55 protein-coding genes and 2 pseudogenes are annotated in these 55,225 nt (G+C 68.3%); 27 read left to right on the top strand and 30 right to left on the bottom strand.

What is annotated here, in order from left to right; genetic code table 11:
- Window positions 1-12 precede the first annotated feature (12 nt).
- The gene (locus NBRGI_RS31400; RefSeq protein ID WP_029900807.1) at window positions 13-714 is read left to right on the top strand and encodes an SDR family oxidoreductase; all 702 of its coding nucleotides are present in this window, start codon (window positions 13-15) and stop codon (window positions 712-714) included.
- 126 nt (window positions 715-840) lie between these two features.
- Here the strand turns inward: NBRGI_RS31400 and NBRGI_RS31395 are convergent, their stop codons facing one another.
- The 3 genes from NBRGI_RS31395 to leuS form a co-directional block, all read right to left on the bottom strand.
- The gene (locus tag NBRGI_RS31395) at window positions 841-1,059 is read right to left on the bottom strand and encodes a hypothetical protein (RefSeq protein WP_029900806.1); all 219 of its coding nucleotides are present in this window, start codon (window positions 1,057-1,059) and stop codon (window positions 841-843) included.
- Window positions 1,060-1,087: 28 nt separating this feature from the next.
- Entirely contained in the window at window positions 1,088-1,375 is a 288-nt protein-coding gene (locus NBRGI_RS31390) for a hypothetical protein (RefSeq protein WP_029900805.1), read from the bottom strand.
- A gap of 152 nt (window positions 1,376-1,527) precedes the next feature.
- Window positions 1,528-4,374 (bottom strand): leucine--tRNA ligase, encoded by a 2,847-nt coding sequence (leuS, locus tag NBRGI_RS31385; RefSeq protein WP_029900804.1) that lies wholly within the window; start codon window positions 4,372-4,374, stop codon window positions 1,528-1,530.
- A gap of 352 nt (window positions 4,375-4,726) precedes the next feature.
- Between leuS and NBRGI_RS31380 the strand changes: the two genes are divergently transcribed.
- The 5 genes from NBRGI_RS31380 (at window position 4,727) to NBRGI_RS31360 (ending at window position 8,538) form a co-directional block, all read left to right on the top strand.
- Window positions 4,727-5,134 carry an SdpI family protein gene (locus NBRGI_RS31380; RefSeq protein WP_029900803.1) on the top strand — a complete coding sequence of 136 codons (408 nt, stop codon included), beginning with the start codon at window positions 4,727-4,729 and terminating at the stop codon, window positions 5,132-5,134.
- Between the two features lie 149 nt (window positions 5,135-5,283).
- Window positions 5,284-6,195 (top strand): TIGR04222 domain-containing membrane protein, encoded by a 912-nt coding sequence (locus NBRGI_RS31375; protein WP_051728175.1) that lies wholly within the window; start codon window positions 5,284-5,286, stop codon window positions 6,193-6,195.
- A gap of 15 nt (window positions 6,196-6,210) precedes the next feature.
- The gene (locus tag NBRGI_RS31370; RefSeq protein ID WP_029900801.1) at window positions 6,211-7,089 is read left to right on the top strand and encodes a DUF692 domain-containing protein; all 879 of its coding nucleotides are present in this window, start codon (window positions 6,211-6,213) and stop codon (window positions 7,087-7,089) included.
- Window positions 7,086-7,400 (top strand): hypothetical protein, encoded by a 315-nt coding sequence (locus NBRGI_RS31365; protein ID WP_029900800.1) that lies wholly within the window; start codon window positions 7,086-7,088, stop codon window positions 7,398-7,400. Before NBRGI_RS31370 ends, NBRGI_RS31365 begins: the two co-directional genes overlap by 4 nt.
- A gap of 133 nt (window positions 7,401-7,533) precedes the next feature.
- Entirely contained in the window at window positions 7,534-8,538 is a 1,005-nt protein-coding gene (locus tag NBRGI_RS31360; RefSeq protein WP_029900799.1) for a bile acid:sodium symporter family protein, read from the top strand.
- Here the strand turns inward: NBRGI_RS31360 and NBRGI_RS31355 are convergent.
- The 5 genes from NBRGI_RS31355 to NBRGI_RS31335 form a co-directional block, all read right to left on the bottom strand.
- A complete protein-coding gene (locus tag NBRGI_RS31355) occupies window positions 8,535-9,569 on the bottom strand; it encodes an aminotransferase class I/II-fold pyridoxal phosphate-dependent enzyme (protein WP_036561657.1) in 1,035 nt (344 codons plus the stop codon). The genes NBRGI_RS31360 and NBRGI_RS31355 overlap by 4 nt on opposite strands.
- Window positions 9,566-10,588, bottom strand: coding sequence for a 3-oxoacyl-ACP synthase III family protein (locus tag NBRGI_RS31350; protein WP_029900797.1), 1,023 nt, complete (start codon window positions 10,586-10,588; stop codon window positions 9,566-9,568). Before NBRGI_RS31350 ends, NBRGI_RS31355 begins: the two co-directional genes overlap by 4 nt.
- Window positions 10,589-10,595: 7 nt before the next feature.
- Window positions 10,596-11,288, bottom strand: a complete 693-nt coding sequence (locus NBRGI_RS31345) for a hypothetical protein (protein ID WP_051728174.1) — start codon at window positions 11,286-11,288, stop codon at window positions 10,596-10,598.
- On the bottom strand, window positions 11,272-12,960 hold the full coding sequence (locus NBRGI_RS31340; RefSeq protein WP_051728173.1) for a thiamine pyrophosphate-binding protein: 1,689 nt from the start codon (window positions 12,958-12,960) through the stop codon (window positions 11,272-11,274). The genes NBRGI_RS31345 and NBRGI_RS31340 overlap by 17 nt, the downstream gene beginning before the upstream one ends.
- Window positions 12,961-13,079: 119 nt before the next feature.
- On the bottom strand, window positions 13,080-13,850 hold the full coding sequence (locus NBRGI_RS31335) for an MspA family porin (protein ID WP_148311009.1): 771 nt from the start codon (window positions 13,848-13,850) through the stop codon (window positions 13,080-13,082).
- Between the two features lie 203 nt (window positions 13,851-14,053).
- On the opposite strand from NBRGI_RS31335, the gene NBRGI_RS31330 reads away from it, so the two are divergent.
- The 3 genes from NBRGI_RS31330 to NBRGI_RS31320 all read left to right on the top strand — a co-directional run bounded on the left by NBRGI_RS31330 (window position 14,054) and on the right by NBRGI_RS31320 (window position 16,443).
- A complete protein-coding gene (locus NBRGI_RS31330) occupies window positions 14,054-14,569 on the top strand; it encodes an EXLDI protein (RefSeq protein WP_029900793.1) in 516 nt (171 codons plus the stop codon).
- 129 nt (window positions 14,570-14,698) lie between these two features.
- Entirely contained in the window at window positions 14,699-15,676 is a 978-nt protein-coding gene (locus NBRGI_RS31325; protein WP_029900792.1) for a daunorubicin resistance protein DrrA family ABC transporter ATP-binding protein, read from the top strand.
- Entirely contained in the window at window positions 15,673-16,443 is a 771-nt protein-coding gene (locus NBRGI_RS31320) for an ABC transporter permease (RefSeq protein WP_029900791.1), read from the top strand. Before NBRGI_RS31325 ends, NBRGI_RS31320 begins: the two co-directional genes overlap by 4 nt.
- 90 nt (window positions 16,444-16,533) lie before the next feature.
- Here NBRGI_RS31320 and NBRGI_RS31315 read toward each other — a convergent pair whose 3' ends face one another.
- The 3 genes and pseudogenes from NBRGI_RS31315 to NBRGI_RS31305 all read right to left on the bottom strand — a co-directional run bounded on the left by NBRGI_RS31315 (window position 16,534) and on the right by NBRGI_RS31305 (window position 18,473).
- A complete protein-coding gene (locus NBRGI_RS31315) occupies window positions 16,534-17,259 on the bottom strand; it encodes an anti-sigma factor family protein (protein ID WP_029900864.1) in 726 nt (241 codons plus the stop codon).
- 12 nt (window positions 17,260-17,271) lie between these two features.
- Window positions 17,272-17,766: pseudogene (locus NBRGI_RS31310) on the bottom strand (sigma-70 family RNA polymerase sigma factor); the annotation flags it as partial.
- 62 nt (window positions 17,767-17,828) lie between these two features.
- On the bottom strand, window positions 17,829-18,473 hold the full coding sequence (locus NBRGI_RS31305) for a YqgE/AlgH family protein (RefSeq protein WP_014988992.1): 645 nt from the start codon (window positions 18,471-18,473) through the stop codon (window positions 17,829-17,831).
- A 116-nt stretch (window positions 18,474-18,589) separates the two neighbouring features.
- On the opposite strand from NBRGI_RS31305, the gene NBRGI_RS31300 reads away from it, so the two are divergent.
- Window positions 18,590-19,351, top strand: coding sequence for a lysophospholipid acyltransferase family protein (locus NBRGI_RS31300; protein WP_029900789.1), 762 nt, complete (start codon window positions 18,590-18,592; stop codon window positions 19,349-19,351).
- Here the strand turns inward: NBRGI_RS31300 and NBRGI_RS31295 are convergent.
- Window positions 19,345-19,656, bottom strand: a complete 312-nt coding sequence (locus NBRGI_RS31295) for a GNAT family N-acetyltransferase (RefSeq protein ID WP_029900788.1) — start codon at window positions 19,654-19,656, stop codon at window positions 19,345-19,347. The two genes, NBRGI_RS31300 and NBRGI_RS31295, sit on opposite strands and share 7 nt — an antisense overlap.
- Window positions 19,657-19,851: 195 nt before the next feature.
- Here NBRGI_RS31295 and NBRGI_RS31290 point away from each other — a divergent pair, with 195 nt between their 5' ends.
- The 5 genes from NBRGI_RS31290 (at window position 19,852) to NBRGI_RS31270 (ending at window position 25,164) form a co-directional block, all read left to right on the top strand.
- Window positions 19,852-21,441 (top strand): alpha/beta hydrolase, encoded by a 1,590-nt coding sequence (locus NBRGI_RS31290; protein WP_029900787.1) that lies wholly within the window; start codon window positions 19,852-19,854, stop codon window positions 21,439-21,441.
- Between the two features lie 149 nt (window positions 21,442-21,590).
- Window positions 21,591-21,962, top strand: a complete 372-nt coding sequence (locus NBRGI_RS31285; protein ID WP_029900786.1) for a hypothetical protein — start codon at window positions 21,591-21,593, stop codon at window positions 21,960-21,962.
- 143 nt (window positions 21,963-22,105) lie between these two features.
- The gene (locus tag NBRGI_RS31280) at window positions 22,106-22,795 is read left to right on the top strand and encodes a nitroreductase family protein (protein WP_029900785.1); all 690 of its coding nucleotides are present in this window, start codon (window positions 22,106-22,108) and stop codon (window positions 22,793-22,795) included.
- Window positions 22,796-22,945: 150 nt separating this feature from the next.
- Entirely contained in the window at window positions 22,946-24,265 is a 1,320-nt protein-coding gene (secY, locus tag NBRGI_RS31275; protein ID WP_029900784.1) for a preprotein translocase subunit SecY, read from the top strand.
- A 29-nt stretch (window positions 24,266-24,294) separates the two neighbouring features.
- A complete protein-coding gene (locus NBRGI_RS31270) occupies window positions 24,295-25,164 on the top strand; it encodes a LuxR C-terminal-related transcriptional regulator (RefSeq protein WP_235211159.1) in 870 nt (289 codons plus the stop codon).
- 34 nt (window positions 25,165-25,198) lie between these two features.
- Here the strand turns inward: NBRGI_RS31270 and NBRGI_RS31265 are convergent, their stop codons facing one another.
- The 5 genes from NBRGI_RS31265 to NBRGI_RS31245 all read right to left on the bottom strand — a co-directional run bounded on the left by NBRGI_RS31265 (window position 25,199) and on the right by NBRGI_RS31245 (window position 28,945).
- The gene (locus tag NBRGI_RS31265) at window positions 25,199-26,233 is read right to left on the bottom strand and encodes a medium chain dehydrogenase/reductase family protein (protein ID WP_029900782.1); all 1,035 of its coding nucleotides are present in this window, start codon (window positions 26,231-26,233) and stop codon (window positions 25,199-25,201) included.
- A 74-nt stretch (window positions 26,234-26,307) separates the two neighbouring features.
- Window positions 26,308-26,877, bottom strand: a complete 570-nt coding sequence (locus NBRGI_RS31260; RefSeq protein ID WP_029900781.1) for a TetR/AcrR family transcriptional regulator — start codon at window positions 26,875-26,877, stop codon at window positions 26,308-26,310.
- Window positions 26,878-26,947: 70 nt separating this feature from the next.
- Window positions 26,948-27,580, bottom strand: a complete 633-nt coding sequence (locus tag NBRGI_RS31255) for a TetR/AcrR family transcriptional regulator (protein ID WP_081878317.1) — start codon at window positions 27,578-27,580, stop codon at window positions 26,948-26,950.
- Between the two features lie 44 nt (window positions 27,581-27,624).
- Window positions 27,625-27,993, bottom strand: coding sequence for an MmcQ/YjbR family DNA-binding protein (locus NBRGI_RS31250; RefSeq protein ID WP_036561641.1), 369 nt, complete (start codon window positions 27,991-27,993; stop codon window positions 27,625-27,627).
- A gap of 148 nt (window positions 27,994-28,141) precedes the next feature.
- Entirely contained in the window at window positions 28,142-28,945 is an 804-nt protein-coding gene (locus NBRGI_RS31245) for an ArsR/SmtB family transcription factor (RefSeq protein ID WP_029900778.1), read from the bottom strand.
- A gap of 161 nt (window positions 28,946-29,106) precedes the next feature.
- On the opposite strand from NBRGI_RS31245, the gene NBRGI_RS31240 reads away from it, so the two are divergent.
- The 3 genes from NBRGI_RS31240 to NBRGI_RS31230 are packed head-to-tail and all read left to right on the top strand — an operon-like array spanning window position 29,107 to window position 31,110.
- Window positions 29,107-30,036: an ABC transporter ATP-binding protein gene (locus NBRGI_RS31240; RefSeq protein WP_029900777.1), complete on the top strand. Its 930-nt coding sequence runs from the start codon at window positions 29,107-29,109 to the stop codon at window positions 30,034-30,036.
- Window positions 30,033-30,884: an ABC transporter permease gene (locus tag NBRGI_RS31235; protein WP_029900776.1), complete on the top strand. Its 852-nt coding sequence runs from the start codon at window positions 30,033-30,035 to the stop codon at window positions 30,882-30,884. Before NBRGI_RS31240 ends, NBRGI_RS31235 begins: the two co-directional genes overlap by 4 nt.
- A complete protein-coding gene (locus NBRGI_RS31230) occupies window positions 30,874-31,110 on the top strand; it encodes a helix-turn-helix transcriptional regulator (protein WP_029900775.1) in 237 nt (78 codons plus the stop codon). Before NBRGI_RS31235 ends, NBRGI_RS31230 begins: the two co-directional genes overlap by 11 nt.
- A 73-nt stretch (window positions 31,111-31,183) precedes the next feature.
- On the opposite strand, the gene NBRGI_RS31225 is transcribed toward NBRGI_RS31230, so the two are convergent.
- Complete coding sequence (locus NBRGI_RS31225; protein ID WP_029900774.1) at window positions 31,184-32,065, bottom strand: NAD(P)-dependent oxidoreductase; 882 nt, start codon at window positions 32,063-32,065, stop codon at window positions 31,184-31,186.
- Between the two features lie 143 nt (window positions 32,066-32,208).
- On the opposite strand from NBRGI_RS31225, the gene NBRGI_RS31220 reads away from it, so the two are divergent.
- Window positions 32,209-32,559 carry a winged helix-turn-helix transcriptional regulator gene (locus NBRGI_RS31220; protein ID WP_029900773.1) on the top strand — a complete coding sequence of 117 codons (351 nt, stop codon included), beginning with the start codon at window positions 32,209-32,211 and terminating at the stop codon, window positions 32,557-32,559.
- Window positions 32,560-32,634: 75 nt separating this feature from the next.
- Here the strand turns inward: NBRGI_RS31220 and NBRGI_RS31215 are convergent, their stop codons facing one another.
- Window positions 32,635-33,756 carry a glycerate kinase gene (locus tag NBRGI_RS31215; RefSeq protein WP_029900772.1) on the bottom strand — a complete coding sequence of 374 codons (1,122 nt, stop codon included), beginning with the start codon at window positions 33,754-33,756 and terminating at the stop codon, window positions 32,635-32,637.
- Between the two features lie 182 nt (window positions 33,757-33,938).
- On the opposite strand from NBRGI_RS31215, the gene NBRGI_RS31210 reads away from it, so the two are divergent.
- The gene (locus NBRGI_RS31210; protein ID WP_029900771.1) at window positions 33,939-34,385 is read left to right on the top strand and encodes a nitroreductase/quinone reductase family protein; all 447 of its coding nucleotides are present in this window, start codon (window positions 33,939-33,941) and stop codon (window positions 34,383-34,385) included.
- A gap of 37 nt (window positions 34,386-34,422) precedes the next feature.
- Here the strand turns inward: NBRGI_RS31210 and aroQ are convergent, their stop codons facing one another.
- Window positions 34,423-34,863, bottom strand: a complete 441-nt coding sequence (aroQ, locus tag NBRGI_RS31205) for a type II 3-dehydroquinate dehydratase (RefSeq protein ID WP_014988972.1) — start codon at window positions 34,861-34,863, stop codon at window positions 34,423-34,425.
- 17 nt (window positions 34,864-34,880) lie between these two features.
- Window positions 34,881-35,492, bottom strand: a complete 612-nt coding sequence (locus NBRGI_RS31200) for a hypothetical protein (protein WP_029900770.1) — start codon at window positions 35,490-35,492, stop codon at window positions 34,881-34,883.
- 408 nt (window positions 35,493-35,900) lie between these two features.
- Between NBRGI_RS31200 and NBRGI_RS31195 the strand changes: the two genes are divergently transcribed.
- Window positions 35,901-37,577: an NTF2-like N-terminal transpeptidase domain-containing protein gene (locus tag NBRGI_RS31195; RefSeq protein ID WP_235211158.1), complete on the top strand. Its 1,677-nt coding sequence runs from the start codon at window positions 35,901-35,903 to the stop codon at window positions 37,575-37,577.
- A gap of 9 nt (window positions 37,578-37,586) precedes the next feature.
- Here the strand turns inward: NBRGI_RS31195 and NBRGI_RS31190 are convergent, their stop codons facing one another.
- The 3 genes from NBRGI_RS31190 to NBRGI_RS31180 form a co-directional block, all read right to left on the bottom strand.
- Entirely contained in the window at window positions 37,587-37,967 is a 381-nt protein-coding gene (locus NBRGI_RS31190) for a DUF3054 domain-containing protein (RefSeq protein ID WP_029900768.1), read from the bottom strand.
- A 65-nt stretch (window positions 37,968-38,032) separates the two neighbouring features.
- Entirely contained in the window at window positions 38,033-39,121 is a 1,089-nt protein-coding gene (locus tag NBRGI_RS31185) for a lysylphosphatidylglycerol synthase transmembrane domain-containing protein (RefSeq protein ID WP_029900767.1), read from the bottom strand.
- 54 nt (window positions 39,122-39,175) lie between these two features.
- On the bottom strand, window positions 39,176-40,711 hold the full coding sequence (locus NBRGI_RS31180) for an adenylate/guanylate cyclase domain-containing protein (protein ID WP_051728179.1): 1,536 nt from the start codon (window positions 40,709-40,711) through the stop codon (window positions 39,176-39,178).
- Window positions 40,712-40,920: 209 nt separating this feature from the next.
- Here NBRGI_RS31180 and NBRGI_RS31175 point away from each other — a divergent pair, with 209 nt between their 5' ends.
- The 4 genes from NBRGI_RS31175 to NBRGI_RS31160 all read left to right on the top strand — a co-directional run bounded on the left by NBRGI_RS31175 (window position 40,921) and on the right by NBRGI_RS31160 (window position 44,742).
- A complete protein-coding gene (locus NBRGI_RS31175; protein ID WP_370627874.1) occupies window positions 40,921-42,132 on the top strand; it encodes an AI-2E family transporter in 1,212 nt (403 codons plus the stop codon).
- Window positions 42,113-43,294, top strand: a complete 1,182-nt coding sequence (macS, locus tag NBRGI_RS31170; RefSeq protein ID WP_029900764.1) for a MacS family sensor histidine kinase — start codon at window positions 42,113-42,115, stop codon at window positions 43,292-43,294. The genes NBRGI_RS31175 and macS overlap by 20 nt, the downstream gene beginning before the upstream one ends.
- Window positions 43,291-43,959, top strand: coding sequence for a response regulator (locus NBRGI_RS31165; protein WP_029900763.1), 669 nt, complete (start codon window positions 43,291-43,293; stop codon window positions 43,957-43,959). The genes macS and NBRGI_RS31165 overlap by 4 nt, the downstream gene beginning before the upstream one ends.
- 81 nt (window positions 43,960-44,040) lie before the next feature.
- Window positions 44,041-44,742 carry a DUF1707 SHOCT-like domain-containing protein gene (locus NBRGI_RS31160; RefSeq protein ID WP_014988963.1) on the top strand — a complete coding sequence of 234 codons (702 nt, stop codon included), beginning with the start codon at window positions 44,041-44,043 and terminating at the stop codon, window positions 44,740-44,742.
- Window positions 44,743-44,762: 20 nt separating this feature from the next.
- On the opposite strand, the gene NBRGI_RS31155 is transcribed toward NBRGI_RS31160, so the two are convergent.
- Window positions 44,763-45,953, bottom strand: coding sequence for a helix-turn-helix domain-containing protein (locus tag NBRGI_RS31155; RefSeq protein WP_029900761.1), 1,191 nt, complete (start codon window positions 45,951-45,953; stop codon window positions 44,763-44,765).
- A gap of 147 nt (window positions 45,954-46,100) precedes the next feature.
- On the opposite strand from NBRGI_RS31155, the gene NBRGI_RS31150 reads away from it, so the two are divergent.
- Complete coding sequence (locus NBRGI_RS31150) at window positions 46,101-46,565, top strand: hypothetical protein (protein ID WP_029900760.1); 465 nt, start codon at window positions 46,101-46,103, stop codon at window positions 46,563-46,565.
- 68 nt (window positions 46,566-46,633) lie between these two features.
- Here the strand turns inward: NBRGI_RS31150 and NBRGI_RS31145 are convergent, their stop codons facing one another.
- Entirely contained in the window at window positions 46,634-47,668 is a 1,035-nt protein-coding gene (locus tag NBRGI_RS31145) for an isopenicillin N synthase family dioxygenase (protein WP_051728171.1), read from the bottom strand.
- Between the two features lie 878 nt (window positions 47,669-48,546).
- Between NBRGI_RS31145 and NBRGI_RS31140 the strand changes: the two genes are divergently transcribed.
- Entirely contained in the window at window positions 48,547-50,274 is a 1,728-nt protein-coding gene (locus NBRGI_RS31140) for a DUF2339 domain-containing protein (RefSeq protein ID WP_029900758.1), read from the top strand.
- Between the two features lie 62 nt (window positions 50,275-50,336).
- On the opposite strand, the gene NBRGI_RS31135 is transcribed toward NBRGI_RS31140, so the two are convergent.
- The 4 genes and pseudogenes from NBRGI_RS31135 to NBRGI_RS44450 form a co-directional block, all read right to left on the bottom strand.
- Window positions 50,337-53,384, bottom strand: coding sequence for an MMPL family transporter (locus NBRGI_RS31135; protein WP_029900757.1), 3,048 nt, complete (start codon window positions 53,382-53,384; stop codon window positions 50,337-50,339).
- Complete coding sequence (locus NBRGI_RS31130) at window positions 53,385-54,113, bottom strand: NYN domain-containing protein (RefSeq protein WP_029900756.1); 729 nt, start codon at window positions 54,111-54,113, stop codon at window positions 53,385-53,387.
- Window positions 54,113-54,964: a tRNA (guanosine(46)-N7)-methyltransferase TrmB gene (gene trmB, locus NBRGI_RS31125; RefSeq protein ID WP_029900755.1), complete on the bottom strand. Its 852-nt coding sequence runs from the start codon at window positions 54,962-54,964 to the stop codon at window positions 54,113-54,115. Before trmB ends, NBRGI_RS31130 begins: the two co-directional genes overlap by 1 nt.
- Window positions 54,965-55,023: 59 nt before the next feature.
- Window positions 55,024-55,225, bottom strand: a pseudogene (locus NBRGI_RS44450) (lipase family protein); the annotation flags it as partial.

Here is a 55,225-nt window from a genome sequence, read left to right as displayed (position 1 = left end):
ACGGTGGGGCGCATGACCAATGCCGTGACCAGCTCCCCGAAGCCGACCGCGCTGATCACCGGTGCGAGCCGTGGGCTCGGCGCCGCCATCGCCCGAGAGCTCGCGCCGACCCACGACCTGCTGCTCGGCGCCCGATCGGCCGACGCGCTGCGCCCGGTGCTCGACGAACTGCCCGGCGCGACCGCGTGGCCGGTCGAACTGACCGACTACCCGGCGGTGGCCGCGGCGACCGCGCAGATACCGCGCCTGGATGTGTTGGTGCACAACGCCGGTGTCGCGGATCTGAACAGCATCGCCGAGTCCACCGTAGAGCAGTGGCGACATACGTTGGAAGCCAACGTGATCGCCGTCGCCGAGCTGACCCGTCTGCTGCTGCCCGCGCTGCGGGCCGCGAACGGCCATGTGGTGCTGATCAATTCGGGCGCGGGCCTGCGCGCCAACGCGGGCTGGGCCTCTTACGCCGCGAGTAAGTTCGCGTTGCGCGCCTTCGGCGATGCCCTGCGGCTGGAGGAGCCGGCCTTGCGCGTCACGGCCATCCACCCCGGCCGGATCGACACCGATATGCAGCGCGAGATCATCGCCCACGAGGGCCGCGACTATCAGCCGGAACAGTTCCTGCGCGCGCAAACCGTGGCCGGCGCGGTCCGCACCGCCGTCGAAACCCCGCGCGACGCCCACCCCACCGAAATCGTGCTTCGCCCGATGCCCAGCTAGCACCGGAGAAAACTGCGGCCCCTTCCTGTTCCGTCTGCCGGAAAAGGAAGGGGCCGAACCGGTTCGCTCGCGCACCGGTCACCAATGCGGTCGGGCCGGGCCACAGTGGTGGCCCGGCCCGTTCGATCAGTCGTCGTCGCCGATCCTGGTGTAGTAGACCGTGACCGACGGCCAGTCACCTTCGGCGGTGACCTCGTTGTGCAGCACCAGATCTTGCACACTGACCTGGCCGAGCTCCTCGAGCGTCGCGGCGATCGTGCGCAACAGCGCGGGCACGTCCCCCTGCTCGGGCCCTCGCGGGTTCGCCTGCGAGAAATGCAACGCGCTGTACTCGGTCTTCGACATGCGGGTTCCTCCCCTTCGTGACGGGACGTTACTTACGTCCGCGCTTCTGCTTGTTGCGGTCGCCTTCGTACTTCTCGGCCTGCTTGATCTTCTGCATGGCGCGGTTGTACGCCTGCTTGTCGTACGGCTTGCCCGCGTTCTTGTTGTCGATCGCCGCTTGCTCCTCGGCCGACAGCTGGGCGCCCTTCGGCGCGGCCTGCAGCACCACACTGCTCACCGGCTCGGCGGCGGCGGGCTGTGCCACCGCCACCGAGCCGATCGAGAGCGCGGCCAGTGCTGCGAACGCGGCAACCGTCGACTTCACGGAGTAGTGCATGTGTCCCCACCTTCTTGGTCATCCGACGCAGCGTGCTGCTGCGTCTATGCGTCGCAATGTCTTTCATTGTTTCGCTAGTGAATTGGATGTGCCGGAGGTGGTTTCGGTTCCAGATGTTTCAGGTGTGCTACATCACAGCAACTCGGATGGGGTCAGGCGACGATGTTGATCAGGCGGCCGGGGACGACGATCAGTTTGCGGGGGGCCGCGCCGTTGAGGAGCGCCGCGATCTTTTCGTCGGTGAGGGCGGCGGCTTCGATCGCGGCGTTGTCGGCGTCGGCGGGGACTTGGATGCGGCTGCGGACCTTGCCGTTCACCTGGATGGGGTATTCGACGGACTCCTGCACCAGCAGTGCGGGATCCGCCACCGGGAACGGGCCGTGTGCCAGGGACTCGCTGTGCCCCAGGCGTTCCCACATCTCCTCGGCGATATGCGGGGACAGCGGCGCCAGCATCAGCACCAGCGCCTCCACCACGGCGCGCGGCGCGCCGTCGGGATAGGTCTTGGTGAGGTGGTTCGTCAGCTCGATCAGCTTGGCGCCCGCGGTGTTGTCGCGCAGCGCGGCGTAGTCCTCGTCGACACCGGCGATGGTCTTGTGCAGCAGGCGCAGTGTTTCCGGCGTGGGATCCAGCTCGGCGACGCGCACCGCGCCGGTCTCCTCGTCCACCACCAGTCGCCATACCCGCTGCAGGAACCGGTGCGCGCCCACGACGTCCTTGGTCGCCCACGGCCGCGAGCTGTCCAGCGGGCCCATCGACATCTCGTAGAAGCGGAAGGTGTCCGCGCCGTAGAGGTCGTACATCTCGTCCGGCGAGACCGCGTTCTTCAGTGACTTGCCGATCTTGCCGTACTCCTGGAACACCTCGATCTCGGTGCCGCCCGGTTCGGTCCAGAAGAACTTGCCGTCCCGCTCGACGATTTCGGCCGCGGGCACGTACGCGCCGCGGGCATCGGTGTAGGCGTAGGCCTGGATGTAGCCCTGGTTGAACAGCTTTCGGTACGGTTCCCGGCCGCTGACATCACCCAGATCGAACAGCACCTTCTGCCAGAACCGCGCGTACAGCAGATGCAGCACCGCGTGCTCCATGCCGCCGATGTACAGATCGACGCCGCCCGGGTCGTCCGGGCCGTGCTCGGCCGGGCGCGGGCCGAGCCAGTACTGCTCGTTCTCCTTGGCGCAGAACGCCTCCGAGTTGGTCGGGTCGGCGTAGCGCAGCTGATACCACGAGCTGCCCGCCCAGTTCGGCATGACGTTGGTGTCGCGCCGGTACATCTTCGGGCCGTCGCCCAGGTCCAGCTCGACGTTGACCCACTCGGTGGCCTTGGCCAGCGGCGGTGACGGCTCGGAGTCGGCGTCGTCCGGATCGAAGGTGACCGGCGCGAAATCGTCCAGCTCCGGAAGCTCTACGGGCAGCATCGATTCCGGCAGCGCGTGCGGCCTGCCGTCCTCGTCGAAGACGATCGGGAAGGGCTCGCCCCAGTAACGCTGCCGGGCGAACAGCCAGTCGCGCAGCTTGTACTGGATGGTGCCGGTGCCGTGCCCCTCGGTCTCCAGCCGGGCGATGATGGTCGCCTTGGCCTCCTCGACGGACAGTCCGTCGAGATAGCCGGAGTTCACCAGCTCGCCGTCGCCGGAGTACGCGGCCTCGGCGAGGTCGCCGCCGGTGATGACCTCCACGATCGGCAGGCCGAGCACGGTGGCGAATTCCCAGTCGCGCTGATCGTGGCCGGGCACCGCCATGATCGCGCCGGTGCCGTAGCCGCTCAGCACGTAGTCGGCGACGAAGACCGGCACGGCCTGGCCGTTGGCCGGGTTCACGGCATGGACGCCGAGGAAGACGCCGGTCTTCTCCTTGTTCTCCTGACGCTCCAGATCCGATTTGGCCACGATCGACTTGCGGTACGCCGCAACGGCATCCGCGGGATTCGCGGCGCCGCCGTTGGTCCAGCGGGGATCGGTGCCGTCCGGCCACGCGGCCGCGGTCAGCTTGTCCACCAGTTCGTGTTCCGGCGCGAGCACCACGTAGGTCGCGCCGAACAGCGTGTCGGGACGAGTGGTGAACACCTCGATCTGCTCGCCCGCGACGTCGAACTTCACCTGGGCGCCGCGCGAACGGCCGATCCAGTTGCGCTGCATCGCCTTCACCTGATCCGACCAGTCCAGGTGGTCCAGGTCGTCGATCAGCCGGTCGGCGTAGGCGGTGATCCGCATCATCCACTGCCACAGGCGCTTACGGAACACCGGGAAGTTGCCGCGCTCGCTGCGGCCGTCGGCGGTGACCTCCTCGTTGGACAGCACCGTGCCGAGGCCGGGGCACCAGTTGACCATCGAATCGGTCAGGTACACCAGGCGATACGAGTCCAGCAGTGCGCCGCGCTCGGCGGCCGAGAGCGCGTCCCATGTCTTGCCGTCCGGGACCGGCCGTGCGCCACTGGCGAATTGAGCTTCGAGCTCGGTGATCGGGCGCGCGCGATCGAGTTCCTGGTCGTACCAGGAGTTGTAGATGCGCAGGAAGATCCACTGGGTCCAGCGGTAGTACGCCGGATCGGTGGTCGCGAACGAGCGCCTGCTGTCGTGGCCGAGCCCGAGCCTGCTCAGCTGGCGCTGCATGTTGGCGATGTTCGACTCCGTGGTCACCCGCGGGTGCGCGCCGGTCTGCACCGCGTACTGCTCGGCCGGCAGGCCGAAGGCGTCGAAGCCGAGCGCGTGCAGCACGTTGCGGCCGTGCATCCGGTGATACCGCGCGAACGTGTCGGTGGCGATGTAGCCGAGCGGATGCCCGACGTGCAGGCCCGCCCCCGACGGGTACGGGAACATATCCTGGATGAACAGCTTGTCCGCCGGAGTGTCGCCCGCCAGCGGCCCGACCGGGTTCGGCGCATGGAAGGTCCCGCGGTCGGCCCACGCCCGCTGCCAACGCGCTTCGATACGGGCGGCAAGCGCGGCGTTGTACCGATGCTCGGGTACATCGCTATCGGTCGCACGAGTGTCCTGCACGGTCCTGCCTTCTTGTGATCGCCGATCCCCGACAAACTTCGTCTATCAGGGTAGAACGTGCACACCGCAGTACTGAAAATCGGGCTGCGCTGACTCCGGTCGCGCGCCCGTGCCGATCTCTGTTCCGGGGTTACCCACCCGTCGGTATGCGGCTGCGGCACACCGGTTTCGCGGTACTGCGGAGTTGGCGTTCTCCGCTCAGCGGACCCAACAGTGCGTTTGGTTGCTAGGTCCGCGAGCTGTCCCGGCGCAGTGTGGAAAGCGCTTGTCCGCAGTGGTGACGCGCCGGGTGCTGCAGGGTTGCACGGGAGCTGTCGGCGGTCCGCCGACACCGATGCGATAGCCTGCATGGGTGTTCGTCGTCGCTCTCGTCTTGTTCGTGCTCGGCCTCGTCGCCCTCGCGACCGGAGCGCTCGGGCTGACCGGCCGGCTGCCGCGCAACCGCTTCGTCGGGGTGCACACCGAGGCCGCCCTCTCCGATGACGAGACCTTCCGCGTCGCGAATCGCATCGCCGCCCCCACCTCGCTGGCCGCGGGCGCGCTGCTGCTGGCCGGTGGCCTCGTCGTACTCGCCGCGGGTGGTTTCGCGGCGCTGTTCGTCGCCGTCGGTGTCGCCGTCGTCGCGCTGTTCACCCTGGGTGCGGGCGCCAACGCGGCCGCGGCCAGGGCCGCGGCGATCGCCCCGCCCGCCGAGGTCGGCGGTTGCGGTAGCGCGTGCGGCGCCTGCTCGCTGCGCGACGCCTGCCAACCCGCGACCTGAGCCCCGTTTCGGCCGGACGAACCATTCCACCGGCCCGCGCGTAACCCTATTCGCCCAGGTTTCGATCCGATCACCTCGCCGAATCCGGTTGGCACCGGTGTGGGGCGGTCCCATACTGGGGAAACTACTGGCACGACTCCGGGGTGGATATGGGTACGTTCGACCGGAGCGCGGGCTCCGATCTCGTCGTCGCGGCAGGCGATACGTGGGGCATCTCCGGATCCGATTTCTTGGCGATCTATCTGCCGTTCGCGCTGCTCGCGGTGGCGCTCGGAATATGGATGCGGCTACGGGTGACGCGCGCCGCGCCGGACCCGGGCGCCGCGCACCCCGGCGCCGAACTGTCCGCGCCCGAGGTCGGGCTGCTGTTCGACGACCGGCGCGCGGTGCTCACCGCGCTGGCCCGGCTGCGCAGCGCCGAACTCATCGATTCCGGTGCCGCGCCGACCCGGCCGCTGGAGCAGGCGGACGAATTCCGGTTGGACCCGTTCACGCTGGCGGTGCACCGGCAGATCGTCGCCGGGACCAAGCCGACGGTGGCGGCGCTCACCGTCGCGTTGTCCGGCACCCTCGCCGCACTGCGCGATTCCATGGTGCGGCGCGGCTACTTCCCGGACGCGGACTTCAAGCGGCGGATCTGGGACGCGGGCCTGCCGACGCTGGTCGTCATGACGGTCGGTGTGGTGCGGCTCATCGCGGGCATGCTCAACAACAACCCGGTCGCTTTCCTCGTCCTCACCCTGCTGGCGCAGTTCCTCTGCTACTGGTTCCTGGTGGGCAAGCCGCGGCTGACCCCGCTCGGCAAACGGGCTCGTACCGACGCGAGGACCAGCAGTCAGCATCTGCGGCCGTCCAACTCGCCCGCCTACTCGACCTACGGGGTGGAAAGCGCCGCGATCGCGGCGGCGATCTTCGGCGGGGCCGCGCTGTTGTCGCTGGATCCCGGGCTGGCCGGTGCGGTCGAACCGCCGAGTTCGTCCGGTGGTGACAGCGGCGGGAGCGGTGGCGGCGGTTGCAGTGGTGGCGGCGGCTGCGGTGGGGGTGGCGGCTGTGGTGGGTGACGGTCCGGCCGCCCGATGAACGGACTGTTGCCGCCGGCCGCGCTCGGCATCGGCTGGCGGCCCGAGATCTGCGGCGTCATCGCCGAACTGGACGGGCTCGGTTTCGTCGAGGTGATCGCGGAGTCGCTGCCGATGCGGCGGCGGTCTCGGCTGCGCGGGGGGCTGACGGCAGTGCCGCCCGCCGAGCTGACCGCACTGATCGATCGCGGCGTCGCCGTTGTGCCGCATGGTATTTCGCTGTCACTGGGCGGGGCGGAGCCGGTCGATGAGCAGCGGATCGCGCACCTGGCCGCCGGTGCGGCGGCGCTGGACGCTGCGTTGGTGAGCGAGCACATCGCCTTCGTGCGCGCGGGCGGAGTCGAGGCGGGGCATCTGCTGCCGGTGCCGCGGTCGGCCGCGGCGTTGGCTGTGCTCGAACGCAACATCACCCGGACCCGAGCTGGGCTCGGGGTGCCGCTGGCCGTGGAAAACATTGCCGCGCTGTTCGATTGGCCCGACGACGAGTACACCGAATCGGAATTCCTCACCGAGCTGGTCGAGCGGACCGGGGTGTATCTGCTGCTCGATATCGCGAATGTCTATGCCAATGCCCGCAATCGGGGCCGCGATCCGCTCGGCGAACTACTGCGCCTGCCCGCCGACCGGGTGGCCTACTGTCACGTCGCAGGCGGTCACGAGGCCGGTGGCCGCTATCACGACACGCATGCCGACCCCGTTCCGGCTGAAGTGCTCACCCTCGTAGCGGAATTCACCGCCCGGCAGCCGGTGCCCCTGATGCTCGAGCGCGACGGCAACTACCCGCCCGCCGCCGAACTCCTGGACGAACTCGACGCGATCGCCGCCGCGGCGCACCGCCCGTCGATCACCGGCCGGGCCCGGGCGGTGCGCGCGTGAGCGCCGAGTTGGCCGAGCAGCAAGCGGCTCTGGTCCGCGCCCTGGTGGCGGGTGCTTCGGTGCCCGCGGGATTCGACCGCGCGGATGTCGCGGCCGCCGCGCACGCCCTGCTCCGCAAACGCGCGGACGAGGTAGCCCGCCGCTTCCCGACGCTGGCCCAAGCCTGCGGCCCCGACTACCGCGAGCGGTTCCGCGCCTGGGCCGACGGCAGACCGAAGACCAGCACCGTGGCCGATGCCACCGCGTTCGCGGCGTATCTGGGTCTACCGGCGCCTTCCGGCACCGCCGCGAAGAGATGGCCGCGCCGCTGATCCCGACGCACTCGCGACTTCGATCAGCACGAACGTTCGGCTTCGTCCGGACTGATATCGCAATTCATGGGATGTGAGAAAGTACGCACGGCGTGGGCGCGCTCGGGGCTCGGTTACGGCGTTAGCCTGGGCTGTGCGATTCCTCAGCAAGTTCTATATCGACGGATTCATCCTGTCGATCCTCGCTTCTGTCGCCCTGGCCAGCGTTTTCCCGGCCAGAGGTACCGCGGCGGACGTGGTCGACGTGCTGACGAAGATTGCCATCGCATTGCTCTTCCTGCTGTACGGCACGCGCCTGTCGCCGAAGGAGGCGCTGGCCGGCCTCACGCACTGGCGGTTGCATCTGGTGGTGCTCGCCTGCACCTTCGTCGCCTTCCCGTTGCTCGGCCTGGCGGCCCGGGTGCTGGTGCCGAGCGTGCTGACCGACGACCTGTACACCGGCCTGCTGTTCCTCTGCCTGGTCCCGTCCACCGTGCAGTCGTCCATCGCGTTCACCTCGATCGCGAAAGGCAATGTGCCGGGCGCGATCGTGAGCGCGACGACCTCGAACCTGCTCGGTGTGTTCATCACCCCGCTGCTGGTGATCCTGTTGATGAACACCACCGGCCATGCCAGCGTGGATTTCTCCTCGATCGGCGACATCGTGCTGCAGCTGCTGGTCCCGTTCGCGATCGGGCAGCTGATCCGGCCGAAGGTGATCGGCTGGCTCAGCCGCTACGCCGAGCCGACGAAGCTGGTGGACCGCGGCTCCATCCTGCTCGTCGTCTACGCCGCGTTCAGCGCGGGCATGGTGGAGGGCATCTGGCACATGCTCTCGCCGTGGCGGATTCTCGCGCTGGCCGGTGTGTGCTGTGTGCTGCTCGCGCTCATCATCGCCTTGACCATGCTGGTCGGCCGTTTCGCCGGCTTCTCCCGGGCCGACCGCATCGTGATCGTGTTCTGCGGCTCCAAGAAGAGCCTGGCGACCGGATTGCCCATGGCGACGGTGCTTTTCGCGAGTCAGCCGGTGGGCCTGATCGTGCTGCCCTTGATGATGTTCCATCAGATCCAGCTGATCACCTGTGCCGCGCTGTCGCAGCGCTGGGCCAAGCAGGCCGACGACCCGGGGGAAGCCAGCGAATTGAAACCGGCCGCTTAACGCAGTCCCGCCAGCGCGTGCAGCACGGCCCGATCGGCGTCGGGGTCGCCGACCGAGATGCGCGCACTCCCATCGGGATACGCCTTCGCCGCGATACCGGCCCGCCGCAGCGCGGTGGCCACACCGGGACCGGGCAGGAACAGGAAGTTGGCCTGGCTGCGCGGCACCGCGATACCGCAGTCCCGCAACGCGTTGCGCAGTTCTTCGCGCGCGGTGGTGATACGCAGGGTGCGCGCGGCGAGTTCCGGTGCCGCGGCATAGGACGCGCAGACCGCCGCTTGCGCCGTCGAACTCATCCCGAACGGCAGTTGCAGCCTGCGCACCCGGGCTGCCAGTTCGGGCCTGCCGAACGCGTAGCCGATGCGCAGCCCGGCCAAACCGTACGCTTTCGAGAAGGTACGCAGCACAAGCAGATTCGCATGCCTGCTCAGCAGGGTGCGCGGGTCGACATGGTCGGCGGCGTCGAGGAATTCGACATAGGCCTCGTCCAGGATCACCGGCACCCGCGCGGGCACCGCGCGCAGGAACGCAGCCAGCTCTGCGGCCGGCACCACGGTGCCGGTCGGGTTGTGCGGACGGCACACCACCACCAGCCCGGTACGCCTGTCGACGGCCTTGGCCAGCGCCCACAGGTCCTGATCGCCACCGGCGTCCAACGGCACCGGCACCGGGTCGAGCCCGGCCATCTCCGCCATGATCGGGTAGCCGTCGAAAGTCGGTGACCCGTAGACCATTCCGGCGCCCGGCGCGGTGAGCGATTGAATGATCTGCCACGCGACCCCGGTCGCGCCCGCGCCGACCACGAGCTGATCCGCGCGGACACCGAGGTGCCGGGCGATCAGCCGAGGCAACCGGTCGGGCAGGAACTCGGGATACCGATTCGCCTGCGCCAGCGTGCCGTGCACCGCGCGCAGCACGGAAGGCAATGGTGGGAACGGGTTCTCGCTCAGCGTCAGATCGAACCGCGGCGGCGTAGCGGCGCCGCGCCGCTGTCGTGACGGCGTGGTCTCCGCGGCGAGCCGGACATTCATCTGGCCGCGCCCCACCGGACGGCCGCGGCGGCCGCGAAATCACCCGCGTGCGCGAAGGCCGACAGCAGGACCACCGAGCCGTTACGCAGCCGGCCCGCCTGGTTCTCCACATCCAGGGTCACCGGAATGCCCGCGGCGAAGAGGTTTCCACACCGGTCGAAGGTGTCCGGGTGCCGTTCGGCGGGCAGTTCCAGCGCGTCGTGCCAGTTCCGCAGGAACAGGCGGTTGGGTTGATTGGTGACGAAGGTGTCGATGTCGCGGCCCTTCACCCCGATCCGATCGCACACGGCCAGCGCCACTTCCGGCACCAGCCGGTTACCGCGCGCGAACACCTTGGTGATCTTCGATTCGGTGAAGCTCACGCAGCCCTGCCCCTCGCCGGGCTCCCAGTACTTGCGGTCGCCGTTGGTGGAGAACTCCATGTCCCCGGCGAATTCGGGGTAGGTGCGGCATTCGATGTCCAGGATCGGCGCGCTGTCGTCCTTCACCAGCAGGCCGACGCCGCACCCGTCGCCGGGCACCGGCGCCTGGGCCAGCTTGCGGATCTCGGACTGAGTGAAGACCGGTCCGGCGCAGTTCTGGGTGGCCGCGATCAGCGCGGTGCGTGCGTCGGTGGTCTGCAACACCATCTGCGCCATCGACATCATGTGCACGAAGGCCGCGCAGCCGCCGTTGTGCACGTCGTAGACGAAGCCGGGGCGGGCGCCGAGCCGCCGGGCGACCTCGGGCCCGCACCCCATGACCGGATTGGTCGGCAGCTGGGTGTGCGTGATCAGCACGTCGATCTGCGAGAGGAATTGTGCCCCATGCCGTTCGATCAGCGGGGCGACCGCGCGCTCGACCATGTCCACCGCGGTCTCGTCGCGATCCACGTGGTGGCGGGCCGTGGGGGACCGGAACATCACGTTCTTCGCCATCCGGTCCGAACGGGAGAACTGGGTGAAATATTCGGTGCCCACCGGTTCGCCGGGCAGATACCCGGCGACGTCGACGAGGCTGACCGTGGGAAAGGAATTCATACCGGGCTCAGTTCATCCAGTCGGGCTTGACCGGCAGGCCGTTGGCCGCTCGGTACTCGCAGATCGCTTTGAGGTTGTCCATTTCCAGCTGGTGGCCCGCGGAGAACATCTCCCAGAAGTCACCGACCCACACCGGCCGCTGCGGCGGCGCGGTCTCGGGATAGGGATTCTCGTCGTAGAAGGGGTGTTTGCAATTGACCCACAGCACAACAGATCCAGGCTTGTCGAGCACCGTCTGGGCATCGATCACGCGCAGCAGGTAGATCATCCACAGGTGCCGGGACTGGTCCCAGGCGCAGTGGTAGTCCACGGTCATCGCCTCGGGATGCGCCACGGTGCGCGTGTAGATCCGGGTCTCGTCGCCGAGCCGGTCGTAGGCCAGCCACAGGCCGGGCTCGCCGGTTTCGACGAAGCCGCGCAGGCTGTAGGTCCACTCCTCCAAAGACCTGGTGTCCGCGAGGTATTCGTAGACCTCGCGCGGTGGTGCGGCGATATACGCCTGCACCGGGCAGTACTCGCCGAAGATCTGGTCGTGCGGATAGACCGACCGCAGCATGTCCATGATGATCGGGGTGGTGGCGTCCTTGTCGGAGTTCTCGATGCGCAGCACACCCGGGACGAGCGCCGCCGGGATATCGCTGAGGGCGGGCAGCGCGCCGGTCGGCCGGACACTACGGGAATCGCTACGCGATGCGGTCATTACTACTCCTGGAGTGTTCGATGGTCGTGAGGAACGGGAGGAACGGCGGGACCTCGTCGGGATCGACGTCGATCGAAAGGAACGACGGCCCAGCGGTTTCCAGGCAGGCGTGCAGTGCCGCGGGGAGTTCACCGGGCGCGCGCACCGACACGGCGGGTAGCGCCGGAAACATGGCGCCGACGCCGTCGCCGAGTTGCGCGGGCCGGAATCTGTTGTAGCTGTACCGATCCCGGTAGTACAGCTGCTCCCTGGTCACGCACATGGCGTGCGCGTTGTTGTTGAGCACGATGAAGGTGATCGGCAGCGCGTGCTCGATCGCGGTGTGCACCTCCATGCCGTGCATGAAGAACGCGCCGTCGCCCGCGATCACCACGGTGCGCCGGCCGCCGCCGCGCCGGGCGAACGCGGAACCGATGGCGGCGCCGAACGCGTAGCCCATGCCGCCCATCCCGAGCGCCACGGCGAACCGGCCGCCGCGCGGCACCCGCAGTTGATGCACCACCGCCGCGCCGGTATTGCCCGCGTCGGCGAAGACGTCGGTGCCCGCGGGCAGTGCCGTCTCGATGGTTTCGACCAGTTCGCGATAGCGCAGCCCGGGGCCGGTCGCGGTGGGCACATGCAGTGGTGTGAGCGCGGAGGCCGCGCGCGGCTCGGAAGGTGCTGCGGTGTTGGCGAATTCGTCGGCGAGCTCACTCAGTGTGCGCGCCAGGTCGGTGCTCGTCGCGTGGGTCGCGGGCAGGTATGGCGCGACGAGGCCGAGGCTCGCCACGGCACAGCCGGTCAGCGCGTCGTCCAGTCCGGTGCGCGCTGTGATCGGCATGGGGGTGCCGATGATCAGGCACAATGCCGAGGTCCGCAGCGCGGCGGCGAGTTCGGGATGGCCCATGCTGCCCGCGACCCCACAGAAACCGGGGTCGGTGTTGTCGAAGGTGTCTTTGGCATCGGGCGCGACCCCGACGGCGGCGTCCAGCACCGCGGCCAGGCGGGCCAGCTCGTCGCGGGCATCGTCTCTGGCCACCTGGTCACCGGCGATGAGCACGATCTTGCCGGTCCGGCGCGCCGCCCGCAGTGCGGTGACCACGCGCGCGAGCCCCGCTCGATCACACCGATATGTCTTGGCGGGCAACCGGAACGGAGGCAGCTGACCGAGGTCGGCCTGCTGCACGTCTTTGGGCAGCAACAGCACCGCGGGCCCGCCGCGGCGGGCCGCGCCGAGCGCCCTGGACACCTGCTCGGGCAGGTCGGCGGCCGCCTCGACGCGGGCGCAGTACCGGGTGATCGCACCGAACACGCGGGCGGCGTCGATGGTGCCCGCCCGTCCGCTGGTGTCCTGGAAGGCACCGTGGCCCGCCGACGCGGTCGGCGGCTGACCAACCAGCGCGAGCACCGGAACCCGGGAAGCGAACGATTCGGCTAGGCCCGCAACGAGATTCATGGCACCGCCACCGGAGGTCGCGGCTACGACGCCGAAGCCGCCGGTGGAGCGGGCATAGCCGTCGGCCATGGTCGCCGCGCCGAATTCATGTTTGGCGACCACCGCGGTGAGGTCGTGCGCCGTGTCGAAGACGGCATCGTAGAGGTCCTCGATGTTCGCGCCGTCCACCCCGAAGATGTGCCGCACGCCCAGGTCCGCGACCACTCGGACCAGATAATCCACGACCCGCGTCTGCATCGGCACTCCTCCCCGCGGGGCCGTGTGCCGGGCTCCGCGAGATCACTTCCTGCGTACAGAGGTGATACGGGTGAGCCCGGCAGCTGGTTCAACGGTGAACCAGTACGTGCCCGCGGGGATCAGAGCGAGATCGGGTCGCTGTACACCGCGTCGCTGGCCTGGCCTGCGCCGGTGACCAGAGTGAATTTCACGAAGGTCCGGATGGTGACCGGACCGAGGGCACCGGTGACGGTGAGATGGGTGTTGGACAGATCCGCGTAGGCGAACGGCTGGGTCAGCGTGAATTTGGCCAGCGACACCTCGGTGATGCCGCCGTGCCCGACCTGGAAGGACACCTGCTGCGACGGCAGGATGGTGGCCTGAGCGCCCAGTTCGGCGCCGAGTTTGGCCCCGAGCGGGAATTCGATCTGCGCGCCGGGGGTCGGCGCGATGTTGATCTGCGGGGTCACCCCGGCCGAGAGCTCGGGGCGTACCGCACCCGAGACCGAAACCGAGGGCGAGTTCAGGGTGACGGTGATGCCGTTCGGTGCGAACGACATCGGATAGCCGACCTCGTAACCCACCTCCATCACCGCGCTGGCGACGTGCGCGTCGGGCGGTCCGTCGATCTGCCCGATGCCGATGCCGGACAGGAACGCCTCGCGGCTGAACGGGCTGCCGTCCAGCGGCGGGATGACCCGCGCGTTGGTGTTCGCCTCCGTGGTCATCATGGCGAAGCCGTCGAGCGTAGGTTTCACCTCTTGGTGGCCGATGCGGATGTTCAGCGTCGCCGGGTCGACGAACTGGGCCGACGCGGGCGCCGCCGTGTTCAGCAGCAGCGACGAGACGAGGAGGCCGACCGCGAGCGCCACCGGCGCCGGTAGCTTCCGCAGGTTCTTCAGAGAGATCACCACAGCACCTTTTCGCTTCTCTGGGCGGCATCGGGTGCTCACCCAGCATCCTGCCGGTCGAGTCCCTGAGCTCAGGCAGCGTCGGCTGAGTAAATCTCAGTGAATGTTCAGCAACTTACAAGAAGATGTTTCGCAATGGAAGTATCAGGGGAGAGTTCCCTTCGCCACTTGCGTGTACGTATACATCTACGTATAGTCGTGTCATGCCCAACAAGACGATCTATGTTGCCGATGACGATCTGGCGCTGTTCCAGCGGGCCCAGGAGCTGGTTGGCGGCAATCTCTCCGGAGCGGTGACCACGGCGCTGCGTCGTTTCATCGAGCTGGAAGAGGGTCGCCAGGAGGGGTTCGAGGAGATTATCGCCCGGGTCGGCCACAACGGGGTCCGGCAGGTCCGCTTCTCCGGTGCGCTGCTCATCGAATCGAACGAGTACACCGACGAACGGCAGGAACATATCCGCGTCTATCGCAGCCGCAAAGGCAAGTACGTGCTGCACGCGCACTACAACGACTGGTCCGAATTTCCCCAATCCGGCAACTGGGTCAAGGATTTGACGAACTGGCGGCGCATGCTCGGTGTCGGCGACCAGGACTGGGGTGAGTACGTCCTGGAGGTCGTCGACACGATCGAGGAGTTGAAAGACAAACTGCCCCCGAAGCTCTACGAACGGGCGGTCGATCTCGCGAAACGTCCCCAGATCGAAGACCTCGACATCTAGTCGAATTCCCCTTCCGCACAACTGAACAGCAGCTGACCGGCCCCCATGCCGCCCCGGGACACCGGGAGCGGTGTCGATCAGTCATGCACGCATGCGCATTCAACAATGAGAACCATCGAAAGGACCGTCATGGTCAACGGCCATCGCGCACCCGCCATTTCGGCGTTGGGCCTGCGCAAAGCATTCGGCGAGCAGGTGGTGCTCGACGGGATCGACATCGTCGTCCCCGAGGGCACGATCTACTCGCTGCTCGGTCCGAACGGTGCGGGTAAGACCACCACCGTGCAGATCCTCAGCACGCTCATCCACGCCGACGACGGCGACCTGCGAGTCGGCGGCTACGACGTGGCGGCCGAGCGGGCATCGGTGCGCGAAACCATCGGCGTCACCGGTCAGTTCGCGGCGGTCGACGAGCTGCTCACCGGCCGGGAGAACCTGCTGCTGATGGGCGATCTGCACCATCTGCCGCGGCGGGACACCAAGCGGCTGGCGGCCGACCTGCTGGAGCGGTTCGATCTGGTGGCAGCCGCGGACAAGCCCGCGTCCACCTACTCCGGCGGCATGACCCGGCGCCTGGATCTGGCGATGACGCTGGTCGGCGATCCGCGCATCATCTTCCTGGACGAACCGACCACCGGCCTCGATCCGCGCAGCAGGCGGGTGATCTGGGAACTGATCCGCGGTCTGGTCGACGATTACCACGTGACGGTCTTCCTCACCACGCAGTACCTGGAGGAAGCCGACCAGCTGGCCGACCGCATCGCCGTGCTCGACCACGGCCGGATCGTCGCGGAAGGCACTGCGGCGGAACTGAAGCGGATGGTGCCCGGCGGGCACATCCGGTTGCAGTTCGCGGTGCGCGAGGACCTGTTCGCCGCTTCGGCCGCGCTGGGCGTGGCCGCCAGGATCGCCGCCGACGACGAGGACGAGGACCTGACGCTCGCCGTACCGAGCGACGGCAGCGTGAAATCGCTGCGCGCCGTGCTCGATCGGCTCGACTACGAGCAGATCGAGGTCGAGGGCCTGGCCGTGCACACGCCCAACCTCGACGATGTCTTCCTCACCCTGACCGGTCAGCCCACCTCCGACAAGGAAACCGTCGCATGAGCACCATGTCCCTCGCCCTCGCCGATTCGGCAACGATGTTGCGGCGCAACCTGACTCATGCGAAGCGCTATCCGAGCATGAGCATCGGCGTCATCATGATGCCGACGCTGTTCCTGCTGATCTTCAAGTTCGTGTTCGGCGGGGCGCTCGAAAAGTCTTCCGGCGGTAACTACGTCGACTATCTCGCGCCCGGCATGCTGCTGATGGTGCCCGCGTACATCACGGCGTCGGTGGCGGTGTCCATCGCGAACGACGCGGCCAAGGGGATCGTCAACCGCTTCCGGACCATGGGCATCACCCAGTCGTCGATGCTGACCGGCCACGTGCTGGGTGCGCTGCTGCAGGCTCTGCTCGGTATCGCGGTCATGTGCGTGGTCGCGCTGCTGATCGGCTGGCGACCCGATGCCAACCCGGTCGAATGGGTCGCCGCGCTCGGCCTGCTCACGTTCATGATCTTCGGGCTGAACTGGCTCGCCGTGGCGCTCGGGCTGCTCTCGCCGAATGCCGAGGGCGCGAGCAACATCGTGTTCCCGATCATCATGCTGCCGTTCCTCGGCAGCGGTCTGGTCTCGCCCGACACCATGCCCGCCGGCCTGCGCCAGTTCGCCGAGTACCAGCCGTTCACGCCGATCACCGAGACCGTGCGCGGTCTGCTGATGGGCAGCGAGATCGGCAACAACGGGATCATCTCGATCGGATGGTGCCTGGTGCTCACCCTCGGGGGGTTCTTCTGGGCCAACGCGATTTTCCGGCGCAAGACCGCCTGAGCCAGGCGTCGTCGGCCGCCGCCGGTGACGCGAATCGAGATCCCCCGCCAGGAAATGGGGCCTGGCGGGGGATCTCGCTGTCCGGACCGGCTAGACCGCGCCGCGCAGGATGGTCTGACCCGTCTTCAGCGACCGGATCTCCACGCTCTGGATGCGCTCCGGGGCCACCTCCGTGGTCCTGGTCAAGGTCAGGGCGTCGCCCGGTCCGGCCGTCCAGCCGGCCAATTCGGCGGTGCTGCCGTCCTTCAGCGTCATCCACATCTCGAAGTTCCAGTTGTAGTCCGGACCGCCCGGGGCATAGCTGCACGACATCTCGACGGTCGTCTTACCCTCGTTCGCGAGCAGCTTGAAGCTCGCCTGCACCGGCGTCGGTACCAGCGGGTCCATCTGTCGCTGTGCGAAAACCTGTGCGGCAGTAGGCGAATCGTGAGCGGTGACGGTGCTGACCACGGGTACGGCGATGGCCACCGCCGCGGCCGCCGCCGCGACCGCGGCCCCGATCGAGACCCACCGGCTGCGGCGCCTGCGCCGCTCGGCCGCCTCGGTGAGCCGCGGCAGCAACTGCGGTACCGGCGGGCTCGTCTCGACCGGATCCGGCTCCGCCGCAAGGGCTTCGGGTGGGTCTAGCAGCGCGAGCGCGGTGTCCTGGTCGACCATGGCGAGCATGCCCGGCAGGCCGGCCAGTTCCGCCACGGCGGCCTGACAGGCCGGGCAGCCCGCGAGATGCGCCTCGTACTCCTGACGTTCGGTGCGAGTCAGGGAGCCGAGCACGTACGGGGCATCCCACGTGGTGTAGTCGTCGGCAAGGTCCGTCATTGGTTCGTCACCCCCCATCTCCTGTAGTGCCAGTCGTAGCGCCCGCATGCCGTAGTGCATCCGGGACTTCACCGTGCCCGGTGGAATGTCGAGTTCCTCGGCGATCTGGTGGGTGGACAGGCCCCGATAGTAGGCCCGCACGATCACCTCGCGATGGTCGGAACTCAGCTTGCCGAGCGCGTCCGCGACCAGCCATTTGTCCAGGGCGCGGTCGGCCTGGTCCGGCGCGGCCTGCTCGGGCGGGCTGTCGGTGCGGTACTCGCGCCGGTTGCGGGCGCTGCGGTGTTCATCCACGGCGAGATTGCGCGCCACCGTGAACAGCCACGCGCGCGCCGATGTCGTGGCCTGATCCAACACGTTCGGGCGTTGCCACGCCCGCAGCAAGGTCTCCTGCACGATGTCCTCGGCCCGGCCCGGGTCGCGTACCAAACCGAGTGTGTACCGCCACAGAGCAGACGCGTGTTCGTCGTAAAGGACCCGTAGCAACTCGCTTTGGTCGTCCGGCATGGCTCACCTCCCGCACATCCCACGAATCAGCAGGGGCGAACGGTTCAATACCGGCCGACATCTCAATTTCGTTCGAGTTCGATCGGGTGGGTGGCGAGCAGGGAAAGGGGGAGGGGCTGGCGGCGCAGCACGTGCGCCCACAGGTCCGCGCGGCCGGTGCTGATCGGATCGGAGGGCAACGCGGACAACACGATCCAGTCGTCGTTCTCCAGTTCGCCTTCCAGCTGACCGAAAGTCCAGCCCGCATAACCTGCGAAAATGCGGATGCCCTCGACCAGCCGGCCGATTTCTTCCGGGTCGGCGTCCAGATCGACGAGCACCACCCGTCCGTCGATCCGGCGCAGGCCGGGCACGCCGTCGATGCTCGCGCCGACCCGGACGGTGCCCAGGCACAGCGCCGCGTCGCGTTTGACCGGACCGCCGATGAACAGGGTGCGCGGCGCCGCGGTCAGCTCGGTCCAGCGGGGCAATACGTCGTGCACGGCGGTATCGCTGGGCCGGTTCAGCACGACGCCGAGGCTGCCCGCCTCGTTGTGCTCGATGATGTAGACCACGGTGCGCCGGAAGGTCGGTTCAGCCAGTTCTGTCGCCGACACCAGCAGGGTGCCGGCGCGCACCACCTGCTCGCCGTGCCGGAAATCGCGCCGCTTGCGGTCGCCGTGCCCGCCGCGAGTTTTCCGATCATCCGGGTCGTCTGCGCGTGCCACTCGCACATCATCGCAGTTGTTGCGGCGATTTGCTCCTTCTGCGGTGGAGTTCGGGGTAACGGATTTCGGCTCGGGGGCTCGAACTCGACACCGCGCGGCGTCGTAGAGTCCGTGTCATGGAACCGCCCGAGGTGCGCCTCGAGAACAGCGACACCGTGTACGACTTCTATCTCGACCACCGCCAGAATCGGCTGAAAGCCTGGGGTGCGTACGCCATTCTGGCCCGCCGCTACTACCCGCGTGTCGCCTACGCCGCGGGCGCCCGCGAAGGTCTGCGCGCGGCGATGAAACAACGGCGACCGCTGTTGATCTCGATCAATCATCTTTCCGAGAACGATCCGTACACCGTAGCGGCCGCGGCGTGGCGCAGTGCCCTGCGACCGGTGATCGGCCGGGTGCGGGTGCTGGCCAAGGACGAACTCTTCGAAGAGCCCGAGCAACGGCGCAAGATCGACATGATGGGCGGGATTCCGGTGTTCCGCGGCAAGGACCACGGCATCCGTGCGGTGAATGCGGCCGGCCAGCGCATGATGGACATCTGCGCCCAGCGGATGGCCCGCGGTGACGGCGTCGCGGTGTTCCCCGAGGGCACCTGCAACGAGGTCGATCCCAGCCAGGTGCAGTCGGTCGGCAGCGGCATCGGGCACATCGCGTTCCGCGCGATGAAGCTCGGGGCCGAGCCGGTGCTGGTATCGATGGGGCTGAGCTACGGCAAGCGCGACGATCCGACGGTGCAGCCGACGAAGGAGCAGGCCAAATCGGCGAGCTTCTATTTCGGCGTGCCGATCACCGAACTGCCGGCCAAGCCGGGTGAGATCGCGCGACTGGTCCGCACCGATCTGCAGCGGGCGCTCGACGGGGCGGTCGCTGCCTACTGAGGCAGGTTCAGGCTGTCGCGCGCCCAGTGCGGCACCATCCCCAGGTATTCCGGCCTGGTCTGGATGAAGTGGTGCACCATCGGACACATCGGCAGTGCGCCGAGCTTGTCCGCCGCCGTGCTGTTCAGCGCCGCCTCGAGCAGGTCGCGACCGTAGCCCTGGCCTTCGTAGCTGGGGTAGATCTCGGTGTGCACGAACGCGCGTTCGGACTGGGTGTCCTGGTACTCGGCATATCCGGCGATCGCACCGTCGACATGGATCTCGAAACGTTCCAATGCGGTGTTGAGACGGACCTCGGTCGACATGGCTCGACGCTACTCCCGTGCGACGTCATCCGCGTATTCCAGAGCATATCTCGCGCTATGCCGGGCTTCGCCGCGGTCCGCGCGCTGACCGGCGAAAACCGGTGTTCGACTTGTTTGTTGCCCCCCACCTGCGCAGAATGCTCTTGATCGGGGTCGCGCGCGTGCGCGTGGCGGCGGCCCGGGGAGGTACGAAACATGATGAAGGTACGGCTGTTCTCGCGGGCGGCGGCTGCCGTGGGCGCCGTGTGCCTGCTCGGTCTATCGATCGTGCCCGGCTCGGCCGTCGCCGCGCCGGGGGTCGGCTTCGGCGCCTGCCCGGACGGTGCGGTGGTCGCGGGGCACGGCGTGCGGTGCGCGGTCGTCGAGGTGCCGATGAACTACGCCGACCCGGACGGGCCGCGGATCGAACTGACCGTCAGCCGGATCGCGGCGAGCGGAGAACGCCGCGGCGTACTGTTCGCCAATCCCGGCGGGCCGGGCGCGGACGGACTGGACTTCTGGGGGCTGCGCACCGATGTGGTACCCGCCGAGCTGGCCGCCCACTACGACCGGGTCGCGGTGCAGCCGCGCGGTTTGCGCTGGGCCACGCCGCTGATGTGCGCGGGTGCGGTGAAAGCCGAAGAGGGCGCCCAGGTATCGCTCGGCGGCGGCAATCGCGACGAGATCAAGCGGGCGTGCGAAGCGTCCCGGCCCGGCTACCTGGACACCATCACCACCGAGAACACCGCGCGTGACCTCGATGCCGTGCGGGCCGCGCTCGGGCTGGAGCGGATCAGCTACCTCGGCACCTCCTACGGCACCTACCTCGGTGCGGTGTACGCCTCGCTGTTCCCGGACCGGGTCGAGCGGATGGTGCTGGACTCCAACGTCAATCCCGACTGGGTGTGGACCGAGGAGTTCGCCCAGCAGCAGGTGGCCGGCAAGCAGCGCCTCGACGACCTGTTCGCCTGGATCGCCGAGCACAACGCCGAGTACCACTTGGGCGACACCGCTTTACAGGTCTATCAGCACTGGGTGCGGCTCGCGGTCGACCAGGGCGGCGGCTGGTACGCCAACCTGACTCCGCCGCCGGCCAGCCTCGCCGACCTGCCCGGCGCGCTGCCCGAGCCGCTCGCCGAGATCGCGCGCGACGGCTACAGCGGCAGCGTCGAGCAGGCGGGCAAACTGCAGAATCTGGTGCGCACGTTGATCTCCGGCGGCGTCTCGGCGCAGGGACCGTTGCTCGGCGCCACCTCCGTAGCCAGCTACACCCGCACGTTCTGGCCCGCGTTCGCGCGCGCCATGTCCGAGGCCGCCGCCGATCCGGCGAACGTGCAGCGCCTGCGCACCATCGCGGGCGCGACCTCCACCGACCCCACCGGCCGGTTCGTCTTCGCCGCGATCACCTGCAACGAGAACGCGATTCCCGGGCGGGTGGACGTCATCGGTTCGGCGATCGCCACGATCGTCTCCGGCGGCAACGCGATGGACGCGCGGGCCGATCTGGTCCGATCCGGAATGAGTTGCGGCACCTGGAAACCCGTCGCTACACCGGTGAAGATCAGCGGCGCCGGCCTGGCCACACCGCCGCTGGTGCTGCAGAGCCGGCACGACGCGCTCACCAAATACGAAGGGGGGCCGGCGATGGCGCACGCGCTGAACGGTTCGCTCATCACGGTGGCGGGCGGCGATCACGGCAACTTCGCCCGCGGGAACCCGGTCGTCGACGACGCCGTCATGAGCTACCTGCGCACCGGCCAGGTCACCATCACCGAAGCGGCCGAGGCTCCGATACCCGGCCGTTGACGAACACCGGCCCTTCCTCCTGAAAGTGTTCGGCACACCTCGATTATTCTCGGCCTCGAAACTCGGGGACAGCCGATTCGGTGGCGGCAAATGTAACGTTTCCGCGCGCGGCCCCGACGAACTGCACAATGCAAACCGGAGGAGTTTTCATGACAAGTGCAATTGCCACCGCCGCTCGGGTCGCGGCCGCAGGCATTTCGGGGCTGGCGTTCGTCGGCGTGGTCGGCGTGGCCGGGGCAGGCACCGCCCAGGCGGCCCCGCAGGACTGCGTCGTCGAGAAGGGCCTGTTCGACGCGTCGGCGGTATGCCAGGCCGACGGCGGTTCGAACTATGTCCTGCATCTGGACTGCGTCGGCCTCTACGCCGGGCCCGCCTTCCCGATCTACAACATCGGGCCGTACAAGGTGCTCAGCTATCCGTTCACGCCGTCGGGTCAGCGCACGACCGCCGCGTGCACGGGAATGGGCCCCGGCGTTTTCGCCTTCGCCACCAATGCTTACGTGGAGATCTATAACGGGTGAATCCCGTCGAGTAGCCCGTCTCGGAAATGGATCCGCACCGCTACCGGACCATTTCGAGACGGGTTTTTCGTGCGTCTGGTGGAGTGGACAGTAATCGCGCCGTAGCGTTGTCCGTCCCGGCGGCACGGTTCACACTCCACCTCATGATGACGTGGACTCCGCTGCATGGGCACCCGTACGAACCAATTCCCTACCACCCGAACCGGATTCCGGTCGAGCAGGCGCTCGTCGCGTCCGCCGTGCTGCGCGCCAGAATGGACGAGCGTCGCACGGTGCGGATGTTCTCCACCGATCCGGTACCCGAGCAACTCGTGCTCGACGCCATCGCGGTGGCGAACACCGCGCCCTCGGGCGCGCATCAACAGCCGTGGACCTTCGTCCTCGTGGAGGATCCCGAAGTGCGTGCCCGCATCCGGGAGGCCGCCGAAGCCGAGGAGCGCATCTCCTACGGCGGGCGCCTCGGCGAGGAATGGCTCTCCGCCCTGCGTCCGCTCGGCACCGATGAGCACAAGCCGCATTTGACCGACGCCCCTTACCTTTTGGTGGTTTTCCAACAGCGCTACGGACTGCGCGCGGACGGCACCACCTACAAGCACTACTACGGCGACGAATCGGTCGGCATCGCCGTGGGCATGCTGCTCACCGCCCTGCATCTGGCCGGCCTGGCCGCCCTCACCCACACGCCCAGCCCGATGAAATTCCTCGGTGAAGTGCTGGCCCGTCCACGCAACGAGAAGGCGTTCGCCGTCATCCCCATCGGCTACCCTGCCGACGATTCCGTCGTCCCCAACCTGACTCGCAAGTCGCTGGACCAAGTGCTGGTCCGCGTCTGACGCTTGCGACCGGATCGCCCGCGTTCCCCCGATGGAGGGAGGCCGAATTCCGACTCGCGGGCGACGTGAGCAGCGCCCGGTGCTCCGTACTGTTCGAAGGCCCCGGCAGGTATTCGCCCTGTCCAACAACGCCTTTCGTCAGGAGGACCCGTGTTTTCCGCCCTCGTACCGGCCTTTCGGACTCCGGATCTGCGGCGGAAGATACTTTGCACCCTGGGGCTGCTCGCGCTGTATCGCCTCGGTGCGGCACTGCCCTCACCCGGAGTCGACTTCAAGGCGGTGCGCACCTGTGTCGCGATCGCCTCCGGCGGCGACGCCGCGGGCATCTACCAGCTGATCAACCTCTTCTCCGGCGGGGCGATGCTGCACCTGTCGGTGTTCGCGATCGGCATCACGCCCTACATCACCGCGGGCATCATCACCCAGCTGTTGACCGTCGTGATCCCGCGCTTCGAGGCGCTGCGCAAGGAGGGCGCCACCGGTCAGGCGAAGATCACCCAGTACACCCGCTACCTGGCGATGGCGCTGGCGGTGCTGCAGGGGTCGACGCTGGTCGCGCTGGCCGCGCGGCGCCAACTGCTGCGTGGGTGTCCGCAGGACATCCTGGCCGACGACGGACTGTTCGGCATGGTCGTGCTCGTGCTGGTGCTGACCGCCGGGGCGGCGCTGGTCATGTGGTTCGGTGAGCTGATCACCGAGCGCGGCCTGGGCAACGGGATGTCGCTGCTGATCTTCGCCGGTATCGCGGCTCAGCTCCCGAGTCAGGGCAAGGCGATCCTGGACAGCAAGGGCGCGTTCGTTTTCGCCGGTGTCTGTGTCGCAGTGCTGCTGGTGATCGTGGCCGTGGTCTTCGTCGAGCAGGGGCAGCGCCGGATTCCGGTGCAGTACGCCAAGCGGGTGGTCGGCCGGAAGATGTACGGCGGCTCGTCGACGTATCTGCCGTTGAAGGTCAATCAGGCCGGCGTCATCCCGGTGATCTTCGCGTCCTCGCTGCTGTACATACCGAACCTGCTCACTCAGCTCACCCAGGGCGGCGCGGGACCGACCGCGATGTGGCAGGAGCTGATCCAGAAGTATCTGGTGAATCCCGACAACCCGGTGTACGTCGCGAGCTACTTCGCGCTGATCGTGTTCTTCACCTACTTCTATGTCGCGATCACCTTCAACCCCCAGGAGCGCGCCGACGAGATGCGCAAGTTCGGCGGGTTCATTCCGGGATATCGCCCCGGCAAGCCGACCGTGGACTATCTGGCCTTCGTGCTCAGCCGGACCACGTTGCCCGGCGCCTGCTATCTCGGCGCGGTCGTGGTGCTGCCGAACGTACTGCTCGGCGGCGGTGCGGGCGGCGGGGTGTCGAGCCTGGCCTTCGGCGGCACCTCGGTGCTGATCATGGTCAGTGTGGGGCTCGACACCGTCAAACAGCTCGAGAGCCAGCTGATGAGCAGAAGCTACGCGGGATTCCTGCGCTGACCCGCGGCACGGAACATAAGGTCGCAACCATGACACACCCACTGCGCCGAGTGGCGTCGTCGCTCGTGCTCGCCGTCACCGCGGCCACGCTGTCGGTGAGTGCCACGCACAGCGAGCCGGCCGCGGCCCGCTACGCCGCCCAGGAGCAGCGGCCCAGTGCGATCGACCGGCACGACGATCGCACCCCGGATCGAATCGAAACCACCTCGGGCTCGGCGATTTCGGTGGTGCTCGCGGACAACCACGCGATCTTCCGGTCCGGCCTGCGCGCGGCGATCGGTACCCAGCCCGATATCGAATGCGTCGCCGAGGCCGACCACAGCGCCGCCGCGGTCCGCGAGATCGAGCGCCTGCGGCCCGACGTGGCGCTGCTCGACCTCGACCTGCCCGGTTTCGAGCGCCCGGCCGCCGTCGACGCGATCGCGGCGCTCGGTGGCAGCACCCGGATCCTCACCCTCACCAGCAGCGACTCCGACGAAAACCTCTACCGTGCGCTCTGTCTCGGCGCGACGGGCTTTCTCGTCAAGACGCTGCCCGCCGATGGGCTGATCTCGGCCATCCGGATGGCCGCGCGCGGGGACGCCCTCATCGACCCGCACCTGACTCGCCGCCTGGTCACCCGGCTGACCACCGGCATCGAGCCGTTCCCCAGTGCCCCGGAAGTCGAAACCCTGACCGCCCGTGAGCATCAGGTGCTGCTGCTGATCGCCAAGGCCTATACGAATCCGGAGATCGCCGCGGTACTCGGGGTCGGCGAGCAGACGGTCAAAACCCACGTGTCCAACGTGCTCGCGAAACTCGGTGTCCGGGACCGCGTGCACGCGGCGGTCTACGCGCACACCCGCCGGATCGTGCCGCTCCCGCACCAACCCTGGCTGCCCGACCCGGTCCGGGCCTAGCGTGCGGCGCGAGAGTTGTCGCCTGGGCGCGCTTTCAGCGCTGCACGTCGGGGACGAGCACGACTTTGCCGGTGACGGTGCCGGATTCGGCGAGCTCCATGGCGCGGGCCGCCTCGGTGAGCGGGAAACGGGCGGCGACCTGCGCGCGCAGTGTGCCCTGGACGGCGAGTTCGAAGACCGCGCCGAGGTCCTCGGTGAGCCGGTTGCGGAACCGCGCGGCGTTACGTTTGCCCGCCCAGATGTTGTAGAAGTGCGCGTTGCGCTTGTTGGGCAACGCGTTCCACCAGAGCAGCCGGGCGAACAGTCGCAGCACGGGTAGCCGCGAGTTGCCCTCGTCGTTCTTGGTCGCCGCGGTGCCATAGGAGACCAGGGTGCCGCCGGGGGCGAGCAGCCGGAACGAGTCGACGATGCCCGGCCCGCCGACATGGTCGAAGACCGCGTCCACGCCGTTCGGGGCGAGCGCCCGAACCTGTTGCGCCACATCGCCGCGGTAGTCGATCCAGGTCGCGCCGAGCGCTTGCACCGCCGCCGCGTTACGGGCCGACGCGGTGCCGATGACGGTGATTCCGGCGGCGCGAGCCAACTGGACCAGGGTCGAGCCGACCCCGCCGTTCGCCCCGTGCACCAGGATGGTCTGGCCGCAGCGCACCGCGGCGGTGCGGTGCAGCATCTGCCATGCCGTGATCCCGTTCACCACAAAGGTTTCCGCTTCGGCCGGATCGAGCGCGCCGGGTACCCGCACGAGTTCCGCGGCTTCGAGCAGGACCATGCTGCTCCAGCCGCCGACCTTGGTCAGCGCGGCGACGCGACGACCGAGCAGCGCGGGATCGACGCCGGCGCCGAGTTCGGTCACCGTGCCGACCAGGTCGTAGCCGGGCACGAAGGGAAAGGCGGGCTGGTCGTAGTACTTGCCGCGGCGCATCTGCTGCTCGGCGAAGGAAACGCCGGAGGCTTCCACCTGGACGAGCACCTGGCCCGGTCCGGGGGCGGGCAGCTCGCGCGTCGTGACCCGCAGTCCGTTCGGCTCGACGCGGTCCGGCAGCACGATTTCGAGGGCGGTGGTGGTCATGATGCTCTCCTGGTGTGTGACTGGTCAATCACTCTGAAGGTAAAAGAAAATGCGCCGGTCGGGGCGCGGTCGGACTAATGGGCGTTGGGGTGTCGGATGCCCGCGGTCAGGATGGCGGCCCAGGGGCCGTCGCCGGCGTCCAGACCCAGGGTGGTGATCATGTGGCAGAGCTCGCCGTAGGCGATGAAGCGCTGGACCTGGTCGTCCCCGGCGCCCGAGCGCTGCTTGGCGAAGGTGGTGATCTGCCGGGTGCCGCGGCGCATCGCGTCGGCGACCTCCGGGATGTCGTTCGCCGAACGGGCGTGCACCTGCAGCATCAGCAGCCGCTTGTCCGCGATGAGTTCGGCGTAGGCGCCGCCCATTTCGTGCAGGATCTGGTCCGGGCTCGCACCGGCGGCGCGGGCCGCGCCCGCCGACATGGCCTGCTCGACCAGTTCGTAGCAGCGGTCGAGCGCGGCCACGAACAGGGCGACCTTGCCGGGAAACAACTTGAAGACGTACGCGGGCGAGATTTCCGCCCGCGCAGCCACGTTGTTGATCGGCGTGCCGTGGTAGCCGGTCTTGGCGAACTCGCTGATGGCGGCGTCCACGACGGCGTCGCGGCGGACCTCCGATGTGGAGAGGGTGACACCTCGCTTGCTCATGTGAGTGACTGTACACTCACTCTTCGGAAAAGGTCAACGGATCGATCGAACCTGCTGGTAGATCTGGTTTTCAGCGCTTCTGCAACTCGGCGGCGTAGGTGGCAAGCATGTCGAGGGTGACCTCGAGGATGCGGTCCTGGATATCTGGGCGCGGGTACGCGACGCGGGTGAGGGCCTCGCCCGAGAACAGGTGCACCACGATGAACGTGAGCGGCTCGCGGACGTGCTCGGGGAACTGTGCCAACGCGTCCGTCTGCTCGGCGTGCGTGGTGAGCTCGCTGTAATAGCTGCTCACCGCGGGCGCGATCCGGGCCTGCAACTCCGGATCGTGCAGGGTGGCGATATATATCTGGCGCAGGGCGTGGGTGAGCGGCGTGCTCATCGCCGAGCGCAGGAAGCCCACCGTCGCCTCGAGCGAACTCTCGCCCTGCGTCAAATGGTCGACCACCGCATGGAACTGACGCAGTAGACGGGCCAGGATCTCCTCCGAGGCCGCCGCGATCAGTTCCGGACGGCCGTCGAACTGCTTGAACATCGCGCCGCTGGACAGTCCGGCGCGACTGCAGATCTCGCGCACCGAGGCCCGATCGATCCCGACCTCGCAGATCGCCGCGATGGTCGCGTCGATCAACTTCGCGACCGTGGCCTCGCGGCGCTGTTGCATGGTCCGGCGCCCGGGCGCTCGTTCGATCGCACTGCTCATGCGATCCATCCTGCCGCGTGCGGCGGTTCCCGCGCCCGGCGCGGCTACCGCGATTGCCGGGGCGGTGCCGGACTCCACTCGGGGACCTCGGCGAGCAGCGCATCGGGGGCGGACAGGCGCCAGGCCTCGAAGACGAGTTCGGCCAGTTCGTCGGCCTCGATGCCGTCCAGATACACGACGACCCAGCCGAAACCGCCTGCGGTGAACTGCTCTTCGAACACCTTCGGCCGCTCGGAGACCAGGGCCTGCTGCTCCGACAACGTCTGCTTCAGGCCGACGGTCTGGGTGCGCGGCCAGTAGTAGCCGAACAGTTTCCCGCGCACCTTGTAGGAGGTGTATTTCTCGCCCGCGCTGCTGCGCACGTCGACGAGCGCGTCGATGATCCGGAAGAACTCGTCACTGTGTACAGCCACCGCAAACCTCTGGCCTTCGAACTCGCTCGGTGCTGACCGGCGTCCGTCACCTCGGCCGCATATTCCTCGGACCGAGCCGTCCCCGGCGGGTGCGGCCGCGCCGCCGGAGTCCGAATATACAACGGCCGCTGCCCTGTCTGTGGTGCCGTCAGGACTGCGCCGGCTCCGGATCGGGCAGCCGCTCGCCGGTCTCCAGCAGGGTCTTGAGCCCGGACAGGATCGCGGGCCAGCCGCCGCTGATGCCCTCCAGCACCGCGCTGCCCGGCGCGAAGCCGTCGTGCACGACGGTCAGTTTGACCACCTCGCCCGCCGGTTCGATCTCGAAGGTGACCTTGGAGCGCGGTTCGCGGCCCCAGGCGGCGACCTCGTCGGGGTTCATTTCGAAGGTCGCGGCGAACTCGGCGTCGAAGCTGTGCCAGGTGTAGGACAGCCTGGTGTACGGGTCGGCCTCGAGCACCACCTGCTCAGGGTCCTTGCTGCTCCAATCGCGTTGGTGCCACACCATTTCCGAGCCCGGCTGCCAGTCGGTGTCGAACGTCGCGCCCCAGTAGCGACTGGTGAACGCCGAATCGGTCAGCGCCCGCCACAGCTGCTGCGCGGTGGTCCTGATGTAGGTGGTGTAGACGAAAGTGTTGTCGCTCATGGGATTTGCCTCCAGTGCTTGCTTCAGGTCGGCGAGTGCGCGCACTCGCGAGCGGTCGTACCGGTTGATCCAGCGCTCGGTGATGGCATTGATCGGCTCGGCATTGAGGTAGTGCAGTTTTTCGCGGCCGCTGCGCCGGGTGGTGATCAAGTTCGCCGCCTCGAGCACTGCGAGATGTTTGCTGACCGACTGTCGCGCCATCGCCAGCCCCGCGCACAGGTCGCGCAGGGTCTGCCCGTTGCGCGTGTTGAGACTGTCCAGCAGTCGTCTGCGGTGCGGATCGGCCAGTGCTCGGAATACCTCGTCCATGCCCCACCTTACCGGGAATATGCACCCTTTCGGCTGCCTGTTGCAGAATATGCAGCCGCTCGGCTGCGTGTCAACCGGGATCGATCATTGCTACGCATTGTCGCGGCGGAATGTAGTAGTTATGCTACGAATCGAGGGATGCCCACCATCGGGAGGGAATTATGACAGTGGGTCAGGACGTCGTCCTCGACGTCGAAAAGCTGCGGATGCGTTACGGCTCGACCGACGTGCTGCACGACGTGACCTTTCGGGCCCGGCACGGCGAAGTGCTCGTGCTGCTCGGCCCGAACGGTGCGGGCAAGACCACCACGATCGAGATCCTCGAGGGCTTCCGGATGCGGTCGGCGGGCCGGGTCGAGATCCTCGGCGTCGATCCGGCGCACGGCGACGAGACGTGGCGCGCCCGCGTCGGCGTCGTCCTGCAGTCGTGGCGCGATCACGGCAAGTGGCGCGTGCGTGAACTGCTCGACTATCAAGGCTCCTTTTACGCGCCCTATGGCACGGACCGCATCCGAAGGCCGTGGGACACCGACGAACTCATCGAAGCCGTCGGTCTCACGCATCGAGCGAACCATCGGCTGCGCGATCTGTCCGGTGGCCAGCGGCGCCGGATGGACGTGGCGATCGGCATCGTCGGGCGGCCCGAGGTGCTGTTCCTGGACGAGCCCACCGCCGGTTTCGATCCGGAGGCCAGGCGCGAATTCCACGACCTGGTGCACCGGCTCGCCGACGACCAGCAGACCACCATCCTGCTCACCACACACGACCTCGATGAGGCCGAGAAACTCGCCGACCGGATCATGATCCTGGCCGGCGGGCGGATCATCGCCGACGGCTCGGCCGACGAACTGTCGCGACGGGTCTCCGGCCAGGCCGAGATCAGCTGGACCAACGACGGGCAGCGGTTCGTGCACTCGACCGCCGAATCGACCGAGTTCGTGCACGAACTCTTCCAGCAGTACGGCAGCGCGATCGGCGATCTGGAGGTCCGGCGCGCCTCGCTGGAGGAGACGTACATGACGCTGGTGCGCCGGTACGAAGCCGGCGAACTCGAGTCCGACGTGCACACCCTCGAGGAGGTAGGACGATGAACCCGCTGCTGCCCGCGGTCCGGCAGGGCTTGATCCGTGGCCGGATCGAACTGCGCCAAGGGCTCACCAACGGGCAGGACCTGTTCGGGCTGCTGTTCTGGCCGGTGGCGATGCTGGTCGTGCTGTTCTTCATGCGCAACGCGTCGTTCGAGTCGAGCGGACTGCTGCTCGGCTCGCTCGCGCTGCCCAGCGTGATCGGCATGCTGGTCGCGATCAACGGGATGATCGGGATGGGTCAGCAACTGGCCATGGATCGCGAGGACGGCACGTTGTTGCGCGCCAAGGCGACCCCCAATGGCATGGTCGGCTACCTGCTGGGCAAAATCGTCCAGGTGTCCGGTTGGGTTGTCATTCCTGGTGCCCTCGTCCTGATCCCCGGGATGTTCCTGGTCGACGGCTTGGCGCTGAACACCGTCGGGGCGTGGCTGACGCTGATCGGGGTGATGGTGCTCGGGCTGCTCGCCACCCTGCCGATCGGCGCGATCTTCGGGTCCATGTTCGACAACCCGCGCAACTTCTCGTTGATGACCTTTCCGGTCATGGGAGTGATCGCGGTGTCCGGCATCTTCTACCCGATCACGTCGCTGCCGGGCTGGGTGCAGGGGCTCGCACAGGCGTTCCCGGTGTACTGGCTCGGGCTGGGGATGCGTTCGGCGATGTTGCCCGGCGAGGCGGTCGCGATCGAGCTCGGGCAGTCCTGGCGGCACCTGGAAACCGTTGCCGTGCTCGGTGTCTGGGCCGTGGTCGGCTTGGTGGTCGCACCGTTCGTGCTACGCCGGATGGCCCGGCGGGAATCCGGTTCGAGCGTGGCCGAGCGCCGCGAGAAAGCGATACAGCGTGCCTACTGAGGTCATCTACAACCGCATCGCGATGCTGCGCGCCGAGCGTGGCATCTCGCGGCGTGAGTTGGCGGAGGCGCTCGGCGTGCACTACCAGACGATCGGTTACCTGGAACGCGGCGAGTACAGCCCCAGCCTGCATCTCGCCCTGCGGATCGCGGCCTATTTCGAGGTGGCGGTGGAAATCGTCTTCTCCACCAATCCCTTTCCCCGCCTGGGCACCGAAACGGCCTGAGCGCGGGGCACTTTCGTGGCGCAGTCGGGGATGACCGCCGCCCGGTGGGCGGCGGTCATCGGTCCCGGTCGGCTCACGCGTCGGCGCCACGCATCAGGGCGTAGGTGGAGACGGCCGCACCCTTCTCCTCGCTGGCCGCAACGGCCTTGCGCCAGTAGGCCTGTGCGGTGTGCGAGAACGTCGCGTCGACGCCGACCTCTTCGCTGGCATCGATGATGTGCTGCGCGCCCGCGTCCATCATCTTCAGGCTCGCCAGCGTGGCCCAGCCGCCGTTCTGGTTGGCGACCGAGAACTCCTCCATGAAGTAGGGGTACGCGGCCGCGGAACGCACGGCGAACGGGATGAACTGCGCGATGCTGTTGCCGGACCGCTCGATCATCGCGGTCGCCTGGTCGAAGGCGAGCAGCCACGGGTGGAAGATGGTCAGCAACGCCTGGTAGAAGACCTGCGACAGACCGTCGTCCGGGCCGAGGTACTCCTGCGGGCTCAACGGGCGCAGCAGTTCGGCGTGCGCGTCGAAGACTTCGCGGGGACCGCTGTAGAAGATGTACGACGCCGGGTGGGCGATGTTGTCACCCGCCGACATCACCCCGCCGGCCAGGAATTCGGCACCGTGCGAGCGGACCCACTCGGCGCCCTTGCGCGCCTTCTCCGGGGAGTCCGAGGACAGGTTGACGATCACCTTGCCGGCCAGCTGAGCTGTCGCCTGCTCGAGCACGCTGTACATCGCGGCGTAGTGGGTGAGGCTCAGCACGGTCACCTCGTTGGCCGCCAGCGCCGCCGCGACCGTATCGGCCCGCTTGGCGCCGAGTTCGACCATCGCGTCGACCTTGTCGGTGCTGCGATTCCACACCGTCACCTCGACGCCGGCGTCGAGCAGGGCCCGGACCATGGACTGGCCCATCGGCCCGAGGCCCACGACGGAAACGGAACGGGGGGTGTTCTGCTCGGACATTGTGTGTCCCTTCGGTTCTCGATTCGGATGGTTCGGCGCCGAGATCCATAGTCGTTGTCGCAGGTAGAGTCGGGAAGACCGCACGTTCAGGTGTGGTTGCTTACCTCGAGGTTCGAAACGAGGTCAGAAGGAGTGCGGGGAACATGGGTAGTGACGCGGATCACGATGTGTGCGGCATGTCCGTGGCGATCGACGTCGTGGGCGGCAAGTGGAAACTGCACCTGATGTGGGCGCTCGGCGCCAGCCCGCAGCGCTTCGGCGAGATCCGCCGCCTGCTCACCGGCGTCAGCGAGAAGGTGCTCGCGGAGAATCTGCGCCAGCTCGAAGCCTCCGGTGTCGTGCACCGCGAGGTCTATCCCGAGGTCCCGCCCCGCGTCGAATATTCGCTCACTCCGCTCGGCCAGGAACTCGCCATCGCCTTGCGTCCGCTCGAAGAGTGGGGCGACAAGCACCGCACCGAGCTGCTCGGCAATCTGCTGGCTTCGGCGAGTTAGGGCGGGCCTGCGCGTGGCCCCGCGCAGTCGCGATGTGGCGTGGCTGTGATCGATGGTCGCGAAGCGGCGCACAGCTCAGAGGTGGCGGCGGGCGATCTGCATGCCGACCTGCTCCAGTAGCGCCGCGGCTGTGGCGATCGAGCGTTCCGGATCCGGTTCGAGATCGCTGAGCGCGTAGCAGTCGGCGAAGCCCGCCGCTCGAATCTCTGGCGCGGTGAGCGACGTTCGGCCGACGGCCGCGACAGCGGGGACGTGCAGCGAATTCGCGACCGCGCAGACCCCGATCGGCGCTTTGCCGTGCAGACTCTGCCGGTCCAGGGCGCCCTCGCCCGTGACGACCAGCGCCGCTGCCTCGAGAAGTGTTCGGAAATCGAGCAATTCGAGGATCACCTCGATGCCGCTGCGCACCCGTGCGCCGAGCACGGCCAGCGCCCCGAACCCGGTCCCGCCCGCGGCGCCCGCACCGGGGCAGTCCGCGAACTCCGGTCCCGCGAGCCGTGCCCAGTTGGCGAGCGCTGTCTCGAGTATGTCGAGATCCGTTGCGCCCGCGCCCTTCTGCGGCGCATAGACCGCGACCGCTCCTGCGGGTCCGAGCAGGGGATTGTCCACATCGGAGGCGACCGTAACGGTGACGGAACCGAGGCCGGGATGCAGACGCGACCGGTCGAATCGCGCCGCCTGTGCCAAAGCCGCTCCGCCGGGCGATAATTCGCGGCCCTCGGCGCTCAGGATGCGTCCGCCCAGCGCCTGCACCATGCCCGCGCCGCCGTCGGTCGAGGCGCTGCCGCCGAGTCCGAGCACGATATCGGTGACGCCGTGGTCCAGCGCGTGCGCGAGTACAACGCCTAGCCCATAGGTACTCGCGCCGAGTGGATCGGGTTGTCCCCCTGGAAGTTTCACCAATCCGACCACGGCGGCCAGTTCGATGACGGCGGTCGTGCCCTGCACCGCGTACGACGTTTCGGTCACGATGCCGGTCGGGCCGGGCGCGCGCAGCGCCACCCGCTGCCATCCCGCCGTCACGAAGGCGTCCACCGTGCCGTCGCCCCCGTCGGCGACCGGTACCCGCTCGACCGCCACCTCCGGTGCCACCCGTCCGATGCCGTCGGCCAGCGCCGCCGCCACCCGAGGCGCGGACAGCGACCCCTTGAACTTGTCCGGCGCGAGCACCACCCGGCGCGGGGCTTCCCGTGTCATCCCCACATTGTCCGGTGCCGACGACCACGGGGTTATCCACAGGGGCTGTCGACCGGCGTGCATCTGTAGATATCGGGGTCTACCTGCGGATAGGGAAATAGAGAGCAGTGCTCTTGTTTTCCGAATCGCCCCGTGGAACACTGATCGCAACAGAGAGCAGTGCTCACATAAGGAGTGAAGAAATGGACCTCGGCACCCGATACATCGGCCCGTCCGGCCTGGATCCGATCATGAACCGGATCGCGAACTGGCTGCCCCGGCTCGGCATCAGTGTGATGGGTTCGCGGCTGCTCGCGGTGCGTGGGCGCAAGAGCGGGGAGTGGCGGACCACGATGGTGAATCTGCTGGTGCGCGAGGACGGCGTGCGATTCCTGGTCGCCCCGCGCGGCCACACCCAGTGGGTGCGCAACCTGCGCGTCGCGGGCGGCGGTGAATTGCGGCTCGGCCGCAGGGTCGAGGCATTCACCGCGACCGAAATGGCCGACGCGGACAAGGTGCCGCTGCTGCGGCTCTACCTGCAGAAGTGGGGCTGGGAGGTGGGCAAGTTCTTCGAGGGCGTCACCAAGGACGCCACCGACGACGAACTCGCCGCCATCGCCCCGGGCTTTCCGGTTTTCCAGATCGCCTGACCCCGGCTCGACGGGACAACGGGCCCGAATCGCCGGATCAGGCGGAGCGGACCAGGAATTCGATGGCTGCCGCGTACCCCTGGATGCCCATTCCGGCGACCACCGCGGTGGCGATCGGCGAGATATAGGAGTGGTGCCGGAATTCCTCCCGCGCGTGCACGTTGCTGATGTGCACCTCGACGATCGGCACCTCCGGAATCACCAGCGCGTCCCGCAGTGCCACCGAGGTGTGGGTGAGTCCGCCGGGATTGATCACGATGGCCGATTCGACGCCACGCGCGCGATGGATGCGGTCGATCAGCGCGCCTTCGGAATTCGACTGGAACGCCGCGATCTCGCGGCCGTAGCGTTCGGCGGTCTGCCTGCAGAGTTCCACGACGTCGTCGAGCGTCGCCGACCCGTAAACCTCCGGCTGCCGGGTGCCGAGCATGTTCAGGTTCGGGCCGTTGAGGACCAGGATCGGACCAGGTGCGGACATGCCCGCAACACTAGTCCTTACAGACCCTGCGGCCCCTCCGCGCGCAGATCATCCACTTTGCGCATGGCGTCGCGCAGTTCCGCCAGCCACGATTCCGCGTGCTGCCCGGCCAGTTTCACCGTCCAGGCCAGCGCGTCGGCGCGCGAGCGCGCCACGCCCGCGTCGACCAGCGTGTCCAGCACCTTGCGCTCGGGCTGACGCAACCGCGTCATCACGGGCACGGCCAGGTGGGTGAACAGGAGGCGCTCCCCGTCGACCGATACGCCCCAGGCCACGCTGCGGCCGTAGCGGCGCTGCGCTTCGTCGGCGATCTGCATCCGGGCGGAGCGGGTGGATTCGCGGAATCGGGAGACGGCCCCCTCCTTGGTCGCCCGCGGAACTTCCTCGGTCGGCGCTTCGGTATCGCCTTCCGCGGGTGCGTCGATCGGGGTCTTCTCCGGCTGCGGGATCGGCAGTTCGCCGATGACGACGATCTCGTCCCGGTCGATCTCGATGACGGGCGGGCCGGCGAACCAGTCGGCGGGCAACCTGCCCGCGAACCAATCCGGTGCGTCCGCGGGATCCGGGAGGTCGGCCTGCTGCCAGCCGCCGGGTCGGCCGAAGCCTCGTCCCCGATGGTGCTGTCTCATGGGGAATCACCTACTTACTGTGTAGTGCTGCTTACGTTGATTACAAGATTACGTCGCAATTCGCGCGAATGGTTCCGCTCTGTGCGAACAGAGTTCGCCGCTGGTTCAGGCGGTGGTCCGGGCGACTGTTCTACGGTTCGTCCGGACCCCGTCTGGGTACCCATTGATCCGAAACGCCGAGTAAGTCAGTAAGCGCACGACTTTGCGGGAGCGCCCGGTACGGTAGCGGCGCCGGTTGTCGCCGTAGCACTGGACACCGATCATGATCGGACCCCCGAGATGGGAGATTTCGGGCACAATTGAGATGCTGAGCATGGGTAACGTCCTTGCGGCGGAGGCACCGCAGACAGGTCTTTTTCAGGTACGGTGGTCTTGTTACTGGAGTGACAAGAGTGAAGAGTGGGCGACATGGATGTGTGGGGATCCCGCCGCTTCCGCGTCCGGGGCGCTATGGCACTCGCGGGGGTGGCGGCGCTTGCGATCGCAATGGGATCGTGCGGGATACACGAGGGTAAGAACGAGGCCGAGGCGGTCGTCGAGCGTTTCACCGAACTGCTCGACAAACAGGACTACACCCGCGCCTCGGAACTCACGTCGTATCCCACCGCAGCTTCGGCAACCCTGAAGCAAATGTTTGCCGGCCTGCAGCCGGGCAAGGTGGATTATCGGAAGACCCAGTTCATCGGGCTCGACGCGGAATCGGCCATCTTCAGCATGGATGCCGACTGGAACTTCGGCGACCGCAAAAACTGGAACTACAGCCTGCAGGGCAACGTGCGCAAGCTCGCGATCGGCTGGCGCATCTCGTGGGATCCGGCGATCGTCATGCCCCAGCTCGACCACAACCGCACCGTGCGCCTGGTGCGCACCCAGCCCACCCCCGCGCCCAAGGTCAACGACATCGCGGGCCAGCCGCTGATGACCGAGCAGCCGATCAACGTGATCAAGCTCGACCCGGCGAAGATGCCCGACCCGGTCGGCTCGACCAACGCGCTGGCCAAGGCGATCGAGCCGGTCGCCCCGCTGATCACCGGGCCCTCGCTGATGCAGCAGGTGGCCACCTCGCAGGGTAAGCCGGTGGTCGCGGTGAACCTGCGGGAATCCGATTTCGAACTGCTGCAGCCGGATATGGCGCCCATCCCCGGCGTCGTGATGGAAAAGCAGCAGCGGCTCATCTCCGCCGACCGCCGCGTCTGGTCGCCCATGCTGGACGCGCTGCGCAAGGTGCAGCAGGAGAGCCAGGATCAGCATTCCGGCTGGGGCGTGCAGGTATTCGAGCAGGACGGCCGGTTCGTCACGCAGCTGGCCGGCGAGCAGGGCCCGCCCGGCCCGGATATCGCGGGCACCATGGACCAGCGTTTGCAGCGCGCCGCCGAGGACGCGGTGGTCAGCGCGCCGACGCCCGCCTCGATCGTCGCGATCCAGCCCTCCAGCGGTGCGGTGGTCGCGGTCGCGCAGAACACCCAGGCCAGCGAGCACGGGCCGGTGGCGTTCACCGGGCTGTACCCGGTCGGCGGCAATATCGAGCTGTTCCGCGCCGTTGCCGCGCTCGCCAAAGGCAAGGCGCCGCAAGATGTTCCGGTGCCGGAGGCGGCCGAGTTCGCGCCCGCTCTCGGGGTCGGCGTCGATTTCAAGGTACCCGGCCTCGACGAGGTGACCGGGCGGCTCGCGGTCGCGGGACGCAGCGAGCAGGTGCGGCAGGGCGGCGGCTCGGACGCGGTGCTGGCCAGCCCGTTCGGCATGGCGATCGCCGCGGCGGCGATCGCGCGCGGCTCGGTGCCGCCGCCGCTCATCGAGGTCGCGCGGCCGAGCACCACCGACGCCCAGCTCGCGCCGCTGGCGCCCGAGATCACCGATCGGCTGCGCGCGATGCTGCGGGACGCGACCAACGCCCCCGAGTTCGCGAGCCTGCGGATGTACCGCGACGTCACCGGCTTCGCGGCGACCGCGGGACGCGACGGCTGGCTCATCGCGAACATGGGTGACCTGGCCTTCGCGGTGCACATCAACGACGTGGACAGCGGCGACGCGACCGCGCGGATGGCGGTGCGGATGCTCCAGTCGCTGGCTGCCCCCGAGCCCTGAAACAGGCGGTCAGTTCAACGCTTTGATGGCCGCGCGCCAGCCGAGCAGGAACAGCGCCAGCACCACAGCGGCGACCAGCACGAAGCTGAACGCGGTGCCCTGACCGCTGACCACACGCAGCAGCATGCCGCCGCCCAGCGTGCCGAGCCACACCAGAATTCCGGTGGGCCACAGCGCCGTTCCATCGAAGCGGGCGATCCGCCCGGCATCGCCGAACAGCCTGCTCGCCGCGGCGACCGCGACCAGCCAGCCCAGGGCCAGGCCGATCGCGAACGGCCAGAGCGTGCGCAGCAGGCCGGCGAGTACCGCTTCGTCGTGACTGCGCCTGCCGATCGCGCAGAACAAGATCACCAGCAGCGCATCGACGACCAACGGCACCAGTTTCTTCACGCGGGCCAGCGTAGTGGGCGCGGCCGCGCCGAATGTGAAGCACCTGCGGCACTGCGTGTTCGCGCTCAGAACCGGCGCTGAGAGAATTCCTTCTCGTATTCGGCGTCGTCGTCCTGCGGGGTGCGGAACAGGAAGAGGAACACGATCCAGCCGACGATCGCCACCAGGATGAAGCTCACCAGCCGGTAGACGAACGCGGCGGCCACCGCCTGCGCCGCGGGCAGCCCGGCCGCCGCGGTGAGGCCGTAGATGAGGGTCGCGTCGACATAGACGATGCCGCCGGGGGCGAACGGGATCGAGCCGACGGCCTTACCGATGGCGAAGGCGAGCAGCAATCCGGCCAGCCGCGGGTCGGCTCCGACGGCGTAGCAGGCGGCGCCGAGGCAGGCCACGTCCGCGAAGCGGTGCAGCAGCGCCCACAGGGTCACCAGCGCCCCGTCGCGTTTGCCGAGCTGCACCGACTCCAATTGCGCCAGCACGTCGCCGACCTTGCTCGCGCCCTGGTCGGCGGGGCGTCTGCGGAGCCGGTTCCCCAGCCCCAGTCCCCGGCGCAGCAGGGCCTCCAGCGAGCCGGGGTTGTTCGAGACATAGTTGCCGCCCCACACCAGGGCGATCACCGCGGCGACCGACAGGACCAGCTTGAACGGCCCGATGCTGCCGCCGGACAGGAACGTGCCGCTCACCCCGAGCAGCGCTAGTCCGACCGCGGCCACCACGCCGGAGAACACCAGCTGCCAGGACGCCACGATCGGGCTGGCGCCGAAACGGCGGGTCTGCCGGTAGGTGAAGGCGGTGGAAAACACCTGCCCCGCGGGCAAAGTGACGGACATGGCGGTGGCGCCGTAGACCACCGCGACGGATTTACGCTGGCTCACTTCGACGCCGCCCGCGTTCAGCAGTTGTTTCTGCACGCGGCCGAATCCGCTCATCGACAATGCCTGCAACCAAATACACGCGGCGACCCAGCCCCAATGTATGTCGCTGAGTTTTTGCCATGATTCGTGCAGCCGGGGCCACAGATAGATGCCTTCGGCGATCAACAATGCCAGCAGGGCAATGCCGCCGACCCATTTCAGCCACCAGAATTTGCCACGGCGGGTCTCGTCCGTGTGCGCCGGCGCAGGTTCTCCTGCCAGTTCCCCGTTGGCCGTCACTCGGTCAGCCTAACTCGGGAACGCTGGTGTTTCATCGGTCTACCGCGTGGTCGGCTAGGTGGCGACCTGCGTGTCGACCGCATGGCCCTGGACTTCCGATCCGGCCCGGGCGACATCGAAGTTTTCTTTCGGCCAGGCGAGCATGGTTTTTCGACGCCGGCCGCGCAGTTGTACTTCTTCGCCGGTTTCCCATTTGTCCTGCTCGCTTTCATCGGCGAAATACAGCGCGCTGCCCGAGGCCAAGGTGCGCCCCGGCTGATCTTTGGCGAGCTCGGTCAGCCGGGAGGCCTCGTTGACCGGATCGCCGATCACCGTGTATTCGAAACGATTTGCCGCGCCGATATTTCCGGCGACGGCCAGTCCGGCCGATACCCCGATCCCGATATCGAGGCCGGGCACCTCGCGCAGGACTTCGCGCAGTTCCCGGGCCGCGGCCAGCGCCGCGGTCGGCGCGTCCGGGCGGTCCAGTGGCGCGCCGAAGATGGCCAGCGCGGCATCGCCGACGAACTTGTTGACGAACCCGTTGTGCCGGTCGATCACATCGACCACGATCCGGAAGAATTCGTTGAGCAGGCTCACCACCTCGGTGGGCGGTCGCTCGGCGGCGGTCGCGGTGGAGCCGACCATATCGACGAACAGCACCGCCACGAACCGGGTCTCGCCGCCGAGCTCGGTGCCGTAGTCGAGCGCGCGCTGCGCCACCTCCTCGCCGACGTGCTGGCCGAACAGCTCTTGCAACTGGCGGCGTTTGGCCGCCTCCTCCATCATCCGGTTGAAGCCCACCTGCAGCAGGCCGATCTCGCTGCCGTCGAAGACCTCGACCTGTACGTCGCGCGCGCCCTCCTGCACCCGGTCGATGGCCTGGCTGAGCTGGCGTACCGGATCGGAGATGCTGGAGCCGGTGAGCATCGAGAGCGCGAGCGCCTGCAGGATGACCACACCGCAGAGCAGCAGGATGGAGATCGCCAGCGATTGGGCGGAGAATTTCACGTCCGAGGAGATCTGCGTGATACACAGCAGCACGATGGCGATGGTGGGAGCGAAGGTGCCCATGCCCCAGGTCATGGCCATCCGGGTGCCGACGCCAGGGGTCAGGGTGTGATCGAAGGTGCCCGCGGTCAGCGCCTCGGCGGCGACGGGGCGCAGGATCCGCTCGCCGAGCATGTAGGTGAAACCGAACACGATGGTGGCGGCCATACATTCGGTGACGATCACCGCGCCCGCCAGCTTGGGCTCTTCGGAAATGATCAGAGCCGCCAGGATCGCGCCGCCGATCAGCCACAGCGCCAGATGCAGGATCGCCTGGCGCAGCGGCGCGTGCAGCGCGGCCATCTGTTCCTGCCTGCTCGGTGGTCCGCCGCGCATCTGCCAGCGCATCACCGGGCGCAGCATCAGCGCGGACGCGGCCGCGCTGAGCACGCCGCCGGTGATGAACACCAGACCGGGAATCACCAGGCCGGTATGCCTGGCACCGCTCTGCGCGTCTTCGGGGACCGGGAGGCCGTACTGGATGAACGCCCACACCAGCACCGCGCCGAAGGCGTTGGCCAGCAGCATCGATGCCAGGTACAGCGGCCAGCGCGTTCGCATGGTCTGTTTGACCGCTTCCAAGGGCGCTGACACAACCAACAATCTAGCGTTTCGATCATGCGTCCACCGCTGCGGCGCGGTTGGGCCGGTGGGCTCGGCCCCGGTTCGGTCCGGCCCCGCCCCGGTTCGACGCGGGACTTTGCCCTGTTGCGCCCGTTAAGCTCGGCGAGGTGACCGACCCCAAGCCGAACACGAAGCGGAAAGCCTCCCTGACGCGGCCTGCCGCTGACTCCGTGCATCCGATCGTCCGGGTGTCGGCGGAGTGGGGTTGGCGGCTGCTGATCCTCTTCGCGGTCGCGCTGGCGCTGGTCGCGGTCATCCAGAAACTGGCGACGGTGGTGATTCCGCTGGCCATCGCCCTGCTCGCGGCCGCCCTGCTCGCGCCGCTGGTGGATTGGCTGCAGCGGCTGGGGGTGCCGCGCTCGGTCGGCGTGTTCGTCGCGCTGGTCGGTTCGCTCGGGCTGGTCGCGGGCATCATGACCTTCGTCGTGGAACAGTTCATCGCGGGCGTGCCGCAGCTGTCCGACGAATTCACCAACAGCATCCACAAGATTCAGGATTGGCTGATCACCGGTCCGCCGCATATGAGCAACGATCAGATTCGCAATGCCGGCGATCAGATCGTCAAGACCATCCAGTCCAACCAGGACCGGCTCACCAGCGGGGCGCTGACCACCGCGACGGTCATCTTCGAACTGCTCACCGGCATCTTCCTGACGCTGTTCATCCTTATCTTCTTCCTCTACGGCGGCGATCAGATCTGGCAGTTCGTCACCCGGATCGTGCCCACCCCGCAGCGGGAGCGGGTGCGCACCGCCGGTCAGCTCGGCTTCGGCACGCTGGTCGGGTTCGTACGCGCCACCGTGGCCGTGGCCGCGGTGGACGCCATCGGCATCGGCGCCGGGCTCGGCATACTCGGTGTGCCGCTGGCGCTTCCGCTGGCGTCACTGGTGTTCATCGGCGCGTTCATCCCGATCATCGGCGCCTTCGTCGCCGGTTTCGTCGCGGTGTTCATCGCACTGGTGACCAAGGGGCTGATCACCTCGTTGATCGTGCTCGGCATCATCATCGCGGTGATGCAGCTGGAAGGCCATGTGCTGCAACCGCTGCTGCTCGGCCGGGCGGTGAGCATCCATCCGCTGGCGGTGGTGCTGGCGATCACGGCGGGCGTGGTGCTCGGCGGGATCGCGGGCGGTCTGCTCGCGGTGCCGTTCGTCGCGGTGATGAACACGGCCATCCGCTCGCTGCTCGCGGATACCCCGGAAGAACTGTTCGAGGACCTGCAAACCGGGGAGGTCGAACCCGACGAGCCGGACCCGGACCGCTTCGACGTGGCGGCGACCCTGACCAAGGCCGCGGACGAGACACCCGAGGCTCGGTCCGCAGAGCCGGGATCCGGTGATGGCGCGCCGCGGGGCTGAGCCACGCTCGTCCGACGTGGCCACCACGCCGCTGTGGCGGGCGGTGCAGGCGCTGCGGTTGGTGACCCTGCTGTACGCGGTCGGTCAGCAGGTCGCCTCGGTGCCCTACTACCAGAATCAGCGGTTGAGCTGGGTGCTCATCGCGCTGATGGCGGTCTGGTCGGGTGCGTCGGCGATCATGCTGTCGCAGTGGCAGTTTCCCGAGGTGCACCGGCTGCGCGGCTGGGTGGTGCTCGGCGACCACGTCGTCGTGATCGCGCTGATGGCCGCGACCCGCCTGGTCGCCGACTACGACTGGTATCACGGGCATCAGACGCTGCCGACCACGCTCTGGGCCGCCAACGCGGTGATCGGGGCGGCGATCCTGCGCGGGCCGATCGCGGGCGTGCTGTCCGGCGCGCTGATCGCCTCGGCGGCGCTGACCGTGCGCGACCAGTGGGGACAGGACGTGTGGACCGATGCGACGGTGCCGGTGCTGGTCTCGGTCGGCCTGGCCCTCGGCCTGGCGGCGAACACCGCGCGCCGCTCGCAGGACCAGCTCGAACGCGCCGTCCGGCTGACCGCCGCCGCCGAAGAGCGCGAACGACTTTCGCGTGAGGTGCACGACGGCGTGCTGCAGGTGCTCAGCTATATCAAGCGGCGCGGTACCGAGATCGGCGGTGCCACCGCGGAACTGGCGCAGCGGGCCGGGGAACAGGAAGTGGCGCTGCGGGTCCTGATCAGCGAACAGGCTGATCGAGGCGATTCCGGCGGTGCCGAGGTCGACCTGCGACCGCTGCTCACCGTGCACGCGAAGCCGGCCGTGTTCGTCTCCACTCCCGGCGATCCGGTGCTGATCGGGCGGTGGGCGGCGGGCGAGATCGCGGCTGCCGTCGCCAACGCGCTGTCCAATGCCGAACTGCATGCCGGACCGGACGCGAAAACGTATGTGCTGCTGGAAGACACCGGCGACGAACTGGTGATCTCGGTGCGCGACGACGGCGTCGGCATCGCACCCGGTCGGCTCGCCGAAGCGGAAGCCGAAGGGCGACTGGGCGTTTCCCGGTCGATTGTCGGACGGATCGCCGCCCTGGGCGGTACCGCCGATCTGCTCACCGAAATCGACGGCGGCGTCGGCTTCGGCACCGAATGGGAATTCCGGGTACCGAGGAGCGGACTATGACCGACAGTGCTGGCACCGAAGCGATTTCGGTGATGGTGGTGGACGATCACCCGATGTGGCGCGACGGGGTGTCGCGCGACCTCACCGAGGCCGGGTTCGAGGTGGTCGCCACCGCGGACGGCGTGGGCAGTGCCACCAGGCGGGCTGCGGCGGTGCGACCCGCGGTGGTGCTGATGGACATGCAGCTGACCGACGGGAACGGCGCGCAGGCGACCGCCGAGGTGCTGCGCGTCTCGCCGCAGAGCCGGGTGCTCGTGCTCTCCGCCTCGGCCGAACGCGACGACGTGCTCGACGCGATCAAGGCCGGGGCCTCGGGGTATCTGGTGAAGAGCGCGTCGGTGGCGGAGCTGATCGAGGCGGTGCGCGCGACCGCGGCCGGGCAGCCGGTGTTCACCCCCGGTCTCGCCGGGCTGGTGCTCGGCGAATATCGGCGGATGGCGACGGCACCCGCCGCGCCCGACGAGCCGCACCGTCCCGCGCTGACCGAACGCGAGACCGAGGTGCTGCGCATGGTGGCGAAGGGGTTGTCCGCCAAGCAGATCGCGTCCCGGCTCAACCTGAGTCATCGCACCGTGGAGAACCACGTGCAGGCCACGCTGCGCAAGCTGCAGCTGGCCAATCGGGTGGAATTGACCCGCTATGCGATCGAGCAGGGACTGGAGTAGTCCGGCGGAGGTACGAAACCCCCTGCCGAATCCGGGATCGCCCTGATACGCCGGAGCCGGTGAATCGGTAATCTCGAAACCATGGGCGGACCCGAATCGACATCCCACGGCGTCGGCCCCGGTGACGCGATCGGTGACCGGGATCTACGCGTGTCCGACGCCGAGCGCGAGCACGTCGGGCAACTGCTGCAACGTGCCGTCGGGCTCGGCATGCTCTCGCTCGGCGAGTTCACCGAGCGGATGGACACCGCGCTCGCCGCGAAAACCCGCGGTGAGCTGAACGCCGTGCTCATCGACCTGCCGGGGGTCCGGCTGGTCGGTCAGCCCACCGCGCCGCCCTCCACCTTCGTCAACACCACGCCCTCGTTCGTGAAGCACCGCCCGGCGCCACCGCCGATCAGCCCGGTCACCGGCAACGGCAGCGTGATCCGCAGCAGGCTGTCCGGGGTGAACCGGCGCGGGCCGTGGCAGGTCGCGCCGACCCTGCACCTCAACAACTGGCTCTCCGGCGTCACCCTCGACTTCACCGAGGCGATCATGTCGACCCAGGTGGTCGAGGTGAACGTGGACGATTTCTGCAGTTCGCTCACCCTCATCGTGCCGCGCGAGGCCACCGTCGACCTCAACGAGGTGGATCTGATCGGCTCCAGCGTCAACAACAAGGTGCGCACCGGCCCGCCCATCGGACCGCTGCACGTCGTGGTCCGCGGGCGGATCCGCTTCGGTTCGCTCACCGCCAAGCACACCTTCATGGCGCACTGGCGTCGCATGATGGGCCACTGAGCAATTCGATCGGCGTCGGCTCAGGTATGCACGCCGATGCGACGGGCGAAGGCGCGCAACGGGACTCGGCGGTCGTGGTCGAGCAGCTCGGCCACGATGTGGCGGGGCAGCGACTGGTATTTGAGCCAGTCGGTGCCGCCCACCCGTTCCGCGGTGAGCAGGGCGCCGAGCGCGCGCTGATGCTGGCCGGTGCGGGTCAGGGCGACCGCGGTATCGGTGAGGTGGCGGGCGCGCGAGGACTGCGGCAGGCCGCCGTTGGCGGGCATCTCCCGCGCGGCGGCCAGCGCCTCCGGATAACGCTCGGACGAGACCTGCACATCGACCGTCTGCATGACGATTTGCGCTGGGCCGAAATAGGTTTCGTAGTCCGTGCGGTCACTGCCGATCCGCTGCGCGACCTCGTGTGCGGCCTGGACCAGCGCCAGCGCTTCGGGCACGGCCTGGGCCCGGCCCGCGGCGGTCGCGCCCTGCAGCACCAGCGAACCGTAGGCGGACAGATGTGCGAGCGGGACATCACCTGTCGGCTCCAGCTCAGCCGCCGCGTGCAGCGCGACACCCCGGGACTCCGCGTAGCGGCCCTGCACCAGCAGTTGCCAGGCGACCGAGCCGCGGATGGTGCCGAGTAGCAGCGGGTCCTCGCCCGCGGCCGCCGCCACCAGCGCCTGCCGGATCGCCAGGAACGCCGGATCGGTCTGTCCGAGGTGCACGAGCGTGCAGCCGGTCACCCAATACATCCGCGCCAGTAGCTCGTTCGCGACCGAGACCGAGCCGTTGCGCGCGGCGTGCACGGTCGCGCGCAGCTGGGTGATCCCGGTCGGCAGCACCGAGGTGAGCAGCTCGTAGCGGCCGGCCCAGTACGCGCCCCATGCGTAATCGACCGCGCGCCGCCCGTCCTCGAGGCTGACCGAGTCCTGCTCCTCGGTCACCCCGAGCAGGTCGTCGACCGGGGTCAAGGCGCGGCGGATCGCGACGATGCCGGAATCCGGGTCGCCGGACGGCACCCCCGCGCGCTTGCCGATGAGGTCGGCGATGTCCACATCCAGTGCGCGCGCGAGCTTTTGCAGGCTGGCGATGGACGCGGTCTGCCTGCCGCCCTGCTCGAGTTTGCGCACCAGGTCGACGCTGACCCCGGCCTGATCCGCCAGCTGGCGCTGAGTGAGCGCCCGGCCGCGGAACATGCGGATGCGGACGCCGATCGACGAATCGTCCATGGACCCAATTCCTTTGTTAAATCTGGGTTTCAGGGTACGACGCTAAGTCACAGTGTTCGGCCGAAGTGGGACATTACGTACGACTCGTTTGTCGGCGCGTGGATTATCGTTGCCTTTCTGCAACTTTCATAGCAAAGGGCGGCGGCAATGAACATCGTGCCGAACACCGAGCGTTGTCATTCAACCCACGAGATCGCGCAGCGGCTGCGCCATTTGTACGGGCTGCCGGTGCAACTACTCGGCGGACGACCGATGGTGACCACCGGCTCGGTCCTCGGCGCCGTCGCGATGCCGCCGGAGCTGGGGCGCACCGTGCTCGCCGCGCTCGAGCGCACCTACGCGGCGCCCGTGATCGCCGATCCCGGCGAACACACCTGGATCTTTCTCGTCGCACCGCCGAGCCCGGCCCGTCCCGTCGAAGTGCCGGTGCGCCGATACCTGGCCGACCACCAGGTCACCGTGCTGCCCGGTGGGCACCACATCATGGTGCCCACCGGTGATAGCGCGCGCGGCTGGCATTGGGCAGGCGAACCGGCACCCGGTGTGCTCCGGATGCCGCCGCGCGCCGCGGTGCTCGAGGCCGTTCAGCGGGTGACCATCCGCCACTCCTGACCGTCTGCCCGAGACCGGCCCCCGTAGCCACAGATCCGCACCGGGGTCGGCTGACGCAGGCAAGGGTCCTAGTCGGCCGCGCGATAGTGCTGCGGGTCGGCCGCGAACGTCTTCTGCATCTTCCGTGAGATCCATTGCCCGGCAGTGTCGGCACCGAACCGCTGCGGCGCGTCCCGGTCGGCGAAGGCGCCGATCGGATCAATCGACGCGTCGTGGTCGGGGAGATAGAAGAACGGGATCGACAGGCGCGAGAACATCGTCCCCTGCGGCGGGTTGACCACCCGGTGCAGGGTGGAGACCCAGCGGTTCGCCGTCCACAGGGCCATCAGATCGCCGATGTTGACGATGAAGCCGCCGGGCACAGCCGGGACGTCCTGCCATTCGCCGTCACCGTGGCGCACCTGAAGCCCGCCGACGGCGGTGTCTTGATAGAGGATCGTGAGACTGCCCCAATCGGTGTGCGCGCCCCGGCGCAACTGTCCGGGCAGCGGCGCTGCGCGTTGCGGGAAGTAGTAGTTGACGGCCACCGACGAGACGTGGCGAGCGAAGATGTCGTCGAAGAAATTTTCCGGCAATTCCAGTGCCAGAGCGAACAATCGCATGAGATCGGCCGCCAAACCAGTGAGGGCCGCCATGTATTCATGCCAGGTGTCCGCGAAATTCGCGGGCACGGCGGGCCAGATATTGGCCAATTTCCAGGACGCCCAATAGTCGCCGAGACCCGCGCGTTCCTCCTCGCTCAAATCACCCGTCACATGCGCCGAGAAGACTTCGCACAGGTCCGGTGGTGACTGCTGGTCCAGGCTGTGCGCGGTCGCACCCGCCAGCCGCCGGAAGCCGGACACCCCGGGCCGATGCGCGACCGAATCCTTCAGCGCATCGGGCAGCTCGAAGAACTCCCTGTTCGTCGCGCACATCCGTGCCACGAGCTCCGCCGGAACCCCATGCCCCACGATGGTGAAGAATCCCGAACTCGCACAGGCTTGTCCGATCGCCCGCGCGATGTCCCCACGTCTGTCGGCGCTGTGCCGGTCCGACAGATCGATCACCGGTACGAACCCCGCCGACACCGTAACCCCGTCGCCCGCCGTCGTCTCACTCAATGTTGTTGTCCTTCCTCGATTTACGAGCAGACACCGAGTATTCGAGCCAGTCCCCTACGAAGTCGCCGCCTAGCCGAGTCGCCGCGCTTTTCCGCTCGTCTCGGACATCACCACACGAAAAACTTCCACCCGGCAGCCGCCGGAACGCACAAATCCTGCACCCGACGCGGTGGGGTAAAGGTCGGTAGTCCCGGCAGGCGGGTTCGGGTCGGGTAGATCTCGGGTGGTCAGCAGGGGTTACTACTCATGTTTCGGGGGCGGGTGGGGGTCAGCATGGGTGCATGACCACATCTATCGATCCGGCGCTGATCTCGCGCCTTTCGGGGGAATTCGCTGCGTTGGGGACGCAGATGGGTGTGCTCGGGCGGGACCTGGAGCTGTTGCGTACTCAGGTAGTGACAGGTTCTGCTGGGGCGCAGGGGGTTTCAGACCCCGAACGGGACTCGCCCGCGGCGGCTGCCGCAACTGCGACCGCGCCGGAAGCGGGCCGGGTACCGCCCGCGTCGGCAGCGACTCCGGGTGCGGTGCCGGCTGCCTGGCCGGGGCAGGTTCCCGGCGCTGCGGCGACGGCACATGGACAGGACTTCGCGGCAGGTCGAGCTCCTGGCGTAGCGGCCGGTACGACTGCGCATGGCGCGGATACGTCGGCGGTGTCTACTGCCGCAGCGGGCGCGACACCCGGCGCGGCGGTGGGTCCGGCACCGGATCGGGTTCCGGGAGCTGGTTCGGCGCATCCGAGCACGGCTTCCGCCTCAGCTGCCGGTGCGCCGGGTCTGGGTGCCCAGGCGGGCGCCGCCGCGGTCGCGCCGACGGCAGCGCAGCTGCCGAATGTTCCGGCGAGGCCTGAAGGGGCTTGGGCGGCAGCAGGTTCCGGGGCGATGCCGCCGCCGTACGGGCCGATGTACGGTCCGCAGGGTGGGGCAGGTTGGGGTGGGCGTCCGCCGATGCCGGTGCGCGGGATGCCCGGTCCGGGGATGCGGCCGCCGGTGCCGCCGCGGGCCGGGCCGCCGGTGCCGCATACGCCGTGGTGGCAGCGGGACGGGTTGATCAGCAAGCTGCTGGCGGTGGCGGGGGTGGGCGTCACGTTGATCGGCGTGGTGATGCTGCTGGTGCTGGCCGCGCAGGCCGGGTTCTTCGGCCCGGTGCCCAGAGTGGTTGCGGGCGCGGCGTTCTCGGCCGCGCTGGTGGCGGCGGGCATGCGGGTGTTCGATCGGCCGGGTGGCCGGGTCGGCGGTATCGCGTTGGCGGCCACCGGTATCGCGGGCGCGTACCTCGATGTCGTCGCGGTGACCGCGATCTATCACTGGCTGCACCCGGTGCTCGGGTTCGCGGTGGCACTCGGCGTCGCCGCCATCGGGGTGGCATTGGCGATGCGGTGGCAGTCGCAGCCGCTGGCGGTCCTGGTGGTACTCGGCGCCGCGGTGCTGTCACCCGTGTTGACCACCGAACTGGTGCTGCTCGCCTTCTTGATCGTGTTGCAGCTGGCCTGCCTGCCGGTGCAGATGCTGCGGGACTGGCCGTATCTGCACGTGGTGCGGACGCTGCCCGCGGCGCTGGCCACGTTCGTCGCCGTCGCCGGTGCGTTGCTCGACACGTCCGACGATCGGCTGCGCCTGCTGGTCGTGGCGGTGGCGGTGGCGGCGGTCGGGCTGGCCGGGACCATCCTGGTGGTCCGGCGGCGGCCGACCGATATCACCGCCTCGCTGACGCTCGCCATCGCGACCGTCCCGCTGCTGACCGCGCCGGGGATGTACAAGTTCGATCGTCCGATCGCGACGCTGATCGCCGCGGTCTGCGCGACGGTGCTGCTCCTCGTTGCGGCCACCGCCCGGGTGCCGAAAAACGCGGCGCTGGTGCAGATTCCGGGTCACACCGCAACGGTCGCGGCGATCGCCGGATCGATCGCACTACTGGAGGTCTGCGTCGCCGTCACCGATGCCCGCACCTTGCCGATCGCGTGGTTCCTGGTGGCACTGGGCTTCCTCGGTGTGGCCGGACAGCGCCGCTGTGGTGTCGCGGCCGGTCTCGGCGCCGCCTTCGCGGCGCTGGGCGCCCTCGCGTTCCTGAACATCGCGAGCCCGGAAATTCTTGCCGCGCAGCATCGCTCGGAGCAGAGCCTGAACTTCGCGACGGCGCTCGCCGCGGTGCTCTTGATGGCCGTCGTGGCGGTGGGGGTGTGGTGCGCGCGCACCGTACCGGCCCTGCGGAACACCGCCGAGTTGCAGTGGATCGTGGCCGGTATCGCGGGACTGTATTCGGTGACCGCCGCGGCGGTGTCGATCGCCGTCGCGACCGGCGCGGACGACGGCTTCGTGATCGGGCACAGCGCGGCGACGATCCTGTGGATGGCGGGCGCGACCGCGTCCCTGTTCTACGGGCTGCGCAACCTCGGAAAAGCTTCCGCCGTAGCGAAACTCGCTCTCGGTTCCGGTCTGCTGGTCACCGTCGCCGCACTGGCCAAGCTGTTCCTGTTCGACCTGGCTACTTTGGACGGTTTGGTGCGGGTGGCGGCCTTCCTCGTGGTGGGCGTCCTGCTCCTGGTCGTCGGCACCAGGTACGCACGGGCCTTCGCGGAGGCCGCGGCCACGCCGCCGTCGGCGGACTGACCGGCCGAAAAGAACCGCCCCCGCACCGAGATACGGCGCGGGGGCGGTTCTTTCGGGTGTCGCTATTCGGTGTCGCGGCGGCGCAACAGTTCGTTCACGCTGACGGTGCGGCCGTCGCCACCGGAATGACGGCCCTCCTCGGCTTTGCCGGGCGCCTTACCGCCGCGCCGTGAGGAGCGCAGTTCGGCCATCCAGTTCTCGATGCTGTTGCGGTTCGGATCGTCGGGTTCGGCCGCGACCTCCGGCGCTCCGTGCTGGGCCGACCGATCGGCCGAATCATCCGGTGTCGCATTGCGATCGACGAACCTGGGCAGCGGCATGGACGGCCGCGGGTCCGCGCCGGCGAAGGGTGCTACGGACGGCGTGGGCTGCGTCGGCTCGAATTTCGCCTCGGGACGCCGGGCGCCCTCCGGGGTCGCGGCCGGTGGCTCGAAGGGGGCCGGGGCGGGCGGCTCGAAGGTGTTCGCCGCGGGGGACTCGAACGCCGAGAACGGGGCGCCGGCGGACGTTTCCGTCCGGGGCGCCGGTGGCGGCGTGGGCCGGGGGCCGGTGGGGTCGTGCGGGATGGACGAAAACGGGCGTGCCGCAGCCGAATCCGGTCTGCTCGTGGTCGGCGGGCTGACCCGCGGCGTGATCGGTTCCGGCGGGGTCGCCGCATATCCGGTCGGGCGCGGCATGTTCGGGTCCGACAGGAAACCGGCGGGCGGGATCGGCCGCTGCCGCGTCGGGTCGAGCGGCGGCGGCGCGGGCGAGGCCTGCGGCGGCTTCGGGGCGACGGGCTTGATCTTGTCGAGGTGCTTGGTCGGCGCCTCGGCCTCGATCTCCTCCACCGTGCGCGGTCTGCGCGGCTTGCGCGGCTTGTTGGGGTCGGCCACGGCGGGGATCTGCATGGTGACCGGGTCGGTGATCGGTGTGGTCTTCACCAGGTCGACGACCTCGCCGCCGCCGGGCCGCTCGTCGTCGAGGATGGGCTCGCCGAGCCCGATCTTCTGCTGGATCTTCTTCATCCAGGCCGGCGCCCACCAGCAGTCGTCGCCGAGCAGCTTCATGGTGGCGGGTACCAGCAGCATGCGCAGAATGGTGGCGTCGATGAAGAGCGCGGCGATCATGCCGTACGCGAGGTACTGCATCATCACCAGGTCGGAGAACGCGAACGCGCCGGTGACCACGAGCAGGATCAGGGCGGCCGCGGTGATGATCCGCCCGGTCTGTGCGGTACCGATGCGGACCGCCTCGGTAGTGGACGCGCCTTGGGTGCGCGCCTCGACCATGCGGGAGAGCAGGAAGACCTCGTAGTCGGTCGAGAGGCCGTAGATCACCGCGATGATCAGCACGAGCACCGGCGACATGATCGGCTGCGGCGTGAAGTTCAGCAGCCGCGCGCCGTGCCCGTCGACGAATATCCAGGTCAGGATGCCGAGCGTGGAACCGAGACCGAGCGCGCTCATCAACGCGGCCTTGATCGGCAGCACCAGGGAGCCGAAGGTCAGGAACATCAGCAGCGTGGTGACGAACAGCACCAACGCGATCATCAGCGGCATGCGATCGAGCAGCGCGTCGATGCTGTCCTTCTGGATGACCGGCTGCCCGCCGACGTACATGGTCACGCCGTCGGGCACGTTGATCGAGCGCAGGTACTCGATCGTCGGGTCGGCGTTCTCCGAGTCGGCGAGCGTCGCGCTGGTGCGGTAGACGTTCGGATCGGTGTTGGAACGCGACGGCACCTCGAAGGTGCCCGCGAGCCCGGGGGCCTGCTTGGCTTCGGCCCACGCCTTGCCGACCTCGTTGCTGTTGTCCGAGACGAACACCAGCTGGATCGGGTCGGACTTGCGCAGCGGGAAGATCGAGTCGAATTTCGCCTGCGCGAGCCGGGTCGAGTTGTCCGGCGGCAGGTACCGCTCGTTGATGCCGCCGAAGGCGAGGTTCTTCACCGGGATGATCAGCAGGAGCAGCAGGATGCAGATCGGGATGGCGATCTTGAGCGGATGCCGCATCACCCAGCGGGTGCACTTGCCCCAGAAGCCGTTCTCTACTTCCTCGGCGGTCTTGGTCTTGCGGAACCGCTTGAGCCCCAACGCGTCCACCCGCGGCCCGAGGACGCCGAGCATCGCGGGCAGGATGGTGATGGAGGTCAGCGCGGCGAGCGAGACCGTCGCGATGGAGCCGTAGGCGATCGACTTGAGGAAGCCCTGCGGGAACAGCAGCATGCCGCCGAGGCTGGCGATGATCATTGTCGCGGAGAACACGACGGTGCGGCCCGCGGTCATCACCGACCGGCGGACCGCGGCGGAGGTGCTGTAGCCCTCGGCTAGTTCCTCGCGGAACCGGCTCACGATGAACAGGCCGTAGTCGATCGCCAGGCCCAGGCCGATCATCGAAACGACCGGCGCGACGAACGAATTCACCTCGGTGAACCTGGTGATGAACAGTACGATGCCCTGCGCGCCGATCACGGTCAGACCACCGACGATCAGCGGCAGCCCGGCCGCGATCAAGCCGCCGAAGATGAAGAACAGCAGTACCGCGACCGCGGGGATGGCCAGGATCTCCATCCGGTGCTGGTCTTCGGCCATGGTGTCGTTCAGCGTGCCCGCGACCGCCTGCAGCCCCGCGACCTGCACCGTGACGCCCGGAACGTCGAAGACGTTCTTGACCTTGCGGAAGTTGTTCAACATCTCGGTGTCGTTGTCGCCCTTGATGGCCAACGACGCGAACGTGTACTTCTTGTCCTTCGAACCGAAGGTGAGCGGGGAGGCGGGGCCGGTCTCGGTCTGCCAGTAGGCGCCGTTGACCTTGGTGATCTCCGGGTACTTCTTCGGCAGGCTGTTCAGGCTGTCGAGCACCTTCGCCTTGAACTCGGGATCATCGATCGTCTTGCCCTCGGGCGCGGTGTACAGCACGATCACGTCGCTGGTGTGATCGCGGCCGAACGCCGCATCGGCGATCTTGGCGCCCTGGGAGGATTCCGACGTCGGGTCGTCCCACCCGCTGGAGCTGAGGTGGCTGCCCAGACCGAGGCCGTACCCGCCCAGCGCCAACAGCGCGGCCGCGACGACACCGACCACGCCGAAGCGCAGTTTGTAGACCAGATCGCCCCAGCGTGTGAACACTTAAGCGACTCCTTGCGCGGGGCGAGAGGTGAGCAGCGCCGACAGCGGCCGGAACGGCTGCAGCCAGGCGCCCTCGTCGGGCAGCGAGTCGAGGCTGACCCTGGGCAGCGGTTCACGGAACACGCCCGGGATGTCCTCGAGATCGATGAACTCGAGGGTATCGGATGTGACGGCCCAACTCGCGTGCTCGCGGAACCCGAGTACCTGAACAGGGATTCCGGCGGCGGCGAGTTCCTCGAGCGGCTCCCGGAACGCCTGTCCGTCGGCCGAGGCGACCATGATGCCGGCCAATCCGGCACCGCGACTGCGCAGTTCGATGTGCGCCAGCATGTCCGCGTCGACGTCGGAGTCCTCGTCGATCTTCGGCTTCGCGAAGACGGCGTAGCCGACGTTGCGCAGCGCCTCCACCCACGGCCGCACCACGTCGGCGGTGCCGGGGGCGATATTGGTGAAGACGGTCGCTTCCGGTTCGACCCGGTGCACCGCGCCGACGGACAGTTCGGCGGTGCGCGCCAGCAGCCACCGGCCGAGCGCGTCGAACCGGGGCCGGTAGGCGGCGGTCGGCCGCCCACCGAGGATGGCTCCGAGACCCATGTCGAGGTTCGGGGCGTCCCACACCAGCAGGACCCGGCGCACGTCCGGCGTCGCGCCACCGAGACCCTCGGATCCGGTGCCCTGCACCTCCCCGGCAACTTCGACCACCTCGGGGGCCATCTCACTGACACTCATTATTCGATCTTCCCCCATATGAGCTCCGTGATGGCGCTACCCGCACGATGTGCCTTGCCTTCGAATTTCGTGACGGGCCTTTCGAAGCCGATCGGAGCGCTGTCCCGATGGTCCGCGCTGACCCCGCCCGCGCTCTCGTTCAAGCCTCTGAGCTGGGCTTCTTGCGCGCCGACCTCGGCAATATGTTCGGCGTAGCCGGCATGGTCGGTCGCGACATGCAACACACCGCCGGATTTCAATTTATTCGCGATCAACGTGAATGTGGCGGGCTGCAAGAGCCGGCGTTTGTGATGGCGGGCCTTCGGCCACGGGTCCGGAAAGAAAACGCGGACGCCCGTCAGCGACTCATCAGCAACCATGTTTTCCAGCACGTCCACGGCGTCGCCACGCAGCAGCCTGATGTTCGGGATCTGCTCGCGTTCGATCCGCTGCACCAGTTGCGCCAGGCCGGGCTGATAGACCTCGATCCCGATCAGGTTCAGGTGCGGCTCGGCCTGTGCCATGGCGGCGGTGGCGGTGCCGGTGCCACAACCGATTTCGATGACCAGGGGAGCTTCGCGGCCGAACCAGGCGGCGGCGTCGAGCGGTTCGTCGGCCACCTCGCGCCCGATCGTGGGCCACATGCGGTCCCACGATTGCTGCTGGGTCGCGGTCAGCGCGCCACGGCGCGACCGGAAACTGGTCACGCGTGGGTACAGGCGGGAGCCGGTGGTGCTCCGGGGGCCACGGTCCACGGGACGGCCGACGGCGGAGCCGACGGGGTGGGTGGGTTCAGTCGGGGCCGATCCTGTGGACGGCGGGCCCGGAACTGACTCGGCAGTATGGTTCGCGGCGTCGTTCACGGCGTCCATTGTCCAGCATCCGGCCAGTGGTGCGGCAATCGACTGCGCGCAAGCCGGCGAGCAGGAGGTCAGGCGGCGCGCGCGGGGGCGATCGGGGCCGCCGCCGCACTCTCCTGGCGCAGCGGGCGGCCGAGCGCGACCTTGGCCGCGGTCACCATCATCTCCAGCAGTCCGCGCGCCGCCGCCGGCGACGCGGCGACCGACCACACCGTGCTGTCGCCCTCGTCGCTCACCGGTTGCCCGGCCAGCCGGTCGGCGAGCCAGTCCAGG

The organism is Nocardia brasiliensis IFM 10847, from assembly GCF_000710915.1.
Classification (GTDB): domain Bacteria; phylum Actinomycetota; class Actinomycetes; order Mycobacteriales; family Mycobacteriaceae; genus Nocardia; species Nocardia brasiliensis_A.
This window is presented reverse-complemented; position numbering and strand designations above follow the sequence as displayed.

Coding starts and splice junctions, on each gene's coding strand:
- NBRGI_RS31295 (WP_029900788.1), bottom strand. CDS start 19,656: ATGTCGACCGAGGTCCGTCTCAACACCGCATTGGAACGTTTCGAGATC.
- NBRGI_RS31350 (WP_029900797.1), bottom strand. CDS start 10,588: ATGAATTCCTTTCCCACGGTCAGCCTCGTCGACGTCGCCGGGTATCTG.
- NBRGI_RS31150 (WP_029900760.1), top strand. CDS start 46,101: ATGAACATCGTGCCGAACACCGAGCGTTGTCATTCAACCCACGAGATC.
- NBRGI_RS31355 (WP_036561657.1), bottom strand. CDS start 9,569: ATGAATGTCCGGCTCGCCGCGGAGACCACGCCGTCACGACAGCGGCGC.
- NBRGI_RS31130 (WP_029900756.1), bottom strand. CDS start 54,113: ATGAGTGTCAGTGAGATGGCCCCCGAGGTGGTCGAAGTTGCCGGGGAG.
- NBRGI_RS31180 (WP_051728179.1), bottom strand. CDS start 40,711: ATGCGAACGCGCTGGCCGCTGTACCTGGCATCGATGCTGCTGGCCAAC.
- NBRGI_RS31200 (WP_029900770.1), bottom strand. CDS start 35,492: ATGAGACAGCACCATCGGGGACGAGGCTTCGGCCGACCCGGCGGCTGG.
- NBRGI_RS31225 (WP_029900774.1), bottom strand. CDS start 32,065: ATGTCCGAGCAGAACACCCCCCGTTCCGTTTCCGTCGTGGGCCTCGGG.
- NBRGI_RS31340 (WP_051728173.1), bottom strand. CDS start 12,960: ATGCAGACGCGGGTCGTGGATTATCTGGTCCGAGTGGTCGCGGACCTG.
- NBRGI_RS31245 (WP_029900778.1), bottom strand. CDS start 28,945: ATGGACGAGGTATTCCGAGCACTGGCCGATCCGCACCGCAGACGACTG.
- NBRGI_RS31140 (WP_029900758.1), top strand. CDS start 48,547: ATGCCGCCGCCGTACGGGCCGATGTACGGTCCGCAGGGTGGGGCAGGT.
- NBRGI_RS31400 (WP_029900807.1), top strand. CDS start 13: ATGACCAATGCCGTGACCAGCTCCCCGAAGCCGACCGCGCTGATCACC.
- NBRGI_RS31240 (WP_029900777.1), top strand. CDS start 29,107: ATGACAGTGGGTCAGGACGTCGTCCTCGACGTCGAAAAGCTGCGGATG.
- NBRGI_RS31260 (WP_029900781.1), bottom strand. CDS start 26,877: ATGAGCAAGCGAGGTGTCACCCTCTCCACATCGGAGGTCCGCCGCGAC.
- aroQ (WP_014988972.1), bottom strand. CDS start 34,863: ATGTCCGCACCTGGTCCGATCCTGGTCCTCAACGGCCCGAACCTGAAC.
- NBRGI_RS31300 (WP_029900789.1), top strand. CDS start 18,590: ATGGAACCGCCCGAGGTGCGCCTCGAGAACAGCGACACCGTGTACGAC.
- NBRGI_RS31165 (WP_029900763.1), top strand. CDS start 43,291: ATGACCGACAGTGCTGGCACCGAAGCGATTTCGGTGATGGTGGTGGAC.
- NBRGI_RS31235 (WP_029900776.1), top strand. CDS start 30,033: ATGAACCCGCTGCTGCCCGCGGTCCGGCAGGGCTTGATCCGTGGCCGG.
- NBRGI_RS31280 (WP_029900785.1), top strand. CDS start 22,106: ATGATGACGTGGACTCCGCTGCATGGGCACCCGTACGAACCAATTCCC.
- NBRGI_RS31330 (WP_029900793.1), top strand. CDS start 14,054: ATGCCCAACAAGACGATCTATGTTGCCGATGACGATCTGGCGCTGTTC.
- NBRGI_RS31210 (WP_029900771.1), top strand. CDS start 33,939: ATGGACCTCGGCACCCGATACATCGGCCCGTCCGGCCTGGATCCGATC.
- NBRGI_RS31345 (WP_051728174.1), bottom strand. CDS start 11,288: ATGACCGCATCGCGTAGCGATTCCCGTAGTGTCCGGCCGACCGGCGCG.
- NBRGI_RS31195 (WP_235211158.1), top strand. CDS start 35,901: ATGGATGTGTGGGGATCCCGCCGCTTCCGCGTCCGGGGCGCTATGGCA.
- NBRGI_RS31290 (WP_029900787.1), top strand. CDS start 19,852: ATGATGAAGGTACGGCTGTTCTCGCGGGCGGCGGCTGCCGTGGGCGCC.
- NBRGI_RS31155 (WP_029900761.1), bottom strand. CDS start 45,953: ATGGACGATTCGTCGATCGGCGTCCGCATCCGCATGTTCCGCGGCCGG.
- macS (WP_029900764.1), top strand. CDS start 42,113: ATGGCGCGCCGCGGGGCTGAGCCACGCTCGTCCGACGTGGCCACCACG.
- NBRGI_RS31160 (WP_014988963.1), top strand. CDS start 44,041: ATGGGCGGACCCGAATCGACATCCCACGGCGTCGGCCCCGGTGACGCG.
- NBRGI_RS31270 (WP_235211159.1), top strand. CDS start 24,295: ATGACACACCCACTGCGCCGAGTGGCGTCGTCGCTCGTGCTCGCCGTC.
- NBRGI_RS31320 (WP_029900791.1), top strand. CDS start 15,673: ATGAGCACCATGTCCCTCGCCCTCGCCGATTCGGCAACGATGTTGCGG.
- NBRGI_RS31265 (WP_029900782.1), bottom strand. CDS start 26,233: ATGACCACCACCGCCCTCGAAATCGTGCTGCCGGACCGCGTCGAGCCG.
- trmB (WP_029900755.1), bottom strand. CDS start 54,964: ATGGACGCCGTGAACGACGCCGCGAACCATACTGCCGAGTCAGTTCCG.
- NBRGI_RS31285 (WP_029900786.1), top strand. CDS start 21,591: ATGACAAGTGCAATTGCCACCGCCGCTCGGGTCGCGGCCGCAGGCATT.
- NBRGI_RS31395 (WP_029900806.1), bottom strand. CDS start 1,059: ATGTCGAAGACCGAGTACAGCGCGTTGCATTTCTCGCAGGCGAACCCG.
- NBRGI_RS31220 (WP_029900773.1), top strand. CDS start 32,209: ATGGGTAGTGACGCGGATCACGATGTGTGCGGCATGTCCGTGGCGATC.
- NBRGI_RS31390 (WP_029900805.1), bottom strand. CDS start 1,375: ATGCACTACTCCGTGAAGTCGACGGTTGCCGCGTTCGCAGCACTGGCC.
- NBRGI_RS31370 (WP_029900801.1), top strand. CDS start 6,211: ATGAACGGACTGTTGCCGCCGGCCGCGCTCGGCATCGGCTGGCGGCCC.
- NBRGI_RS31215 (WP_029900772.1), bottom strand. CDS start 33,756: ATGACACGGGAAGCCCCGCGCCGGGTGGTGCTCGCGCCGGACAAGTTC.
- NBRGI_RS31255 (WP_081878317.1), bottom strand. CDS start 27,580: ATGAGCAGTGCGATCGAACGAGCGCCCGGGCGCCGGACCATGCAACAG.
- NBRGI_RS31325 (WP_029900792.1), top strand. CDS start 14,699: ATGGTCAACGGCCATCGCGCACCCGCCATTTCGGCGTTGGGCCTGCGC.
- NBRGI_RS31315 (WP_029900864.1), bottom strand. CDS start 17,259: ATGACGGACCTTGCCGACGACTACACCACGTGGGATGCCCCGTACGTG.
- NBRGI_RS31375 (WP_051728175.1), top strand. CDS start 5,284: ATGGGTACGTTCGACCGGAGCGCGGGCTCCGATCTCGTCGTCGCGGCA.